Source organism: Kibdelosporangium philippinense (assembly GCF_021390435.2).
Classification (GTDB): Bacteria; Actinomycetota; Actinomycetes; order Mycobacteriales; family Pseudonocardiaceae; genus Kibdelosporangium; species Kibdelosporangium philippinense.
Window position 1 is genome coordinate 2,809,930 of the sequence record NZ_JAJVCN010000001.1, and the last position, 56,047, is coordinate 2,865,976.

The following is a 56,047-nucleotide window of genomic DNA, read 5'->3' on the forward strand; positions in this document are numbered from 1 at the left end:
TTCGGCCACCGCGTCGAACACCCGCCTGCCGCCCGTGACGTTGTTGGCCCATGTGACGGCCGGGCGGCGAGTCGGCTGGAAAAGCCAGCCGAGGTGAACGACCACGTCCGCACCGCGGAAGAGCCCGGCCAGGTCATCAGTCGTGAAGTCCGCCTCGGCCCAGTTCAGTTTCGCCGCACTCCAGTCCGGTGGCCGTCTCGCGACACCAACGACCGACTCCACCTCGTTGGCGGCCGTCAGCTCCCTGACCACGCCGATTCCCACGTTTCCGGTCGCCCCGACAACGACAACACGTATGCCAGTCATGGACATGGCCTACCCACTCACGCGCCCCGCACACGGGGGCCACAAACTTCGGTAACCGCTGCGCGGCTCCAGAGCCTGGTGGCGTCGCACGGCTCACCGGCTGGGCGGGACCGCACAGTCCATGCGGCGAGTGCGATCAAGCAGGGTAGCCTAAGGCGCGTGAGCAGGCCGGAGAACGCACAGCCGGGGCGGACGTTGACGCCTCGTGGGGCCGCCACCCGCGCGCGCATCGTGGCGGCTGCTGCTGACCTGATGTACGTCAAAGGCGTGAACGCGACGACACTGGACGACGTCCGGGCCGCGAGCAATACGAGCAAGTCCCAGCTCTACAACCACTTCCCGGACAAGGAGGAACTGGTCCGCGCGGTGGTCGCCGCGCGTGCGGCGCAGATCCTCGAGCGCGAACGGGGCTCCCTTCAGCGCCTGAAGTCGTTCCGGGGTTTGGTCCGCTGGCGGGATGCGCTGGTTCAGCGAAACGCGTTGCAGAACGGCGCCTACGGCTGTGCGCTCGGCTCGATGGCCAGCGAGCTCGCCGACCAGGACGACCAGGCCCGCTCCATGCTCGCCGAGGCGTTCGTGGAATGGGAGGGGCTGCTCGCCGCCGGGTTGCAGCGGATGCGGGACAGCGGGGTGCTCAGGTCGGACGCAGACCCGGAGAAGCTCGCCACGGGTCTGATGGCGGCCTTGCAAGGCGGGTACCTCCTTGCTGAGACCGCGCATGACATCAAGCCCATGGAGATCGCCCTCGATATGGCGCTTGACCACGTGAAGTCGTTCCTTACGGCGTGATGGCGTGTGCGCGGACGTAGCCGAGGGCTATGTCCAGGGCCACCTCCAACTGCCGCACGTCACGGGTGGTGCGGGTGAGCAGCAGACCGCCCTGTAGCGCGGCCATCAGGCCGGTCGCGAGCCTTTGCGGATCGGCGTCCGCCGCGAGGTCGCCGCTGTCCCTGACCCGGGTGATTCCGCCAACCAGGAGCGACTCCCATGCCGCGAAGCACGCGCGAACCGCCTTGTCACCGTTGGCAAGCAGCTCGGCCAGCTCGCCAAGCGGGCAGATCCCGTCGTCGCGTCTCTGTCCAAGGCGGACGATCTCGTCTCGCCAGTGGACGAGGTCCTGTATCGAGTGCAGGTTGTTCAGCAATGGTTCCTGAATCGCGTGCAGCCTTGTGACGGTCTCCGCTGTGGGAGGCTCGTCAGCACGGCCGCCGTCTTGGCCATAACGGTCCACAAGGTCCACTATAAGCAATCATAGTCGGGATACATGCATGGAGGTTGGACTAAATAGTCCTTATCGCTAGCTGTGCGGGGTTGCGTGCGGCGATGACAGTGAACACGGTGGCGACGAGAGCAAGTCCGCCGTACCCCAGCGCGATCTGCGGTAGCGAAAAGGTGTGGGAAAGTTGGCCGGCGATGAGGCTGGGGAAGGCGGCGGCGCTGTAGCAGATCAGGTAGATAACGCTGAAGATCGGCGCTCGCTCGGCCAGGGTGCTGCCGTGCAGCAGGCCTCGGGTCGCGGCGCTGATGGCGATGCCTTGACTGGCACCGGCGACGATGGTCGCGGCGATGAACAACGCCAGTGCGCCGGTGGCGATCGCTGTGATGATGCCGATCATTCCGGCCAGGAAGGCGATCATGCCGATGCGTTGGGCCGCAGCGGGTGTGAACCGGCCGCTGAGGGGAGCGCCGAGAGCGCTGGGGGCCATGTAGGCGGCGAACACCAATCCGAGGACGAGCGGGCTGCGGGTGTGGAGTTGCTCTTCGACCAGTGCGGGCACGAAGGCTTGGTAGAACGCCCCGGTCGCCCAGGTGGAGAGGAACACCGCGGCCGCGACGGGAAGCAGACGCCTGACTCGCGCTGGGACGCCGACGCTGGGTCGCAGTGATCGCCAAGCGCCCGGCGTCGGCGTCACGGTTTCCGGGCTGATGGCGATGAGTGCGGCAGCCAGCAGTAGGAGGCCGATGGCGACCACGTAGATCAGGTGGCGTTGCCACGGTCCGAATTGGACAAGGGCGCCGGAGGCGATCGCCCCGATGGCGAGGCCGACCATCGGTGTCTGACTGGAGGCGACGGAGGCCAGCCAGGCCGGCTTGGCTGGTGCGGCGTCGACGATGTAGGCGGTGACGTTACTACTGGCCAGCCCGGCACCGAGGCCCATCAAGACCCGACCGGCCAGCAGGGTGCCGACGTCGTGCACGTTCAGCAACAGCAGACAGCCCAGTGCCAGCAGGGCGAGACTGGCGATCGAGGTGCGCCGTCGGCCCAGATGATTGGAAAGCCGTCCCATCGACAACAGTGCGACGAGAGTGGGCAGGTCGTAGACGACAACGGCCAGCGAGATGTCGGCGTTGCTGAACCCGTCCTCGGCACGGTAGGTGTTGAACAGGGGGATCGGCGCGGCCGACGCGGCAAACGCGGCCGCAAGAGAGACAACCGCGGACAAGAATGCCAACCAGAGCGTTCTGCCCCGACCAACCTGGTTGAGCGCTGGTGTCACGTTGTGCATCGAGCCGTGCCTTTCGGTTGTTCTGAACGACGTCGGCGCTTCTGGAGTACGTCGACGCCATGTCTGCCGTGCACCGGGCGGTCCAAAGAGGACCGCGAGATCGCGGACGGCACCGGTCTAGCCGTGACCCCGCGTGGCTACACCCGTGCCGGTTCTCCGGGGTGAGTGCGGGTCAGGTGCCCGGAGCGATCGCGCAGGCCGCGACACAGACCCAGACACCCGCACGCTTCTGGTACGCGTCCGTGTACAGAGCTTCTCTTTTCGCTCCATCGGCGAGCATGGTGTAGGTGCTGCGGGCGTGGATCAGCGCGACGTCACTCAGAATGCGGATGGTGACGTCGTGCACAGCGAGATCCTTGAAGGGGCGCGGCTTCGCGATGTATTCGAGGAACTCGGTACGGTTGCGGGTGACTCCCGGAGTCTGCACGATGAAGTCTTCGGCGAGGAACTCGTTGAAGCGCTTGACATCGCTGAACTGGTCGGCGTGGACGTAGTCGTTGTTGAGCTGCTCGAGGATCGCCAGGTCTTCGGCGGACTGCTTGGTGTCGTTGATTTTCCTGGTCCTTCTCTGTTGTTCGGGCGTTCTCTCACGAACGACCGAGTGGACTATATCGTCCAGTGTATGTGTCGGAAGTGGTGATGTCAGAATGGTAAGGACGTGCCATCGAATCCTCTGTCTGGACTATTTAGGCCGTATTTGCGACGCTTGCGGCATGACCACCATTCGGACAGGGAAGCACGCGACCAAGCAACAGCGTGCGGCGTTCAAGTACTTGGGCGCGCTCGACGACTCACTCGCCTCGTGGGTGCGGTCGACAGGGCCGATCGATGCCTACGAGATGCCCCTGCCCGTGAATGTCAGCGGTCCGCTCGAATGGTTCTCCTTCACGATCGCCTCACGGCAGCTCAGCAGGGCGTCGGCCGCCGCGATCTACAACCGGCTTGTCGCCCAACTGGGCGGTTCCATCACGGCCGAGCGTGTCATCGCGACCGATGAGCAGAGCATGCGCGGCGTTGGCTTGTCCTACCCGAAGGTCAGGGCAATCCGCGGACTGGCCGAACACGCCGACGACGGTCTACTGGAACTGGACAGGCTCGCGGCGATGTCGGATGCCGAAATTCAGACCGAACTCATCGCGTTGCCCGGTATCGGTCCATCGTCAGCCCAGATGTTCATGATGAGGTACTTGCACAGGCCGGACATCTTCCCGGCCAACGACGTCGCTGTGCGCGCGGCGGTGACGGCACTCGACGGACTGGACAAGAGGATCACGCCCAAGGCCGTGGAGCGGCGCAGTGAGCTGTGGCGGCCCTATCGGTCGTATGCGACGTCGTACTTGTGGGGCTATATATGGGAACTTCATCATCCCTCCGCTGGGTGAGTTGACGCCCGCGTTCAGGAACGACGTCGTCAGAGTCCCGAATCGTTCACGGACTTCGGACACCACCTGGTCAGTATCAGCAAGCGAGCGTGCGTCAGCCCTGCACTACGAGGATTTCCTCGGGTAGCTCCTCGCGCGCCCGGGCGACGCTTTCCGGACGTTGTCCAGTGACCGCGACCCGGTAGCCGCGGCTGTGCAGAAGCTTCGCGGTAGCCATTCCGATACCGCTGGTGCCACCGGTGATTAGAGCTGCACGTGCCGACATGGTTTGTTACTCCTCGTTCAATGAGTGACTGAATGGCACGGTCAGGCGCCATCTTGAGTCGACGAGTGGTGAGCGTGGAACCTCGAATGTCGTGCTCCACACCATCGCGGTGGCGCTTCCATCGGAGAAGGTCAATGTCAGCTGGTACCACCGCGCGGCAGCCTCGTCGTGGCTGCGTCCGGAGAGGTGCAGGGCGCCAGGCAGGGAACTCAACAAGACCGAGTTGATGTTCAGCTCAAGATGTTCTGCCGCCGGAATCTCCGCGGTGGTATGAGCGCCTTTTCCAGACTTGCCTGTGGTGGCGAGCATGATTTCCATCTCGCTGAGCACGCACGCACTGATCGACAGTTCCAGGTGCGAGAGGCGGTCGGGCTCGTGGTCGCTGCCGTCCGCTGTGATGATGGCCGAGGACAGTTTCAATGGACGACTGCCGACCGGCGAACCCGGCGTGGAGCCCGGCTGCTCATGCACCGTTACGTCCGGCCATGACGCCGCCCCATGCCGCTACTCCCGCCGACAACGATGACCTCGCGGCCTTCGAGGCTTGCCCTCACGAACCCTTCCTTCCCCGCACAACTGGGCGAACTTGACTTGGTGACTTGCGGATGTCCACAGTGGACGCCAGGTGGGTCCTGAGCAACACGTTCGCGGGGCCCTGCGGGCGACACCCGGTCAGTCGAAGCGCAGCATAACTGAACTAAAAAGTCCAAGTAAAGTCACGGTGAGTCCGCCTCGGCCGGGTGGAAGACCGGCCAGGCGGCCGGGGTGGTCGGATCAAGCCGAGTCTTGTCGAGGTCGTGCGCGCCTATGGCGAGAACCTGCCATCGATGACCCCGTCCGTGCACCCGTCGCCGCTGGACTCTCGATGGCGGGCCGCGGATCTGTGGTGTGACGCCGAGGTCGTCCCCGTGTTGGTGTCCAGGGTGATCTCCAGCCGGTTGTCGACGCGTTCCTCTGGTTTCCGAGGTCCAGTTCGTTCGCGTTCATCTACCGCAGTGCCGCTCTGTCCCATTTGACATTGGCCTGTAGAGCGGGTGCAATAAGGACTGTAAAGTCCATTTAAGATCCCGCTGCTCACGGAACATCAGGAGAACCCAAGTGATCCCGGAGATGGATGTCCAGAAGAACGGCGACAGCGGGTCGTACGACGCCGTGGTCGACGGACAGGTTGTCGGCATGATCGTGTACCACATACCGCGAAACGGACAACGTGTGACGCTCAGTCACACGATCGTCCAGCCTGAGTACCGCGGCCGAGGGATCGGAACCCGGCTCGTCAAGCACGCTCTTGACGACATACGAGCTCAAGACCTGAAGCTCACCAACTACTGCGGCTTCGTGGCGGACTACATCGCAGACCACCCTGAGTACAAGGAACTCGTCGACGGTCGCTTTCCGGGCCGAGCGACGGTACCCGACCGTGCACCCCGCGAACGCGCGAACTGACAGCCGACTTGGAGAGGCACAGCGATGACTCGGGGCTCGCATTCGGTCGACATCGACGGTGCACTGATTCGGACCGCGCGCCTGCGACTTGCTCCGTGGACGATGGCCGATGTCGAAGCGGCCCTTGGCATCTTCGGTGACGGAGAGATCGCTCGATGGTTGGCGCCAGCCATGGACCGCGTTTCGGACGTAACTGCCATGCGGCATCTGGTTTCCAGGTGGGTCGCGGACAGTGCGGCCATCGAGCCGCCAGTCGGCCGTTGGAAGATCACTGACCTCGCCATCGGTCACACGATCGGCGCGGTTTCCTTGCTGCCGTTGCCTCCCGACGACGTCGACTTCGAGATCGGTGTCCAGATTGCTCGGAGCTGGTGGGGGAATGGCTACGCCGGTGAAGCCGGCGACGCGATCGCTCACTATGCCTTCGACGCCGGCGCCGACGAGGTCTTCGCCGTCTCGCGTCCAGCGAACCAACGCGCCGCGGCGGCCGCCCGGCGCATGGGGATGGACTGGGTCGGACAAACCGACAAGTACTACAGCACGAGACTCGACGTTTTCCGTTTGCGCCGATACGACCTGGACGTACCGGCGGTTGCGGCGGCGCCCGAAGCCGAGCGGACAGATGAACTCACTGACATCTGACCCTGGAGGAGCCATGACGCTGCCCGATCGATGCGGGACGTTCACGATCGGAGGGCGCCCGATCACCCGGCTCGGACTCGGGACCGCGCAGATGAGCGAGTCCGGTGTGTGGAGCCATCCGAAGAACGCCACCGAAGCGGCAGGGGTGCTCAAGCAAGCGCTCGATCTTGGCGTGAATCTCATTGACGTCGCCGAGTCGTCCGGCCCGTTCGACTATGAAGAGCTCATCGCGCAAGCGCTGAACCCGTACCCGGACAACGTCCTGCTGATGGTCAAAGGCGGGCTGCTTCGATCACCGGAAGGGCAGTGGGAACCGGTGCCGCGGCCTTCGTTCCTCCGCAAACAGATCGAGACGCGGCTGTGGTTCCTGAAGCTCCAGCGCATACCGTTGTTTCAGTTGCACGGATTCAGTCCATTCGCTCCTATCGCTGACCAAATGGGACTGCTCACAGACCTGCAGCGCGAAGGAAAGATCGGGCAGATCGGGCTGGCGGAGGTAACAGTAGCCGAACTGGCGGAAGCGCGAAAATTCGCCGAGATCGCAACGGTTCAAGCGGAATACAACCTCATCAACCGGGCCGCCGACCCGTTGCTGGACTACGCGGAAGCGGCGAACATCGGTTTCATACCATGGCTTCCGTTGGCCACCGGAGCGCTGGCCAGCCAGGACGGCCCGCTGGCCGAGATGGCGCGACAGCGTGGTGTCACACCTGCGCAGCTCGCCCTCGCGTGGCTCTTGAAACGCTCGCCCGCGATGCTTCCCACCCCTGGAACCCTGAGCATCCAGCATTTGAACGACAACGTGTCCGCTGTGGACATTCCGTTGGAGGATCTGATGGCTCGTCTCACATCGTTGACCATGTAACCGAGCCGTCAGTCTGTCCATAATGGACTATTGATCGCCACCTGCGTCACACCTATCGCACATACCACACCTGTTACCCACGTTGATGCCGTGAAGGTCACCTTGACGGCGTTGAACGCGCCGAACCTTCCCCTCGCACCGGCCTGCCGCCCGCACGGCGCGGCGGCACGTCGGCGTGACCGCGGCCATGGCGGCCTCCGCGCTGTGTCGCCAGGAGAACGTGCGGGTCACCTGCCTGAACACCGGTCCGGCAACGCCCGATCGGCAAGCTTGAAAATCCTGGCAGTGGCCGTCAACGCCTCTCACGAACAGTCGCGGGCGTGACCAGCGCTGGAGGGCCCAGGAGGCGGCCCTCCCGCCCTGGGAATGCCTCATTCAGGGGGCACTCGGATCACCTCGGATTGATCGTGGCCAGCGGAGACCGGCTCCGCCGAACAAACGCGGCAACGTCTGAGCCGGAGGCGGCAGGAAACGACGTCCTCGTTCAAGTTCATGTGTCGCGACCCTTGATGATGCCGTCGCTGCCTTCAATCCGGCCGAGCGGGTCGAAGGAAAGACGATCATCCGCGTTCGCCCGTAAGGACTCCGGACGCGATGGCTCCTCAGGACGGTGTCACCGATTCGGCTCCATCACACTTGTAGCCTCGTCATACTCCGGCCCCTTCGCCTTTCCTGCAGCAGGCAGGGCAATCAGCAGCACAGCTGCTCCGAGGACTGTGATGACCGCGATCCAGCCCGCGCCGACGTGCATGGCATGGACAAACGCATTGTCAGCAGCCTGAGCAAGGGTGGGCTGGTGGATAGCGGTGGCGACGTGGCGGGCCTGTTCGGCGGACACTCGCGCCTGATCCCGCGCTGGACCGGGCAAACCCGCCAGCGAAGGCTCGATCGCACGTCGGTACATGATCGACAAGATCGTGCCGCCCACCGCGATTCCGACCACACTGCCGGTTTGTCGCACGGTGTTGGTGACGGCCGATCCCGCACCGGCCTGTTCCAACGGCAGGTTGCTGATCAATGCCGCCGTGACCGGGCCGATCACCATGCCGATCGAGAGACCCTGGATCAGCAACAGGATCTCGATCCAGACGAGCGGAGTTTGCAGTCCGAGGAACCCGTATCCGCCCACGGTCAGCGCAGCCACGGTTAGCGCAGGCACGGTGACAACGCGGACCGACAGGCGGCGAACCAGGCGCGAGGCAAGGGGTGCCCCCGCGAGCGCGCCGAGTGCGGTCGGGATATTGGCCAAACCTGCCTTCATCGGCGAAAACCCCAGCGCGCCTTGCAGGTAGAACGCGTTATAGAAGGTGATGGCGGCAACGGAGAAGAGCAACAATCCGAGCGCCATATTGCCGCCACCGAATGTGCGTTGGGCGAGCAGTCGCGGGTCAAAACTAGGCACCTTGATACGCAGTTCGACGAGTACGAAAACGGCAAGCAGAACCAGACCGGCAACGATGTTGCGACCGGGACATTGATCAGAAACACCGAGCCCCACCAGAAATGATCGAGCAGGAACCCGGCCAGCACCGGGCCCGCGGCCATTCCGACACCGGCCGACGTCGAGAAAATGCCGATCGCGGCAGCCCGCGCGGGGCCGGTAAAGGTCCACATGAGGATGGCCAACATGGCGGGAGTGATCAGCGCGCTGCCCACCCCCATCGCAGCTCGAGCTGCGATCAGCTGGCCCGCATCGGTTGCGTACGCCGCCCACAGCGAGGACCCGGCGAAGATCGCCAACCCATTGGAGAACACGGTCCGGTGACCGAACCGATCGCCCAATGCGCCTGCGGTGAACATCAATGTGGCGAAGGTTAGAGTGTACGAACCAGTCGCCCATTGCAGCTCACCGGGATTGGCGCCCAGTCCACGGACCGGGTCTGCGAGAGTCTCCAACGCAGTACTCAGGACGGTATTGTCCAGCCAAATCAGCAGCGAACACACCATGAGAACGGCAAGAATCAACTGCTGCCTAAATTTCGGCAGCGTTGGCGGCGCGATCATGAACACCTTCGGATATCGATCGGCGGGAACCCGGACGACCATAAGTAAACGTCGAGACGCTGTCAAGCTTGGAATTTCTCGTCAAAACTGTTGCGGTCGAACGAAATATATGCCCTCGGTCGAATTTGTGGACCGAACAATTTTGTGCCCTCTCGTGGATTTGCGATTTGAAGGATTTCATGCCTTTCTCGCGTGGTCGAGTCGGTCATCAGCTTGACGCGCTCCCGGCTTTCATCTGGTGTGACCAGGGTGGTCGGAGTAGAACCAGAGGTATGCCCGAGTCCGGTCGGCGCCCTGACCCGCATCTCACGGTGAAGCGTGAGGTGCTGGTGCGGTATCTGGATGCGTGGACTCCGGCGGTGTTGCGGTCGCACCGCGGTGCCACCTTTGTCGAATCCGGGGCCAGTGTCTTCGTGGCGGACGCGTTTCGGGTTTTCAGTGAGTTCGCCGATCGCCTTGATGGACAGCGTTTGAACGTGGTCATCGTCGGGAGCGCGGCGGAGTTGGGGCAGGCGCCGGAGGGGATATCGGTGTGGTCGGTCGCCGATCCGGAGTCTCTCGCCGTCACCGGGCCCGCGCTGGCATATCTGGACGCTGTAGATGACAACGCGCTCACCGAGCAGGGCGTATGGCAGCTTGTCGCGTCGCTTGCGCGGGACAAGGCGCGGGAAGTGCTGCTCACCTTGCCGTCATCGGAGCGCGTGATGGATCACCGAAACGTGCTGCGGGATGCAGGGTTGTCGTACGTGGTCACCGTTGAGCTCGTCGCCGATCGTGGCCGGGACCAGCTGATGGTGTTCGCGACTGGGGATAGCAAGCACTTGGTGAACTTCAAGAACGAGCTATGGGCCGCTGACGAGTTCGCGGGGATTCGCTACCGCGATCCGCTCGACGCCGAGCACACGTCGATCGACATCTCGCTCACGCCACGCCTTCATCCGCTGCGCACGGCGTTGGTGGCGGAACTCGCGCGGCGGGGCAGTTGTACCGTCGCTGAGCTGCAGCGGCACACGTTGCTCGAGACGATCTACCGTCCCGCAGACGCCATCGGCGCGTTGACTATGGAAGTCTCGGCGGGTGGCATCACTCGGGAGCCGGAGAAAGGGCGTTTGACTCCACGTACCGTTGTCGGCTGTCGTGAAGGTCCTCGATAGGTAGCGTCAGATGACGTGCAGCAGTTGCTTGATCGCTTCGACGCGTGCAGGCCTGGGATGGGGGCGGTACGTTCGTCCGGCGTGTACACCCGCACGCTGACATCCGGCGCGCCTTGGTAGCCGGGAATGCCCACCTCCTCGACGCTCAGGCGCCGCTGCGACTCATATCGCGGGGCCGCGTCGAGAAACCGCTCAGTTAGTTCACGCACACCCTGGACGTCGGAAAGATCGAGAACCGGCAGCATGGGTGCTATCGCCGCCAACTCCGCGTCCAGAACGTAATCCATTGAACTTCCTTTGATGTCGCGGTGAGCCTTCCCCGTCGACAAACTACGCCGAATAATTCGATGTTCAGGTTTGGTGGCACGCAGCCGGGCAGATTGTTGCCATGGCAGCCCGGGCTGGCCGTGGTTTAGCGTTCAATGCCCCAGCAGGCACACATTGGTCACGGCCAGCCTTGCTTCACGATCCGCGGGTTTCAGGAGCGGTACAGCGTCAAACTTGGCAGCGCGGCCGCGTCCGAACAGCACATCGATGGCCAGCTGGAGAGTCCGCGGCGCGGCTTCGGCGGTGGCGGCGACATGCAGCTTCCAGCCCTGCGCCGGATGGCTCGCGCCAGATGGACGGATGTAGCACCACACGTCAGCGAACGTGATCTTGGTACCCGGGTGGTCAGGCAACCGGCTGCGCGGAATCCGTATGAATGCCGAATCGTCATCGATCGACATCGTCGGCAATTGTCCTTGCTTGTCACCGAAAAACTGGGGAAACCATCTGGCAGCACACGCCGGAAATGTCACTGCCCCGGCCGGTCGGTTGCGACCCGGCAATATTGTCGGCGAAGAAGGCAGGAACAAAGCTGCGAAGAAGGGTTTCAGGAGAGGCTGAAGAGGGTTTCCTCAAGGTATCCGAGCTATCCGCGGGGCGCGTACATGATCACGGCCACACCGATCAGGCAGATCGCGGCGCCGATGTAGTCCCATCGATCTGGCTGGAACTTGTCCACGATGATGCCCCAGGCAAGCGACCCGGCCACGAACACACCGCCGTAGGCGGCAAGGATCCGGCCGAAGTGAGCATCGGGTTGCAGCGTGGCCACAAAGCCGTACACACCAAGCGCGATCACGCCACCGGCGATCCACAGTAGACCTCGATGTTCCCGGATTCCTTGCCAGACCAGCCATGCAACGCCGATCTCGGCTAGTGCGGCCAGCACGAACAACACCAGCGAACGGACCAAGGTCATGATCCAGACATTAACCCACGATTCGAGCTGAATCGGCGAACGGTATCGGGCACGATGGCTCGTGCGAGCACGCGACCAGATCGTCGCAGCCAGCGGTGAGCGCCGCTCGCAAAGCGTCTCGGATAACGCCAAGGTCAACGATCTTCGCCTCGACCTCGGCCAGTTTGGCCGTCGCTCGTGCCTGCAATCCGTCTTGCGTCTGCCTGCGACGGCTTATTTCCAGCAGGTCACTGATCTCGTCCAAGGTGAACCCGAGCCGCTGCGCGGTTTTGATGACTTTCAGCACCGTCACCGTTTCAGGCGGATACATCCGGTGCCCGCCCAGCGTGCGGTCCGGTGTGGACAGTAGGCCGCGACGTTCGTAATAGCGCAAGGTTTGCGGGTTGACCCCGGCCGCCTCGGCGAGCTGCCCGCTACGCAGACCGGTCATGACGACATACCTGCGGCCGCGACAGCGCGAGCGACGGTCCCAGTTCCAGCCGCAGTTGGGTGAACTTCGGGCTGATGCAAGGCGCGGAGCGCGGCTGCGAAGAGCTGATCGAAGTCCGCTTCCCACAACGGTTGTTCCGCGATGGGCAGCGTGCACGCCTCGGGTGTCCATGTCTTTTCGGTGGTCATGTCACAACGGTAAGCCTGTACCCAAGTACCACATGCAAGCCCAGTCGATCAGATCGCGACTCGCGACCACTCGGTGGCCGGGCGGGCCAGTAGGGCGGCGAGTTTGTCGGTGACTTCGGGTCGCAGCCAGTAGTAGACCCAGGTGCCACGGCGTTCCGAGTCGACGAGTCCGGCTTGGCGTAGCAGTTTGAGGTGATGCGAGATCGTCGGCTGGGACAGGTCGAACGCGGGCGTCAGCTCGCAGACACAGACCCCGGCATCAGTCTCTGCGGCAGCGATCATGGACAGCAGCCGGAGACGGATCGGGTCGCCGAGCGCCTTGAACACCGCGGCCAGCTCAGTCGCTTGCTCCTCGTCGAGGGGAGCGGACTGCAGCCTCGTGCGGCAAGACCCGGTCTGCAGCTCCTGTTTTGACATCTTTCTATATTGACAGGCTTCGATGAAGGCGGCAACATGCATCGAAGACCATCGATATAGGGAGCTGGCGTGACTGAATCAATCGACCTTCGCGAAGTTGTCCGTACTCGATACGCCGCCACGGCGCTCAAGGTCACCGAGGGTGGGGGAGCCCGTTGCGGGCCGGAAGCGGTCGAGGTCGACGAGAACTTCGGGGCCACGCTCTATTCCGCCGCGGAACGTGACGCGTTGCCCGCGGAGGCGATCGCCGCGTCCCTTGGGTGTGGCAATCCGACCGCGGTCGCGGAGTTGCGTGCGGGGGAGCGCGTGCTTGACCTGGGCTCGGGCGGCGGGATCGACGTGCTTTTGTCCGCGCGCCGGGTCGGCCCGGCCGGCAAGGCGTACGGGCTGGACATGACCGACGAGATGCTCGCACTGGCGCTGGCCAACAAGGCCAAGGCAGGCGCCGAGAACGTGGAGTTCCTCAAGGGGACGATCGAGTCGATCCCGTTGCCTGCCAACACTGTCGACGTGGTGATCTCCAACTGCGTGATCAACCTGTCGACGGACAAGCCCGCGGTGTTCGCTGAGACGTTCCGGGTACTGACGCCGGGCGGCCGATTCGGAGTGTCCGACATCGTCGCCGACGACGATCTCACCGCCGAACAGCGGGCGGAGCGCGGCTCGTATGTCGCCTGCATCGCCGGAGCGCTGAGCTTCAGCGAGTACCGCGCAGGGCTGCAGGCAGCTGGGTTCACCGACATCGAGATCATCTCGACGCACGAGGTCGCCGAATCCATGCACTCGGCCATCATCCGCGCCACGAAGCCCGGAGAGTGACTTGACGCGGTGCCCGACCCGTGAGAATCGGCACGGATGAGGTCTTCGAGCAAGCCTTCCGTGACCTCGTCGACCGCGTTGAGCTACATCCCCTGGGAGACAACGATGCCTGACAAGCCGACCGTGCTGTTTCTCTGCGTGCACAACGCGGGTCGTAGCCAGATGGCCCTTGGGTTCTTCCAGCACCTCGCCGGAGACGGCGCGGTGGCGTGGTCCGGTGGCTCCGAACCCGCCGATGAGATCAACCCGTCCGCGATCGCGGCCATGGCCGAGCGTGGCATCGACATCTCTCGCGAATTCCCCAAACCCTGGACTCAGGAAACTGTGCAAGCCGCGGACGTGGTGATCACGATGGGCTGTGGCGACACCTGCCCGGTGTTCCCCGGCAAGCGCTACCTGGATTGGCAGCTCGACGACCCGGCGGGCAAGAGCGTCGAGGACGTCCGGCCCGTGCGTGACGAGATCGAACGCCGTGTGCGTGGCCTGCTCGAGGAACTCAATGTCCCCGCACTCGGCTGACCCACGACCTCACCGGACCGCCGCGAGCCGTTACCCGACCTGGGCAGGCGTTTCGTCTGGCCGGACGGGTTTCGTGCCCTGCGAATATTTCGCGCGAAATATGGACGAGCGGTCGACTTCGGCAAGGATCTCGAACCCTCGGCACGTCAGGGCGAGTTCTTCGGAGTCAGCCGGTGGAGCCCGGCCGACGCGGCTCGGCTGGCTTCGGCCATCGAGGAAATGCTCGCCGAGGGCAGGGTCGGTGACTGGTACGAGTTCGCGATGCGCCAGCTGGCTGTCGAAGGCGGGCTGGAGGTGCTGGATGCGACTTCCGACGAATGGGCGCAAGTCGATTCGGCCGAAGACATTCCCGTGGCGACGTTCAAGTAACAGGTGTGTGGCAAGTGGGACTCACGGGACGGCTAATTGTCCATTGTGGACCTTAAATGTCGGCGACAGCCGACCCTGCGCCGTTTGTGACTAGCTGGGACGTTTGAGTCAGTGGCAGTGGGACTGGGCTGCCAGGGCAAGAGTTGCGGCATAGCGTGGCGTTCAACGGCGTGAGGGCCGAGTTAGGCGCGTTCAACCTGGATTCACCGAAGATCTTGGTGGGTTGGTCGTGTCGTGAACGGGCAGATGCCCTCTGACTTGGGATGATTGTTCTTGCGACGGAACAACAAACCTTGAGTGAGAGGGCATCTGCTGAGTGAAAGCATCGCATACGCGTGGCGCGGTGTCGGTGAGGTTCGACGATCCGGGATTGGTGTCGCACGCGGGTGTGGTGGCGGTGATGCGGCTGGCCGAGGACGCGGGGTTGTCGGATCTGGCCGGTGAGCTGGTCCGGCTGGGTGGTCCGGTCGGGGCGAACGCGGGCGCGAAGATCAGCACGATCGTGGCCGGGATGGCCGCGGGCGCGGACTCGATCAGTGATCTGGACCTGGTGCGGCATGGTGGCATGGCGGGGTTGTTCACCGGGATCCGCGCACCGTCCACTGTGGGCACGTTTCTGCGCTGGTTCAGCATGGGTCATGTCGCTCAGCTGGAGAAACTCTCCGCCCGGCTGCTGGCCCGCTTGGCGGAGCTGACGCCGCTGCTGGCGGGGGCCGACCGGTTGGGGTTGCTGGATCTGGACTCGAAAATCAGCCAGGTCTACGGGCGGGGCAAAGACGGGGCCGCGTTCGGCTATACCGGGGTGTTGGGGTTGAACACGCTGGCCGCGACCCTGACCACAGCGGCGGGCAGGCCGGTGATCGTGGCGACCCGGTTACGGGGTGGCAACGCCGATACCCGCCGCGCGGTGAGCTCGCTGGCCCGGCGCGCGCTGGGCACCGCCCGCGCCGCGGGCGCGACCGGGCCGCTGCTGGTACGCGGCGATTCCGGGTTCTATGTCGGGGAATTGATCACGATGCTGGTGCGGGAAGGGGGTCTGGTTCTCCATCACCGCCCCACAACATTCCGCGATCCGGGAGGCGATCGACGCGATCAGCGAGCACGCCTGGCAGCAGCACACCTACCGCGACCCGGTCCTCGACCCGCACACCGGGCAGCTGATCCACACCGCCCAGATCGCCGAGACCAGCCATACCGCGTTCACCAACCCGACCGTCAACCCCGGCCAGAAAACCACCGCCCGGCTACTGGTCCGCCGGACCCGGATCACCACCCGCGACGAGCAGGGCGAGTTGTTCCCAGCCTGGCGCTACCACGCGGTGTTCACCAACCTCCCACCCGCCACCACCAGGCCCGACACCACCAGGCCCGACACCACCAGGCCCGCCACCACCAGGCCCGCCACCACCGAGCCCGACACGGCCGGCTTCGACACGGCCACCGCCTGGCGTCTGCACGACCAACGCAGCGGCGCGATCGAACACGTCTTCGCCGAACTCGCGGCCGGCCCGCTGGCCCACTTCCCGTCCGGACTGTTCGCCGCCAACGCCGCCTGGCTCTCCCTGGCCGCCCTGACCCACAACCTCCTACGCGCCACCGCAACCCTGGCCGGCCCCGCCCACGCCCGAACACGGCTGACCACCCTGCGCCGCCGGTTGATCACCATCGCCGCCCGCGTCACCCGCACCGCCCGCCACATCACCCTGCGACTACCACAAGACTGGCCCTGGGCCCACGACTTCACCCACCTGTTCACCACCATCCACGCCCCACCCCACCCCGCCTGACCCCCTACCCACCCCGCCTGACCAGGCCCAACCCGAAAGACCACAGTGGAAAAGCTGGGCAGACCAGCAACTCCCACACGACCACACCACACACCACCAGCCCACCACCACAATCACCCACCACCAAGATCACAAACCAAGATCAACGGTGAATCCAGGTTCAACACCGCGAGGGTAAGAAGACCTTCACGGCGTTGCATCCCGTGACAGGTGGGGCCGGTCGGGTTTCTGCTGTCTGGCAACAACTCTTACCAGTATGCCTTGAGGGGCAAAGAAAAACCCCGCCTGGCGCGTGCCCGGCGGGGTCAGTTCAGTTCACTGTCACCTTGCGGCCAGTGCCAATGACACCCAACGGTCGATCAACTCGCCGAGGGACAGCCCCGCGGCCTTCATCATTCGGGGGTAGCGGCTGTAGGAGGTCAGGCCGGGGAGGGTGTTGACCTCGTTGAGCACGACGCTGCCGTCTTCCTTGAGGAAGAGGTCGACGCGGGCCAGCCCCCGGCAGCCGAGGATGCGGTAGATCGCTTTCGCCGTGTTCTGCACGAGTTCGCGCGACGCCGGCGAGATGTCAGCCGGGCAGATGAAGGCGGAGTTCTCGGATCCGGTCTCGGGGGAATCTTCCTGGTGGATCCGGAAGAAACCGTGGGTCAGCGCGACTCGATCCGGCTCGCCGGCGAAGAGATCGTCGTCGTTGCCCATGATGGCGCAGCCGATCTCGCTTCCGACGACGCCTTCCTCGATCAGCACCTTCGTGTCGTACTTGCTCGCGGTTTCCAGCGCGCTCTGCAGTTCTTCCCAGCTGGTTACCTTGCTGACCCCGAAGGACGAACCAGACCGGGCTGGTTTCACGAAGACGGGATAGTTGAGCCCCTCGGGGTTCACACCTTCGTCCAACGAGACGATTTGGAAGTTCGGTGTGGCAATTCCCGCGCTGCTGACCACTCGGTAGGTCAGGGACTTGTCCATGCACAGGGCGGAACTCGGGATGTCGCAGCCGACATAGGGGATACCGGCGAGTTCGAACAGGCCCTGGATCGCGCCGTCTTCACCCAGTTTGCCGTGCAGGACAGGCAGTACGACGTCCAGCCGAATCGTGTCGTACTTGCCGTCTTCCATCACGACCAGTCCGTGGACACCACGGTCCGGTGACAGCATGGCCGGGCGGCTGTTGCTTTCCCAGTCCTCGTGCGGGCCGTCGCAGAGCTTCCACTCGCCGCTCTCCGCGATTCCGATGTAGAACGGCTCGTACTTCTCTAGATCGAGGCTTGCTTCGACCTCGCGTGTCGACTTGAGGGAGACGGGGTGCTCTTCGGAAACTCCACCGAAGATGATACCGAGCTTCAATCTAGCCATTCTGGTTCCCGCTTTCGAATTCCAGACAGTTTATGAATGAATGTTCAATCGCGCTGCTCAGAGCATGGTCCGGCTGGCAAGCGTTGTGCGGATTGCCTCAGCACGTTCGCTCTTCGCCGTTGGTCATGCGTGGCAGTGTAGGCAGCGTGGTGCGGCGGGCATGTATGTGGGGTTGGACTGGCCGACGCTGGGCGGAAGGTCATCCTGCTCGATCAGGAACCCGAGGCGAGTCTTGGCGGCCAGGCGTTCTGGTCGTTCGGTGGTTTGCTCATGGTCAACACTCCTGAGCAGCGGTTATCGGGCATCAAGGACTCGCGTGAACTCGCCATGCAGGACTGGCTTGGCAGTGCGGGGTTCGACCGGGGCGTTGATGATCCGCTTGGCGAGGACTACTGGGGCCGTCGGTGGGCGGAGTCGTACATCGACTTCGCCGCGGGGGAGAAGCGGGCGTGGCTGCGCCGGCAGGGGATCCGCTGGTTTCCGGTTGTCGGCTGGGCCGAACGCGGCGGTTATCTGGCTGAGGATCACGGCAATTCTGTGCCTCGTTTTCACGTCACGTGGGGTACTGGCCCGGCACTTGTGGAAGCATTCGCACGCAGGGTCCGATTCGCTGCCGCCAATGGCCTGGTGAAATTGCTGTTCCGTCATCGCGTGGATGAGATAGTCACGAGCAATGGTTCCGTTGACGGAGTCCGTGGAGTTGTACTGGAACCAAGCGATGTGCCGAGAGGTGTGGCGAGCTCACGTGTCGTAGTCGGCGAATTCGAGCTGCGGTCACAGGCCCTGCTGGTGACGTCGGGTGGTATTGGCGGAAACCTCGATCTGGTGCGCGCGAATTGGCCGCGCGATCGGCTCGGGGCACCGCCGAAGCGGATGCTGACCGGCGTGCCTGCCCACGTCGACGGCCGGATGCTCGCGATCACCGAGAAGGCAGGCGGGCGGATCGTCAACCGCGACCGGCTGTGGGCGTACACGGAAGGGATCAAGAACTGGGACCCGGTCTGGCCGAACCACGGCATCCGCGTCCTGCCTGGCCCGTCGTCGACCTGGTTCGACGCCCGCGGTCAGCGGTTTCCAGCGCCGAACCTGCCGGGCTTCGACACCATCGGCACACTGGGCACGATCACCCGATCGGGAGACGACTACTCGTGGTTCGTCCTCAACACCAAGATGATCGCCAAGGAGTTCGCGCTGTCGGGCTCGGAGCAGAACCCTGACCTGACCGGCAAGAGCATCTGGAAGACCCTCGGGCGTGCCTTCACGTCCGGTCCACCCGCGCCCGTCAAGGCGTTCATGGATCGCGGTGCGGACTTCGTCGTCGCCCCGACCCTCGAAGAGCTTGTCGCAGGCATGAACCGGGTGGCTGGGAACGAGCTGATCAACCTGGTGGACCTGCGCCGCCAGATCGAAGCCCGCGACCGCGAGGTCCGCAACCGCTTCACGAAGGACACCCAAATCGCCGCGATCCACGTCGCCCGCCGCTACCTCGGCGACCGGCTCATCCGGACATCGTCACCACACCGGATTCTCGACCCGAAAGCTGGCCCGCTCATCGCGGTCCGGCTCAACGTACTGACCCGAAAGACACTCGACGGCTTGCAGACCGACTTGTCCGGCCGAGTCCTGCACCAGGACGGCGAGCCAGTGCCCGGCCTTTACGCGGCCGGTGAAGTCGCGGGGTTCGGCGGCGGTGGCGTGCATGGCTACCGCGCTCTCGAAGGCACGTTCCTCGGCGGTTGCATATACAGCGGCAGGGTGGCGGGCCGGGCCTTGGCCCGCGCGATCGGCTGAACCCCACGGGGAATCACATCAGTCAGGCCACCGGCAGTAGCTGATTCAGCACGTCGTCCAAGGTCACCAGGCCCGCCAACTGGCCATCGGCCTCGACAAGCGCCAAGTGGTTACGGGTCTCGCGCATCGTGCTGAGCGCCGCGTAGATCGGCGTTGTCGCACTCAACGTGAGTACCGGCCGCATCAACGACGCCGCAGTCGTCGTGGCTGGCTGCAGCAAAGCGTCGCGGACGTGCACAACGCCAACCGGCCGTCCCTCGGACATGACCACGAGCCGGAGATGGCCGGTTTCCCGTGCGGCGGCCTTGATTTCCGTGCACGTGACATCGGGCGATACGGATGCCAGGTCGGGCCGGACGATTTCGCGCAGCGGCCTGGTGTTCAGCTCCAACGCCGTCGCCAACTGCTCGTGCCTGGAGTCGTCCAACGCGCCTGCCCGCGCCGAGTGGTCCAGCAGTTGACGCAGGTCGTCGGGACTGCGGCCCGGGCTGACCTCGTCGACCGGCTCGACGCCGAACTTACGCAGGAACCAGTTGGCCATGGTGTTGAGCGCCACCAGAAGCGGGCGCGTGAACCACATGAACGCCCGCATCGGCAGGGCGAGCAAAGTCGCCGAGAACTCCGGATGCGCGATCGCCCACGACTTCGGCGCCATCTCGCCAACGACCAGGTGCACGAACGTGACGATGATCAGCGACAGCACGAACGCGATCACGTCCGCGGTGACCTCGGGCAAGCCCCAGTCGGTCATCAACGGCGTCAGCATGTGGTGCACGGCCGGTTTCGTGACCGCGCCAAGCACAAGCGTGCACAGCGTGATGCCGAGCTGAGAACCAGCCAGCAGCAACGACAGCTCGCGTGAACTGCGCAACGCGGCTCGTGCGGACAGGCTGGTCGAAGCGGCTTCTTCCAGGCGATACTGCCGTGCTGCCACCAAAGCGAACTCGACGGCCACGAAGAACGCGCTCAGCGCCACGATCCCAACCGTGATCATCAACGCGAGCCACGGACTCAAGGTGCTCACGTGATCACCTGCAACAGCACGGTTTCCGGCACGTGCCTTGCGATGCCGCGGACCGTCACCGTGATCTTGTGCTCACGAGGCAGTTCGATCGTGATCGTGTCGCCAAGGGAAGGCAGCCGTTGCATTTCGGTGATGACCAGGCCCGCGATGGTTTCGTACACGCCTTCCGGCAGGTCGTGCCCGATCAGTCGTTCCACCTCGTCGATATGCGTTGTGCCGGACAGCAACCAGCCGTCCTCGGCGGGTTTCGCGACGCCTTCATCCGCCGGACTGTGTTCGTCGGTGATCTCGCCGACGAGCTCCTCGGCGATGTCCTCCATCGTGATCACGCCTGCCAGGCCGCCGTATTCGTCGACGACACAAGCGAACTGCTCGCCCGCCTCGCGCAGCTGCTCGAGTACGGCCATCAGCGGCAGGGAAGCAGGGACCAGCACGGTCGGCCGGGCCACTTCCCGGATCGGAATGTCCATCTTGGAGTCCAGTGCGAGCACGTCACGCAGGCAGATCATCCCGACGACGTCGTCCACATCGGACCCGAGGACGGGCAGCCGTGAATACTCCGACGCCATCAGTTCCACCGCCCAGCTGACAGGTTGGTCGGCGTCGATGGTCGTGACCAATGGGCGCGGGATCATCGCGTGCTCGGCCGTTCGCTCGTGCAGATCAAGCGTTCGTTCGAGCAGAGTGGACAGTTCGGCCGGGAGGTCACCGCTGTCGCGGGACGCGGCCACGATGTACTCAAGGTCGCGCGGGGTCGCGGCGTGTTCGACGTCGTGCACCGGCTTGATCCGCAGCAGCTTCAACAGCAGGTTCGACGCGTGGTCGAACAACCGGATCAGCCAGCCGAACACCTTGAGGTACAGGCTGGTGGACAGCGCGAGCCTGCGTGCCACTGGTTCTGGGCGGGCGATGGCGAGGTTCTTGGGCACGAGCTCGCCGAACACCATCTGCACCCCGGTGGACAACAGCAACGCCAGCACGGTCCCGACCGCCACGCCCACCGCCTGCGGGATTCCGACGCCGCCAAGCAGGCCGCCGAGGCCAGCGCCAATCATCGGCTCGGCCACGAAACCAACAAGCAAGCCGGTCACAGTGATGCCTAGTTGCGCGCCGGACAGCATGAAGGAGGTGCGTTTGGTGATGCCCAGTGCACGGGTGGCGCCCGCGTCGCCCACGGCCGCCTTGGCTTTGAGGCGGGAACGGTCCACCGCCATGTAGCCGAATTCCTGCGCCACGAAATATCCGGTCAGCGCGGTCAACGCGACCACGACAAGGATGCCGAGCAGGATGGTCATCGCACACGCTCCACCAAGGAGCCTGTGCGGCTGGTACTTCGGGAGGGGTCCATGGTCCTCTCTCGTCAGGGGCCTCTCGATGAATTGAAACGTACCTTATGGGCGATTAGTTCCCCGCGTGTCGCACTCGTTGTTGCAGGTAGATGGCTGTTACGCCGTTGTCGCTTCGTAGTCGCGGCCCTATCTTGAGCCCATGGGACACGGGCATGGGCACGGTCATCACCACCACAAGAAGGGCATCTGGGCGCGGCTCAAGCCGCACAGCCACGACGCCGCCGACATTGTGGACAGTGCACTCGAAGCAAGCCGTCGTGGCATGCGGACACTGTGGATTTCCTTCGCCGCCCTGATGGTCACGGCCGTTGCTCAGGCAGTGCTCGTTGCCTACACCGGGTCCGTGGCGCTGCTTGGCGACACTTTGCACAATTTCGCGGACGCGTTGACGGCGGTGCCGTTGGGCGTCGCGTTTCTGCTGGGCAGACGTGCCGCGACGCGCCGGTTCACCTACGGCCTCGGACGCGCCGAGGACCTGGCTGGCCTGGTGATTCTCGCGGTGATCGGAACTTCAGCGGGGTTGGCGGGGTGGGAGGCGATCCAGCGGCTGATCGATCCAAGGGACATGCGCAACGTTGGCTGGGTCGCCGCGGCAGGTCTCATCGGCTTCCTTGGCAACGAACTCGTGGCGCGATACCGGATCAAGGTCGGCAGGCAGATCGGCTCGGCCGCACTGGTCGCCGACGGCCTGCACGCCAGGACCGATGGGTTCACGAGCCTGGCCGTGCTGTTGTCCGCCGGTGGCGCGTACCTTGGCTGGCAGTGGGCGGATCCGGTCGTCGGCCTGCTGATCACGGTCGCGATCCTGTCGGTTCTGTGGGGCGCGGCGAAGGAGGTCTTCGGGCGGCTCTTGGACGCCGTCGACCCGGTGCTGGTCGATCAAGCCGAACAAGCGCTAGCTTCGTCGCCCGGAGTCCTTGCCGTACACCAGCTCCGGCTCCGCTGGGTGGGGCACGCGCTGCACGTGGAAGCCGAGCTGTCGGTCGACCCGGGGTTGACGCTGAACGCGGCGCATCAGATCGCCCACGACGCCGAGCATCGGCTACTGCACGCGTTGCCCCGGGTCGCCAGAGCTGTGTTGCACGCGCATCCCGCTGAGCCGCATGGGGATGCGGCCCACGAGCTCGTGGCGCACCACCTATCGCGGACCTTCGGGTGATCCGTCGGACGTGAGCGCGCCTTGGCCTGGCTTGGACGGCAGGAAGATGTGCGCGTGGCCGCGGCCGGAGTCGACGTTGAGCACGTCGAGCTGGGTGGCCGCGACCGACCATGTGACGATCGCGGCGTCGCGTTGGCGTCCGGCAGTCTCCAGCCAGGGCTGCTTGTCCTGCGCGTCAACGGATTTGGCGTAGGTCTCGACCGCGAGGTCGAGTTGCTGGACGCTGGACGCGAGGCCCGAACGGGCGATGTTGACGGCCGTACCCGCGGACGGGCGCTCGGCGAACTCGTCAACGTAGCCCTTGGTGATCTTCTGCCAGCCGGTGACCTGTTCCCGCGTGCCTGTGGTCGTGGTCAGGCCTTCGAGCACCGGCAGCAGGCCGTCGTGCATGCGCCGGGCCTGCTGGGTCAGCGTGCCGATCTGTTCGTTGTCGCGTTGCGCGTCCTGCTTTTTCATCGCCGCGACCGGGTCGGAATCCGCGGCCGTCCCGGCACTGGGACGACCGAGGAAGAAGCCAGCGACGAACGCCACGATGACGATCGGCACCGCCCACAACACCTTGGCCCGGCCCGGTTTCGGCGCTTGGCCGCCGCCCCATCGTTCGCTGCGTAAGGTACGCGGGCGCGAGCGCACAACTGCCTCCACTGGTAGCCGAGCCGACACGTCATGCTATTGGTCGGACCAATGCTGGCGGAAGCTACTTGCCGTATTCCTCGTCGGTGACGTGCGCGCCCCACTCGGTTTCCGGAATGGTCGAGCCCGGTGAGATTCCGTCCCACATCGCGAGGTGCGCCATGAAGTCGTGCGGAGTCGCGCCGTGCCAGTGCCATTGCTGGGGTGGCGTGTAGATCGTGTCGCCAGGGCGAATCTCGATGATCTCGCCGCCGCGGGCCTGGATGAGGCCGACGCCTTCGGTGACGTGCAAGGTCTGTCCGACGGCGTGCCGATGCCACGCGGTGCGGGCGCAGGGCGTGAACCGCACCTTGTTGACGCGCATACGTGACGGTTCCTCGCCGAACACGATCACGTCGTAGTAGACGTCGCCGGTGAACCAGTCGGCGGATCCCTTGGTAGTGGGGGATTTCGGCAGGATTTCCATCGTTGTCCTCGCCTCCGGGCGGCTACTCACACCTCGACATTAACTCCGTCCCGCACACCTCGCTGTGTCACTATTTGGCACAAAGTTAGATTTTGTACCATAGAGCAGGTCGAATCCGGGTTGGGAGCCTTCGGCGAGTGGCAGAACTTTGCCACTAGGTGGGCACACAGGGAGATGTCTTCAGCCTCGCCGTACAACGCTTCGAGGCGGGTGCTGTGGTCGCGCGGGCGCCGTACAACATGTTCATGGTCACTCCTTGATCAAGTACGGCAACGAGTCGAAGTTCAACACCACCGCGGTCAGGACCACCGCCGCGAGGGCCGCCATTGCTAACCCGAGCGGCTCCGCGGTTTGGGACGCGGCCGTCAAGCCTCTGGCCGCCACGACCCACAGAGTCGTGTTGCGCACCAGGTGACTCGCGCCAAAGCATCGGCAGGGCGTCGTGCTCCCGCGCCGCAGGGTTCGCGCGATCGCTACCGTGAATGCCGTCAGCAGCACCAAAACCGCGCCGAAGCCTCCGTCGACCGTCGCCGGGACCACCAACAACACAGTCAGGAATTCGGCGGCGATGACCGCGCCCGCGAGGGCAACGGGAAACGGGAAACGGTTGTGTAGTTCAAGGAGGAACAGTCAGGCTGTTCGACGAACGACTCAGGGGGCTTTGGGGGAAGTGATGTTCCGGACGCGGCTCTGGGCTGCGATTGGCGCGACCGTGATAGTGGCGGCCAGTTTGGCTGTCGGGGGAATGGACAGGGCGCACGAGGCGCCGCGTGTGCGGTTGCATGGCGGCTCGGCATGGTTGGCGTCGAGCAAGACCGGTCAGTTGACTTTGCTCGATGGCGCGTCGGCTGAAGTGGCGGCCAGGGTGGAGGTCGCCCCGCCCGGTACTCCGATTCAGGCTGCCCAACAGGGACCGACTGGGTATTCCCTGAACAAGTCTGACGGGTCCGTGGTACGTGTGGACGGCGCGACCCAGTTCCCTTCCGCTCCCGCGAAGTTATCGGCCAGCGATATTTTTCCTACCCCAGAAGTGATGTATTCATTCGATGGTGGCCGTGGATTGCTGACGCCGGTTGAATTGGACACGCTCAACCCCCTTGGGGAGCCGTTTTCCCTTGCCTCGAAGGTCTTCCCGGAAGGGGCCATAGTGGACGGTTCCGGCCGGTTGTGGATCCTTGATCGTGCGACCGGAGACCTGACGTGGTTCACTCCCTCCGGCGGCCAAACCAGAACAGCCGCGAGCACGGCGGATAGAACTCGCCTCACTGTGACCGATGGCCGCCCGGCCTTGCTGGATCTCGCACGCCGCACAGCAGAGTTGCTCGATCCGGAGGATGGGTCGGTGCAGGAGTCGATCCGCGCGGACCTCCGTCCGGACGACGAGGTCGCGCTGTCTGGTTCAGCTCAGCAGCAACGGATCCTGATCTCGGTCGCCTCCCGTGGCCTGCTCATGGTTTGTAGCTTTGGTGCTTCCTGCGCCGACCCGATCCCGCTGGGAACGGGAAAGGCCGACCTCGGCGCGGCGATCGAGATCGGCGACCACGCGATCGTGCCTGATTACAGCAGCGGCCAGGTCTGGATCGTCGACCTTCGGTCGATGAGCGTGGTCACCTCAAGGCAATTGTTCGACCGCCCGTTGCGCTTCGAGCTGCTGACCCGCGACGGCATGGTTTTCTACAACGACCCTGACAGCGACCAGGCAGGCGTGCTCGACCTGAACGGTGACGTGCGCGCCGTATCGAAATACAAGGCCGACTCCGGTCCCGCCCAGCTCGCTCTGGACGGTCCAAGCACCACGCGACAGCCGCCGTCCACGCCCAACCGACCCCGCTCGGGTCCAACGGGCGCTGTGCCACCCGTGTCTGGGCGCGGCGACCCCGAACCTGCACCACCAGCTGCCGCGCCACTGGTCGACATCGTCATCAAGCCCCGGGATCGAGCGCTGGTCGGAGAGGAACTCGAACTCACGGCCGTCGCCCCCGTACCCGTTGGCCTGACCGGTGCACGCTGGACATTCGGCGACGGCACCGAGACCACCGGGCTCACGGTCCGGCACGCGTGGGCTAACCCTGGCGTGTTCCAGGTGCAGCTTTTCGCGATGACGGACATGGGGCCCGCCCAGGTTGCGACCGCGACCGTGACGGTCGAACGTGCGGAAACGGTGCCACGCATCACCGGATTGACCATCACCCCGAAAGACCCCAAGACCGGCAAGCCCGTTCGGTTCAGCGCTCGGGTTACGGGCCCTCGCCCAGATCGCTGGGAATGGACGATCACAGGCACTCAAGGCCGGGTGATCGATTCGACCAAGCGAGAGTTCCAGTACACCTTTACGACGCCCGGCACGTACACCGTGACCCTGGCCGTGACAGCCGGTGGAGAACGAGCGGAGAGATCCCAGCAGCTGAAGGTCGAGCGTGCGACGTGTCAGTGGAGAGTCGAGAAGATCAAGGCACCCGACGGTGAGGAAGCGACTTCCACCCAGGTGAACGGTACTGACAGCAAAGGCAACTACTCAGGTACGGCAGCCGTCGGAATCATGGAAAAGATGATGGTCGTGCTGTGGACGGATGGGGAACCGCGTATCGCCCATGAATTCGCGTTCGCATGGGTCGCCGACGAGAACTCAGCTGGCACGGTGTTGGTGAACGGCAATGATCCTCAAACAGGTCGAAGCGGCGTGTTCTTGCTCGCTCGCGGTCATACCGGCAACGGCACAGTCACTCACCTTCGGGCGCCGGACGGGTACCAGGCCGAGAAGGCGGTCGCTCTCAATGACCGGGGTGATGCGCTGGGATCGGGACAGCGCACCAACGATGGCCACGGCGTGACGTTGCTCTGGCCGGTAGGTGGCGAGCCGATCGTGATCGACACTCCGGTTGGGGCGGGTGCCGATCTGGATGACGACGGCACAGTGCTGCTGCACAACAGTGACAACGGTTCCGCGCACCTATGGCGATCCGGTGCGGTTATTCCTTTGTCCGGCAATGGCTCTTTCGAATCCGGGGTCATTCGGGCAGGAAAGATCCTCCGCTGGGAAAAGCTGGAGTCGTTGGCAGGGCGATCTTTCCTCTACTCGCGGCCGGACGCTCCCCGGCTGATCGAGAACGGCGGCACGGCGGAAGCGATGAACGCCAACGGTTTGATCGTCGGCAGGATGAGTACTCAGATCGGGCCGCCTGCGGTGTGGCGTGACACCGCGTTCCTCGCCGAGCTTCCACTGCCAGATGGCGTCACCGAGATCGCCGACGGCTCGTTTGTCGTCGGCGATGACGACGTGATCTACGGTACGGCGACGGGTTACGGGCCGGTCAAGTGGACCTGCTCGTGACGTGTCCCGACGATCTCAGCGAGCAGCTCATATGACCGCACCCGGTCGGCATGGTTGTGCACGAGGGTGATCGCCATGAGCTCGTCCGCCTGGGTGCGTTCGAGCAGGTCGGCTAGCTTCTTGCGAACGGAGTCCGGGCCGCCGAAGTTCTTGGCCGCGAGGTAGTCGCGCACGATCTGCCACTGCTCCGGGGTGTACGGATAGTCGGCGGCTTCCTCCGCGCTGACAAATGGTTTGTGGCCGACCGTAGGGCGCTGCTGGAAGTCCGGCCGCATTCGCATCATCGCCAGCCCGACCGGTCCGGCGAGCCATTCCGCGTGCGCGTCGGTGTCGGCCACGATCACCTGCGTGGCCACGATCGCGTACGGCTTTTCCAGCTGCGCCGAGGGTTGGAAGGACGCGCGGTACGCCTCCAGCGACGGCACAGTCATCTGGCCGTTGATGTGGTCCGCGAAGGCGAACGGCAGGCCGAGCTTGCCTGCCATTTCCGCGCTTCGCGTACTGGTTCCGAGCAGCCAGATCGGCAGGTTTTTGTCCGGCGCGGGCACGACCGTGCACTTGCCGTCACCGTTGAAATAGGTCAACAGCTCGGTCAGTTGCTCAGCGAACTCAGGCTCATCTGTTGACCGCCGCAACATCTGAGCGGTGGCCGGGTCGGTGCCCGGTCCCCGGCCGATCCCCAGGTCGATGCGGCCGGGATGCATCGCTTCGAGCGTGCCGAACTGCTCGGCGACCACCAGCGCCGGATGGTTGGGCAGCATCACGCCACCGGAGCCGACCCTGATCGTGGCCGTGGCCCCCGCGATGTACGCGATCAAGACAGCGGGCGCGGAGCTGGCGATGTTCGGCGTGTTGTGGTGTTCGGCGACCCAGTAACGCTTGTAGCCGAAGGCTTCGGTTTTCTTCGCGAGATCGAGGGTGTTGCGCAGAGTTGTGGTCGGCGACGCCCTCGTCATGACAGGCGCGATGTCCAAAACGGACAAGGGGACAGCTGGGATCGATGTCATGGTGTTCGTTCTCCTCGCCGGGCCGGCTTCTCGACCGGCGGCTGTACGGGCGGCGCTCCCAGCAGCGTCTGCCACGCGTTGACGTTGCCACAGTATCTGATCGGGCTCGAACTGCATCCGAGACTACGGACACGGTGAAATTGATAGTGACGAAATTAAGAAAGATCCGCCACGAGCGCATAGACTGTCGCTGGCTGGGTCGGCTCTCAGTTCGGAACCGCGAAACTGTGGATCGCCGGTCGCTTCACCTGGTCCGCCGCTACGACCACCTTGCGGACCTTGCCGAGGATTATGCCGTAGCTGAGAACTTTGACCTCTCACTGGCGCCGGAATCGCATGATTCCCTTGTCGCGGAGTGTCTTTCGTTCACCACGGGGTCGATGTCCCGTACCGGCAAGAACTTCATCGACTTGGCCGCGCTGCATCGGCACGGAATCAGCAACCCGAAGGTTTTGACAAGTGGTACAGCTACCGCTGCATGGCGTGTTGTCGCCGGGGCGGGAAGTCTGATTGTCTCTTGGCCATGAACCGGGTGATCTTGGTCTTGACCATGCTCGCGCTGCTGCCCGTGCCATCGGCCGCGGCGATCAGGCCCGGGACCACAATCACCGTGCTGCAGCTCAACATCTGCCATGGCGGCATGGCCGGTTGCTACCGAGGTGACGCGGTCATGGTCAAAGCCAGCGAGGTGATTACCCAGACCAAGCCGCACGTGCTGTCGATCAACGAGGCGTGCTCCGGCGACATCGACCGGCTGCGTCCAGCCATGGGGCCCGTCCGGACGTTGTTCGTCGCAGCCCGCAACCTCGACGACACGCCTGTGCTGTGCCGCGGCAACGATGGGCAGTACGGCAACGTCCTCATGGTCGCCGCCGAATTCCCTAGCACCACCGAGGAATCCGGCATCTACGCCGCCCAATACCGCGGCGCGGACGGCCACCGCGAACTGCGGTCCTGGGGATGCCTGGGCAACGTCTGCACCACGCACTTATCCGCCGATCACGCGCCGACGGCTCTCGCGCAATGCCGGGACATCATGAGTCGCGAGCCGAAGCCGATGATCGTCGCGGGCGATCTCAACCTGCGTGACACGGGCATTCAGGAATGCGATCGCGAAGGGTTTTCTCGCCGGGGTGACGGCGGCGTGCAGTATGTCTACGCCAGCGATGATCTGGAATTCGTCCGGACCAGCGAGATCGACATGCTGGGAACCACCGACCACCCCGGCTTGCTCGTCACCGTGACTGGCAGGTCCACTTGAGTGGCCCGTGGTCTCGGGCATGGCCGTAGATCACGTCGTCATCACCGATGACGAAAACACCGCTGGCGTCCTCGACGCGATCGGGCATCGGGAGCTCGCCAAGGAATGTGGTGTCGCGCCACACCGCGGACTGCCCGATATGCGTGTCCCTGTCGCCGACGATCAGGCCGTTGGAGTTGATCGCCCGTGCCGTGCCGCCTTGGTCGATCAGATGTGGCTCCTCCATTGGGTTCGTCCACATCACGGACTGGGCGTCCGGCCATGACGGCAGGCTGAGGGTACCAACGACTTTGCCTGCCCGAATGGCGCCGAAAACGAAGGAACCCCTGCCGAACAACGATGTGATCTGACCCGCTCGCCAGAGATGCGCGGGCGAGTTGTTGCCGTCGTACAGCAGGACAGTGCCGTCGTTGTCAAGGTCGATGCCTTGCCCGACAGGAGTGTCGATCACGATCGGCCGGGCGGCGATCATCGACCAGAGCACCGTGACGCGGTGTCGGTCTTTGGTACGTTCTGCCGCCGCCAGTACGTCACCCGCGTCGTTGATCGCGATCCCGTACAGGGTTTCGTATCCCTCTGGCGGCTGCAGGTAGGTGACCGTGCCGTTGCCCGTGTGGCCACCGGTATAGCGGAACACGCCCCATTTGTCACCGTCACCGCCGGTCAGCAAGATCGTGCCCGATGAGTTCTCGTCATCCACGCTCGCTCTGCTGAAGGTGGCGAATTCACTGGGCAAACGGGGTTCGCCGTTCGTCCAAACCACGATCGTGCTGCTGTTGGTGCTCGGCCGGTAGACGTTGCCGGAGTAGTTGCCATGGCTGTCTGTGCCTGTCACCTGGACGTTTTCCGGAGCGTGCCCCTCGGGCGGCTTGATGTTCTCGACCGTCCAGTTGCACATCTGCGGCCCAGTTGCCGCTTGCGCAGGTAACGCGAACACCATGCTTGCTGCGAGCGTCGCCGTCACGACCATGCTTCGGTACACAAGAACCCCCTCAAGGTGGCTGGATGCGCATCGTCCCGAGGTGCTCTTGCGGTTTTCTTGTCACATCCGGGACAGGGCCCGGATTTCCGGAAGTTGCTGGAAGCCAGCTGCTTTGTAGGTGGCCACAGCGCCAACGTTGAAGCTCGGAGTGCAGACCACCGCGCTCGACGATCCCAGCTCCTGCGGAGCGGCTGCCGCCGCGACGGTGATCGCGCGGCCGTAGCCGCGACCGCGATGGTCCCTGTGCACACCCATCGGCTCGATCAGCCCTGGCTTTCCTGGTCCGGCTGACCACACCGTCACCGCTGCCACCGGATCACCTTGGTCGTACGCGACCAGGCACCGGGCGTCGGCGTACGGCAATCCCGCAGCCATCGCGCGCCATCGCTCGTCGGTGAAGGTCGACCCGTCGAACGCAGCCCGTTGCACGGCGGTCCGTACGTGAGCCTGCTCCGGGCCAGTTACCCCGATCCGCAATCCTGGGTCCTGCACAGGCTTGCTGAGATCACGCCGCAGGGGAGTCCACGGCTCGTCAGCATTCCAGCCACTCTCCAAAAGCAGATCCTGGACGAGCGCGTCCATTGGTGCCTCGACGGACACCTTTCCTTCTGGCAAGGCGATGTCCTCGACCAGGTGCTGCGCTAGTTCACGGTCCTGCTTGACCTCTGGCGCGATCGCGAGCCGCAGGAATGTTGGCTCATCCAGCAGACCGACCGCGAAGATCCGGCCGTCCCGGCGCCACGTCCGGACCGCCGCGGCCGTCGCCTCCGCGCCGAACCGCCAGAACCACCCCAGGTCGCCGGGATGCAGCTGCATCGGCGCACCTTCATACTGCCAGTCCCGCAGCGCGCCCACAGCCTCGCCTGAACCTCCCATACCTGTGATCACACACCCTGCGTCGAACCTGCGCACTCGGTTTTACAGGTCGAGTTGGTACTCGTACGTCGTATGCGTCGGAACATAGCCGAGGGAGTCGTTGACGTGTCGCATGTGGACATTGCTGGCGGCGGTGTCGGTCAGCAATCCATCGAGGTCTGGGTAGCGTTGCTGAGCCTGACGGATCGCCTCGGCTTTCATCCAGCGGCCGAGGCCGTGGCCTCGGTGTTCTGGCAGAACCCCGGTGCCGTAATGCTGGCCGTCACCTTTGCCATCACCGGGAACTACCAGTTCGGTGAACCCGGCAATGGAGCCGTCGGATTCGTCGACCGCGACAACGGTGTGCAGCAGATCGCCGCGTTTCGAGATCGCCTCAGCCGCCGCCCGGACGCGGGCAACATCCCAGGTGACCGTGCCGTAGTCGGTTTCGTCCATGGGCATGTCGTCCATGGCTCGACGAGAGGCGGCGAACGTGTCAGCCAGCTCGTCGGGAACCGTGCCGTTCCACGACATCAGCCGATAGCCGGGATGTGGTTGCTCGGTGATCTTGGCGACGTCCGCGTCAGCCAGCCGCAGTCGGGCGTACGTCAAGGTCAGAACCCTGCGAAGGCCCTGAGCCAACAGGAAATGGTCGCCCGGGGAGTCGGCTTGTGCCTGAGTGACGACACTCCGCCGACCGTCCTCCCGGGCCGCGGCCACAGCCGCGTGCAGCAGCCGAGCCCCGATGCCATTGCGACGCGAAGCTGGGTGGACGGTCAGCGAGAGCTCGGCCAGATGGTTCTGTCCGGCTGCGGTGAACATGCGCAAGAACGCCGATCCGACCGGGACTCCGGCCGTGTCGGAGGCCAGCCAGGCCAAGCGGTAGCTGGCCAGGCCGTGGTTGGGATCGGTCAGTGGGGTGATGTGCACGGTTGCCATTCTGCGGGTCACTCGGTTGCCACTGCTTCGATCTGGTCACGCAGCCACGTGTGCGCGGGATCGCTGTTCTGCCGGGGATGCCAGACCATGCCGAATGCCAACGGCTTGATCTCTTGCGGTGCTTGGAGAACCCGGATTGCTGGGTCGTCGTCGTACAACTCGGCGAACCGGCGCGCGAGGATCGTGTAGCTCGATGTCTCGGGCAGAGCCGCGATGGCCGCCGCGAAGTAGGGCACTCGCAGGGTCGGGCGGGCGGTTACGCCGAGGTCGACGAGTTGGTGCTCGGTGTGCATGCCCTCCAACCGCATCGGCACCACGCTGATCCTGGGGTAGCGCACGAGGTCGTCCATGCTGATCCGGTCCCCGCTGACAGGGTGGTCAGCGGCCACGACGCAGACATAGTCCTCTTCGAACAGCAGCTGGAAACGTAGTGGTGCCGGTGGTTTGATGCCGACGAGGGCGATGTCGGCGCGACCGTGGTCGATGTCGTCGAACGTGTGGCCGCCGATGGATTCCACGACCAGTGAAACGTTCGGTGCCTGCTGGGAGATTCGGCGAAACAGCCGTGGACCGAGTACTTGGGTGCCGTAGTCGGTGCAGTGAATGGTGAATTGGTCGGTGGCTGTTGCCAGGTCGAATTCGTCGCCGCGGATCAGGGCTGACAGTCGCGGCAGCACAGTGGCCAGCTCGCGGCGGATCGTGCGCGCGCGGGGTGTGAGTTCGTAGCCCGTCGGTGTCTGGACGAGCAGGTCGTCCTGGAACAGGTCACGCAATCGGGTGAGTGATCGGCTCATCGCCGAGGTACTGAGGTGGAAGCGGGCCGCGGCACGAGAGACGTGCCGCTCTTCCAGAAGCACCGCCAGTGGCTTGAGCAGGTTCAGGTCGGCCGCATCGAGTTGCATGAGACGCAAAGTAGCATTGCAAACTTTGCGTTTGACGCAACGCGCCGGGGCTCGCAGACTCGAAGGTGTCGAAAGGAGGCCGTGATGTCCACCCAGGACGTTCTCGACCAAGCTGTTTCCGCACTCGGTGGACGCGAGGCGCTGGACGCCGCCGTCACCGAGACGATCACCGCGACCGGGTGGCGCAGGCACCCCGGCTGGGGCACCGAACCGCACAAGCCGGAAGCCGTCGCGGAATTCGCCTTCACCTTGGTCGACGAGATCGGCGGCCCCCGGTACAAGCTGTCGCTCAGTGCGCAGACGCACCTCGTACCGACCGAATTGGACTACACCGAGATCGGCAACGGATCGACCGGTCACGTCAAGGGGATCGACTTCATGTTCGACCCGCGCCCGGTCGACATGGCCATCCCGGCCTGGCGAGTGGCGACCCGGGTGCGCCACTTCGATCTGACGTCGCCGCTGCGCCTGGTGCGCGCGATGCTGGTGCCAGGGGCAGATGTCGAGGCCAACGGGCACATCCTGACGCTGCGGCAAGCCGGTCGGCCGGATACCCATGTGCACGTCGACCCGCGCACGGGCTTGCCGGTCCGTGTAGAGACGGTGGAGGAACACACGCCGCTTGGCGATGCGACCGTGGCAGTACTGTTCGAGGACTACCGTCGCAGCGGGACAGTCGTGGTGCCCTTCGAGGTTACGATCACTGTGGACGATGTCCCGGTACACCAGGAAACCCGGTCCGGCATCACGGTTGCGTCCACAGTGCTCGATGACGAGTTCGCTGTGCCCGAAGCGGAGCCGGTTGAGGCCTCGGCGGCGCAGATGGCATTCAGCCAGTTCTCGGCCGAGTGGATTCTGACCTATGTGTACTCAGGCGTCCGGTTCTACTTCGACCTGCAGACCAAGCCGCTGAGCGACGGCCCGCTCGACATCGCGCCCGGCGTGAAGATCGTGATCGGCCCCAGCCACAACACGCTGGTGGTCGAAATGCCGGACCACACACTGGCTGTCGAATCGCCACTGTACGGCGACTACACCAGCGAGGCGCTCAAGCAGGTGAAGGAAGCGTTCCCGGGCAAGCCATTGACCGAATTTGTCGGCACGCACTTCCACTACGACCACATCGGCGGCATCCGGGAGTTCGCTTCGAACGGCGGGTTGACGGTGTACGTCGGCGAACCGACTGCGGCGTTCTTCGAGAACATCTTCACGCGGCCGTACACCGTGCACCCCGACACCTACGCCACGAAACCGGAGCCGGTGACGGTCAAGCCGGTCACCGACCCGGTCATCCTGCCCACCGCGGACGGCGGCACGCTGCAGATTCACCGGATCACCAGCGACCACTCCGACGACATGATGATCGTCTACCTGAGCACGGCGAAGATCGTCTTCGAGTCGGACCTGTGGAACCCGACGCCGTCGATGCCGCGCTCCGGCGACCAACGTGGACGGCTGGCAACGCAGCTGTACCAAGAGATCGTCCGACTCGGACTGGACGTGGAAACCGTTGTGGGTGGCCACAGTGGACCCGACCAGACGCACGCCGCGCCGCTGGCGTACCTCAAGACGGCAGCAGGGCTATGACCCGGGTCGCCATCGTCACCGGTGCTTCCGGCGGAATCGGCTACGCGGTCGCAACACAGCTGGCCAAGGATGGAATGACGGTCTTGGTCCACTACTCGGGGAACAAGGTCCGAGCGGACCAGATCGTCTCGGAGATCACCGAGGCAGGCGGGACAGCTTCGGCGTTCCAGGCGGACGTCGCCGAATCGTCGCAGATCTCGGCCCTGTTCGACGAGGTTGAGCGGCTGTACGGCGGGGTGGATGTCGTGGTCAACACGGCGGCCATCAGTTCGACCGCCGCGTTGGCCGACCTGAACCTCGACGACCTCGACCGAATGCATCGAATCAACATTCGCGGCACATTCGTTGTCTCGCAACAGGCTGCGCGACGGTTGCGGCCCGGCGGTGCGCTGATCAATTTCTCGAGCACGGTCGTCAGGCTCGGAACTCCGACCTACACCGCTTACGTCGCAAGCAAAGGCGCCGTCGAGGCGATGACTTTGGCGCTGGCCAAAGAGATGCGCGGCAGGGACGTCACTGTCAACACCGTCGCGCCTGGCGCGACCGTGACTCCGATGTTCCTCGAAGGCAGAACGCAGGAGGCTATTGACGCCGCGACGCAAGCACCGCCGCTCGGCAGGATCGGCACACCCGCGGACGTCGCGTCCGTGGTTGCTTTCCTTGCCGGTCCGGCTCGGTGGATCAACGGTCAGGTGATTCGTGTCAACGGCGGTGTGGCTGCCTGATTCTGGGAGGAAGTAACCATGTCGAAGATCATTATCATTACCGGTGCCTCAAGCGGATTCGGTGCTCTGACGGCCCGCGCGCTGGTGGACGCGGGACATACGGTCTACGCCGGTATGCGTGCCACAACAGGAGATGGTGCCATCGCGGCGGCTGATGCGATGGCATACAGCGACCGGTTGCGTCCAATTCGGATGGACGTGACGGATCAGCTTTCGGTGGACCGGGCTGTCACCAAGGTCATTAACGACGAGAAACGGCTGGATGTGGTGATCCACAACGCCGGACACCTGGTGATGGGCGCTGCGGAGGCATTCACGCCCGACCAGCTGACAAACCTGTGGGAAACGAACGTCGTATCCACCCAACGGGTCAACCGTGCCGCGCTGCCACAGCTGCGCGAACAGGGCGACGGCCTGGTTGTGTGGGTCGGTTCGTCCAGTAAGAACGGTGGCACGCCGCCGTTCCAGGGGCCGTACTTCGCCACGAAGTCGGCCGAGGATGCCCTCGCGGTCAGCTATTCGACCGAGTTGTCCCGGTTCGGCATCGAGACGAGCATCATCGTGCCTGGAGCCTTTACGCGTGGTACCAATCATTTCGCCAACGCTGGGCATCCTGATGACGAGGAAGTCGTTGCGGCGTACGAGGAAAGGTACGCCGGGTTGCGCGATGAGATGACACGCCGTCAGTCCGAGATGTTGCCGTCCAACTCCGACCCTGCCGATGTCGCGAGGGCGATTGTGGAGGTTGTCGGGATGCCAAAGGGACAGCGGCCGTTCCGGGTGCACATTGACCCCTCTGACGATGGTTCCGTGGTGGTGGACGCCGCCGCCGATGCGAACCGGGAGCGGTTCTACCGCCGAGTGGGCTACCCGGAACTGCTCAAACCGGTTCTGTGATACTGGGCAAGGCTCGTTCAGTCGACTGGTGGGTGGTGGACACCGGAGGGCGGGACGGGTTCGGTGAAGGGCTCGATGGCGACAAGTGTGTGTTGGCCCGTGCAGCCTTGTGACAGGTGAGAGCTGGGGCGGTCGGCGGTCAGGGCGTTGGGGTTGCCGCCGCGGCAGAACGATGGGTCGAGGGGATCTGGGTCGTACCAGGCGCCGGTGGACAGTTGCAGCACGCCGCGGCGTACGTCGTCGCTGAGCACGAGTCCGGCAAGGCAGGTGCCGCGTTGGCTGCGCAGCCGCACGACCGAGCCTGCTTCTAGTCCGGCGGCCTGCGCGTCGGCGGGGTGCATGCGGACTGGTTCGCGACCGTGGATTTTGGTGCTGGCGCTGTGCGTGCCGATGTCCAATTGGCTGTGCAGCCGTGCTTTGGGCTGGTTGGCTACCAAGTGGTATGGGTAGCTGGCGGCGTGCGGGCTGCCGAGCCACTCGTCGGGTTCCAACCACGTCGGATGCCCCTGGCAGTCGGGGTATCCGAAGCCAGCGATGGTCTCCGAGTAGATTTCGATCTTGCCACTCGGGGTGGTCAGGGGATGGGCGTCCGGGTCGGCGCGGAACTCCGCCAGCGACACTTGCCGTGCGTCCTGTACTGGCAGTTCGACGCCGTCACCGGCCATGAACTCGTCGAATCCCGGGTAGGTGTGGCCCATCTGGTCCTGCCATTCCTGGTACAGGTGACGCAGCCATTCGTCGCTGGTGCGGCCTTCGGTGAACTCCTTGTCCACGCCCAGCCGACGGGCCAGTTCGGTGAAGGTGTCGTAGTCGTCGCGGGCCTTGCCGTGTGGCGCGGTCAGCGCGGGCATCGGCAGAAAGGTGGTATCTCCTTGTCCCGCACCGAAGTCATCGCGCTCAATGGACATTGTGGACGGGATCACGATGTCCGCGTGCCGGGTTGTCGCGGTCCAGAATGGATCGTGCACCACGACAGTGTCCGGCCGGTCGAATGCTTTCCGTAGCCGGGCCAGGTTCTGATGGTGGTGGAACGGATTGCCGCCTGCCCAGTACACCAGCTTGATGTCCGGGTAGCGGCGGCGCTCGCCGCGGAAGTCGTATTCGCCGCCGGGGTTGAGCAGCATGTCCGCGATCCGGGCGACCGGGATGAACTCCTCGGTCCCGTTGACGCCTTGCGACAGCGCCGGGACACGTGCCGCGCGGCGTGGGCGGCCAACGTTGGCGGTCGAGCCGTAGCCGAAACCGAAGCCGCCGCCAGGCAGGCCGAGTTGCCCGAGCATCGCGGCCAGCACGATGCCCAGCCATAGTGGCTGTTCGCCGTGCTGGGTGCGTTGCAGCGACCAGCTCACCGTGATCATCGTACGTGCGGCGGCCATTTGCCTGGCCAGCTCGCGCAGCCGGGAGGCGGGCAGCCCGGTGATCGGCTCTGCCCATTCCGGCGACTTCGGTACGCCGTCGGTGGTGCCGCGTAGGTAGTCGGCGAAACGATCGAAGCCGGTCGTGTACCTGTCGAGAAAGTCCTTGTCCACCAGCCCTTCCTGGTCAAGGACATAGGCAAGGGCCAGTTGGATGGCCGGATCGGTGCCCGGACGTGGAGCGAGCCAATCGGCCTGTGCCTCGGGCGGGGTGTCGTCACGCAGTGGGCTGATCGAGACGAACCGGCAGCCGTTCGCCCTGGCCGCGCCGATCCACGCACGGGTGTTGTGCCGGGTGACCCCGCCTGGCGCGATCGCGGAGTTCTTCGTCGAGATACCGCCGAACGCGACGATCAGTTCCGCGTGGCTGGCCAGCACCTCGTGGGAGGTGCCGTGGTCCATCAGCCAATCCGCGCCACCGATCACATACGGCATGAAGGTGCTCGCCGTGCCGAACGAGTACGAGCCAACTTGCCGCACGTACCCGCCGAGTGTGTTGAGGAACCGGTGCACCTGGCTTTGCGCGTGGTGAAACCGGCCTGCGCTGGCCCAGCCATAGGAACCGCCGAAGACGGAGTCAGGGCCGTTGTCACGGTAAACCCGGCGAAGTTCGTCGGCCAGCAGGTCGAGCGCGGTCTGCCAGGACACCGGCACGTACGTATCGCTGCCTCGCCCAGGGGCGCCTGGACCGTTCTCCAGCCAGCCACGGCGGATGTGGGGCTGGCTGATCCGAGCCGGATGGTGCTGGGCCGCGGCGATGTTGTCGATCAGCGGTGACGGGTCCGGGTCACCTGGCCACGGCCGGACCGAGGTCAGCGACGTCCCGTCGGTGGTGGCCTCGAACGCACCCCAGTGGGTCAGGTGAGTTGTCACCAGTCGACCCTAGCCCAAGGTAGAGCGCTGAGGTGAGCAGCGCCGCGAACGCGACAAGGGTGTAGCTGTTGCCAACGATCTGCTGCCACCACGTCCAGTGGAGTTCGGTGTCGTTGGCTCTGGGCAGTGACCAATGCGGCCCGAGACAGAACACGGTCATGCTGGCCACCACAGCCACAGCAGCGAGTGTGTTTCTGGCGCGTAGTGCGCAGGCGGCAATGACCAGTACGGCCGGTCCGATCCAGACCCAATGAGCCGACCAGGACACTGGCGAGATGAGCAATGCCGTGGCGGCGTTGACAATCAGCGCGATCGGTGGCTCCACACGCGACATGACCACCACGCAGGCGACGATGGCCGCCGCGATGAGGGCGATCTTGACTGTCCATGCCACAACGCTTGGCAATGTCAGTCTGCCGATCGCGGCCGCGATGCATTGGTTGCTGGCGAAGGTCGTCCCGGCAAGGCCGGAGCCTGTGGCGAAAACGCCGCCGAACCAATAGTGCAGCGATTCCCGTGGCGCTATCAGCAATCCCAATCCGGTCACGCTCGCGCCCGTGATCGCCGCCGTGCGGATCGCGCGGAAGTCCTTGCGCAGCAGAAAGAAGAGCAGGAACGCAGCCGGTGTGATCTTGATAGCGGCGGCAAGGCCGATCAGTGCGCCACGAGGCCAGCGGGGGTGCCGCGCGAGGCAGTCGGCGGCGACGAGGGCCATCAGCCACAGGTTCACCTGGCCGAGACCGATGGTTTCCTGTATCGGCTCCAGCATCATCAACAATGGCACCGCGAGCGCGCTCACGGCGATCGTCACACGACGGTCCTTTGTGGGCCGGACACGACCGATGACCAGGTAACAGGTGACCGCCAGCGCCATGACCGACACAACGAACGTAGCTATGCCGGCGACCTTCAATGGCACTGCGGCGAATGGTGCCAGCACGACAAGGGAGAACGGTGGGTAGATGAACGGCAGCGGGACCGGCAGGGCGCCGTACATGTCCTGGTCATGCCACCAGGCGCGAAATCCGTACTGGTACACGGAAAGGTCGGTATATGCGCGTTGACCGTTTTTGGCCACGATCCATGCTGCGGCCGCGATGGTAGCGAGTACGCAGAACGCCAGTACCCACTGGAAGTGCCGGGCCAGTACTCGTTCCCGGAAGGGAGCTGTCATGGCGTAAAGGCTCTGGCGGACGGCATGGTGGTCGCATCCGCCTGGCGTACCAGACCGCTGTCCTTCAGGGACTGATCGTCCAGCCGGATCGGTACTTTCGGTCAGTCGTTCGGTACTCGCGGGGGGAGGGGGACGACCATCCTCCATGGTTCGATAGATGTCTGCCCGTACGACCTGGAGGTCAGGTGAGTGGTTGGCGTGCCGCTGTCCCCGAGGGGCTGGCAGCGCTGGTTGTCCTGGTCGCTGGGGCCATCGAGATGGTGCTGAGTGTCCATTACGGACTGTTCGAGAATCGTGGCACTGTCGTTCCCATCGTCGTTGGCACTGTGGTGGCGGTTGGCCTCAGTCGGCGGTGGCGGGGCGTCGCGTTGGCTGTGACGTGGTTGATCGGCGGATATCAGCTCGTAACGCACGTTCCGGTGCTGCTGGTGCAGATGGCGCTGGCAGCGGTGGTGTTCGGGGCTTCACGTTGGGGCAGCACCATTGTCACGGTGATGGGCGCGCTCTCGGTCCCGCTGGCTGCTGTGCCCGTAGCCGTGTCGTTGAAGAGGTATGACGCGGTCCTCGTGGCAGTTCTTCTGCTTGGCATCTCGTGGATGGCTGGGTTGGCGCTGCGTCGGCTCGCCGATCGTGCCGATCAGTCGGTGGCGTCGCAGCGTGCGGCCGAGGAAAACGCGCGGTTGCGCTCGGAACAGGCCCAGTTCGCCCACGACGTGCACGACGTGGTCGGGCACTCGCTGGCGGTCATTCTGGCGCAGGCCGAATCCGCCCAGTTTCTCGACACCGCGGCGCTGCGCGGCTCGATGGCCACCATCGCGGACCTGGCCAGGGCTTCTCTGCAGGACGTCCGCCAAGTGCTCAGCCCGTCAGAACCTGTTCCGGGTGAGCTGCGCACCCTCGTTGAACGGGTTGGGGCGAGCGGCCACGAGATCGCTATCGACGAAACCGGTACTGTCCGGACATTGCCCCCAGAACTGGCCACAGTGGCCTATCGGGTGTTGCAGGAGATGCTCACGAACGCGATCCGGCACGGCAGCCGGGACACTCCCATCGCCGTCGGCCTGTGCTGGGCGGACAAACTACGGATCGAAACCAGCAATTCCGCTCCCGGCAAGGGGGAAGCCGGGGACGGCCGTGGCCTTGCCGGGATGCGTGCGCGGCTTGAGTCCGTTGGCGGACGGCTTGAGCTGCGACGGGACGTCCCGGGCAGGTTCACCGCGAGTGCTTGGGTTCCCATCCGTAGGCTGGCGCCGTGAGTGACCCCGACATCCGAGTGCTGCTGACAGACGATCAGGAGCTGTTTCGCGCAGGCCTTGCGGTGATCATCGACGCATCGCCGGGAATGCGCGTCGTCGGACAGGCAGGCGACGGGTTCGAGGCGCTCGCACAGGTCGATGACCTCGAACCCGATGTCGTGCTGATGGACATCCGGATGCCGGAGATGGACGGCGTCGAAGCGACCAGGCAGCTGTTCACCCCGGAACGCGCCCGTCGGCGGACGAAACCGTTGCGAGTGTTGGTATTGACCACCTTCAACCTCGATGACCGGGCGGCGACCGCGATCCGCCACGGCGCCAGCGGATTCCTGCTCAAAGACACCACCCCGGCGATGCTGCGTGACGCGATCAGGACGGTCTACGCAGGCAACGCCGTGCTCGCGCCGCATGACCTCAGCACGCTGCTCGACGGCCAGTTCCGTACCCGTGAACCCGCGCCAGCGGCCTACAGCGACCTGACGGAGAAGGAACAGCAAGTGTTCGTGGCTGTCGCGAAAGGACTCTCCAACGCTGAGATCGCGGGTCTCGTCTTCGCCAGCGAATCCACCGTGAAGACCCACGTCAGCGCCATCCTGCGCAAGCTGGACCTGCGCGATCGCGTGCAGATCGTGGTGTTCGCGCACGAACACGGCCTGGCCTGAAAAATGGCCTGTTCGCAGAGCGCCTAGCCTGCGCCGATGACTCGTTCAGGCCTAAGTGGACGCAGAAGCAAGAAAACGGTCGATCTGTTCGGCGGAAGGTGCTGTGGCTGGGCCGGTTTCCAGAACCGACAACGCGGCAGCCGCGTTCGCTCGGACCGCCGCGGTGGCCAGGTCGGCACCGGCGAGCAACGCTGCGGCGAGGACGCCGCAATGGGTGTCACCGGCGCCGTTGGTGTCGACAGGGGTCACGGGAAAGCCTGGTACTACGGCGATGTTCCCGTCGTGGGCGAGTACACAGCCCTCAGCACCGTTACGGATGACGACAGCTGAACCAGGCTTGAGCCGGGACAACAGTGTCTTTGCCGCCGTTGGGATGTCCGTCTCTCCGCTGAGCGAACGTGCTTCGGCAGCGTTGGCGGACAAAATGTCTACTGTGGACAGAATTTCCGTCAGGACAGCCTCGGTGGCGAGTGGTCCCGGGTCGAAGAGCACACGCGGCCCTTCAAGACCGGGCAACCAGTCGCGCAACGCCGCCCGGTTGGATTCGTGCATGAAGCTGTATCCGGTGACGTACACCAGGTCTTCCGCTTCGGTGTCGACGCTGGACAGCTGATCTGGCAGCAACCGGCCTTCCGCGCCCGTCCCGGTCACGAACGTGCGCTCGCCGGTCGCGTCCACGAGTGCCACGCACACGCCGGTGTCCTGTGCGGCATTGGGTTGCTGGGCCGTTTCGATGCCTTCGGCGGCGAGTGCGGCCCGCGCCTGGTCGCCGAATCGGCCTGTGCCATGGGCTCCGGCGTAGACGACCCGCGCGCCCGAGCGGGCAGCTGCCGCCATGACGTTAAAGCCGCCGCCGGGGAAGAGGCCGGTTTCCGAGGCCAGCATGTCGCCGCCGGGCGCGGGCACTGCGGGCACGCGCATCACCAAGTCGATGATGACCTGTCCTGTGTGGACGAGACGGCCCGTCATCGGGCTTCCTCCGGCCGAGCGCCGCCGAGCAGGGCGTACAGGCCCGCGGCCACGGCGAACGTGATCACCCAGCCGAGGCCGTTCTCGGCGGGCCAACTGTCGGCGAGCAGGCCGGTGAACCAGGGGTTGTCGCTTGGCCCCGCGGTCGTGAATTGGTAGCCCACCACGATGGCCACGGCCCACGCCGAGAGCGCCCTGAGCTCAACTCCGCCGCGGTACCAGTAGCGGCTGGTGCGGCGCATGTCCATCAGCGCGTCCGGGTCGTAGGTCCTCCGGCGCACCATGTCGATCGTGAACACTCCGACCCATGCGGTGATCGGCACGGCGAGCATGCTGATGAACGCGATGAACGGGTCGTAGAAGTTGTCCGCGACAAGCATGAAGTAGATCGAGCCCACGGTGGTCACCAGGACGTCGACCACGACGGCGTAAACACGCTTGATGCGGATGCCCAAAGTCAGCGTGGTCAGCCCGGCCGAGTACACCGACAAGTGATTCGACAGCAACAGACCGCCGAACGCGGCGATCAGATAGGGCACCGCCATCCACGCAGGCAGCATCGCCCGGATCGCGGCGACCGGATCCCCGGCTTGGGCCAGCGCCGGATCGCCCGCGGACAGCAGACTGCCAAGGGAAATCAGGAGTACCAAGGGGATTCCGGCACCGGCCGCCGCCGACGCGACGAGCGATCCCGCACGCACCGCGGGATGCTGATAGCGCGACATGTCGGCGGAGGCGTTGGCCCAGCCGATGCCTGTGCCTGCGGCGATCGTCCCGATCCCGGCGATCATCGCGCCAACGGAGGCGGACGGTGCCTCGGTGACGGCGTTCCAGTCCACAGTGGCCACAAGGCCGATCCCGACGACGATGTTCAACGCACCGAAGATCCAGGTCGCCCACCGCTGCACGGCGACGAGCACGCGATGCCCGAGGCCGGACACGATCACCGTGAAGATGACGAACACCGCGATGCACAGGATCGTCAGGACGGGCACAGACTTGGCGGTCGACTCGGTGCCGAACACGATGGCGAACAACGACAGCAGCGCGAACGCGGCCGTTGTCGTGTTCACGGTCTCCCAGCCCAGCCTGGAGATCAGCGAAACCGCGGTCGGGCCCGCATTGCCACGGACGCCGAACACCGCGCGAGACAACGTCAATCCCGGCGCTCCACCGCGACGCCCGGCGATGGAGACGGCTCCGACGATCGCGAACGAACCGACCGACCCGAGCAGCGCGACAATCGCGGCCTGCCAGAACGCGAGGTGCCAGACCGCGACCAGTGTCGCGCCCAGCGGTAATCCGAGGATCGAGATGTTCGCCGCGAACCAGACCCAGAACAGTTGCATGGGGTGGCCGGTGCGTTCGGCCTCGGGCACCGGCTCGATGCCACGGGTCTCCAGCGCTCCGCTGGCTTCGGTGGTGGTCATCGGCGACTCCTTTGTCCCGAGTTAGCTTTCATCGAAATTTCAAGTGAAATCGGAACCGGACAGGGTCGAGGAGGCTCACGACGTGCTCAACAAGGCCGCCGTCGGCATCAAAGCTCGTGCGCGTGGCATGTAGGAACAGCTCTCCGACCGGTCGCTCCAGGAGTTTCGCGGCATCCGCGGCGAGCGCTTCGGTGCCGATCCACTGCTCCCCGCCCGCGGGGATGAGCCTAGCGGCGGCGAGAGTGGCGGTGAGCGACCCATTGAGCAGGCCGCGTTCGGGCAGGTCAGCGAGTGCTCCGGTAGCGGGCACGTGGGCGACCTCGTAGGAGACGGGACCTGCCGCGTGGTCTCTGCGCAGCCGCCGTACAGCGATGAACTGCGGTGTCTCGAACCGCTCGGTCAGCGCCGCGTTGGTGGTTCGCTCGATGCCGAGCAGTTCGGCGCTGATGTCGAATCCCGAGCCCGCGAGCGCGGTCGCCCAGCCGACGGTTTGATCGAGCTTGACGCCGTCGAAGGTGACGAACGAGCCGACGCCGCCCCGGGTGGCGATGAGGTCCTGGCGCTGCAGCTCGGACAGTGCACTGCGCACTGTGCTCCGGCTGACGTGATGGCGTACGGCCAGCTCGTGCTCCGCTGGCAGCTGTTCCCCGTGCGCGAGCTGGCCTGAGCGGATCTGCCGCACGAGCTCGGCGATCAGCCGATCCCGCTTACCGAACTGTACCTGTTCAGGCCTGTACATTTTTGTACGATATACCGAACGGTGGAGAAGGCAAGAGGTTCTTGCCGACCGGTGCCCGAGGACGGCAAGAGCGGTTCTCCGGCGGCCTTCCCTGCTGTTGGCCTCAGCTCTCGTGCCCGTGTCGCGTCGGGACCGTGAACGTTTCGGCGAGGTTTCACTTGAACCTTGCCGCAAGGGCGTCGCCGGATCTTCGGCAACGCCCCTGCGGCAACCCTTGCGTCAGGCATTCGGATCCAGTGGCACCTCACTCGGTTTGGCTTTGGCGAGCGCGTCGTTGAACCGGCCGTCGACGAGCTTGAGAGTCGCTGATCCGAAGTCGGCGGCAGACAGTGTGTCGCGCAGGCCCGACGGGAAGTTGTCCCAGCCGACCAGAGGTCCGCGCTGCCAGATTCCTTCGTGGTTCTCCGGCGGCTCGTCGTTCCCATTGGCGTGCCGGAACGCGTGCGTGCTCACGGAATCTTTGTGGTACACAATTTTGGCGTGGGTGTCCTCGAAACGCACATCGTTCACGGATTTGGTTTCATAGCTCGCATGCTGTGAGACCGAGACGAACTTGACTTGGTCGTCCTGCACCCAGACAACAATGTCTTCCCAGTCATGTCTGTGCCCCGCCGAACCGGGGCCGAGTGCGGCTTGGTCCTTCTCGAAGTAATACGCGTACATGTGCGCACACCAGCCGTTGTTGCACTTCGAACGAGAGTAGACGTTCGTGTTGTCGAGGTCTGATTGGTCTCGGCAACTGCCGTTGACGTCGCCGCCAAGACTCAGTCCCGGGTTGAGTGTGCCGTCCGGTCCGATGGCCGGGGTGTTGTAGCAGCCGTCGGTGTCGAAGTCGACGGCCGGTTGCCATTTGACCTCGACGTCCGGCGCGCTCGACGGCAGCGCCCCCGGCGGGTCGGCCCAGGCGCTCGCTGCGACGACCACGCCTGCGACAGCGGCGAGCGCGAGTGGCGCGAGGATCAATGGCGCCCGCCTCTTCTTGCGTGCGCGATGCATGCTTCGGCCCATTGTCATCCTTTCAATCAGCCAATTCGGATCGAAATCGACACGGCGGAGAATCAGGCGACAGAATGCCGTTCCTGTGGCATCTACCTTCACAACGACATACGTGCGATTGAAGCGAATCGGCCGGGTCGTGTGATGTGGATCACGCGAGAATTGGGCCGGGATAACTGTCAATGTAATTACGGGCAATAACGGCCGAGTATTTTGTGCGACGCGCCGCAGTAGATGTAGGCCAATGCCAGGAAGTTAACGTTCGGGACGTGGTCGGGCCTGAAGGCGGCACGGACCGTTGACCTGGGAATATTTTGGGATTGCGCGGGTAGGTCGGTGCTGGGACTGGCTGCCCGGGCGAGGGCGCGGCGTAGCGCGGTGTTCACGGGCGTGAGGGTCGAGTTTGCTGCGTTGAACGCCGCGAGGGTAAGAAGACCTTCACGGCGTTGTGTCCCGTGATAGGTGGGGCTGGTGTGACATGTGTGGCTGACGAGACAGTTTCCTCAGCCAGCGGGACGTTCCGTATTGTGAACCGGTCGGACGAAATCCACGAAATGGCCGTCCGGAAGGCAATCCACGGCACGACAGATGCCGACGTCCAACGGTTCTTCGACTCTGGTGGCACGTCACCTTTCGCCGAACCGAGCCTGCGGGGCCTTGGCGCGGTCTCGCCTGGCAGGATCGCGTATCTGCGCATCGACCGGCTGCCAGCCGCGTCCTATGTCCTGCTCTGCTTTGTTCCCGATGACCAGAGCGGGATCCCGCATGCCCTTGACGGTATGCACAAGGTGGTCACGGCACGATGAGCGCCTTGACCACTCGCTGAGCCGCGACGTCGTCCAGTGCGTCTTGGGCGTGCGCCAGGTCGTACTCACCGCTGATCAACTCGGTCCACGGGAATTGCTTGGCGTACTTGGCCATGACGTGGACCGATCGGTAGACGTGGCCGACGTCGCTGCCCCAGCATCCGTGAATGGTCAGGTGCTTCTGGTTCAAGTCGAGATGCGGGTTGAAGGATGCCTCTCCCGCGTTGGTGTACTGCCCAACCACCACGTATCGCCCTGCGTCGCGGGTGAGCCGCATACCTTCCGGCACCGCCGACGGCACCCCTGTGGCCTCGATCGTCACATCGGCGCCGCGCCCGTTGGTGAGCTCACGGACCATGCTGAGCCGCTCGGCCTTGTTCGTGGCACCGATGTCGATCGTCGTGTCCGCACCGAACTTCTCCGCCGCTGCCAGCCGGACTTCGGGGCCACCGACCACAATGACCTGTCCTGCTCCACGCAGCTGAGCCAGCACCGCGGCGGAAAGCCCCACAGGCCCAGCGCCCTGCACAACAACGGTGTCGCCGAAGTCGACTTCGGCGAGAGTCACCGCGTGCAACGCGGTCGGCATGCCGCACCCGGCGGAGAGGAAAGCGCGCCAATCAAGTTCGGCCGGAAGAGGGACAATGTGGACGCCTGGCCGGAGGTAGATGTACTCCGCCCAGCCACCGAGAAGACCCTCGTCGGCCGACAACGTGACGCCGTACACCTTGCGGGACGGGCACCGGGTGGTCGCGTGCCCGACCGTGCAGTACCAACAGCGTCCGCAGTTGCCGTAAACATCCAGGAACGTCACGATCTGTCCGGCGACGAGTGGTTTTCCGTCGACATCCAGCACGGGATCCCCAGAGCCGACTTCGTCGATGACGCCGACGCTGATGTGGCCGGGAATGATCGGATACGGCACACCAGCCAGTTGGCCTTTGGTCAGATGCGTATCGGTCCCGCAGACTTCGCTGCCCAACGTCCGCAACAGGACCGCGCCGGGCTCCAGCCGCGGCCGGTCGAAACTGCGTACCTCGATCCGCTGATTGGGCGCGGCGAGGACGGCGGCGGAAATCACGTCGTTCACTCCATCTGTTCGGTTTGTCCGGACGCCTTCGTGCGTCACCACCCGTGATTCTGCCGTGTGCCGCGAAGGGCGGCGACCGCGTCGAGCGTGGCTGCTTCGCTGACCTGACAGGGCGACCAGCGACAGGTGAGCCTGTGGTTCAGGAGACCCGGCCCCAACCGCTGGATTGGTTCCATTGCGCCGTATAGACACCGTTGTCCGTGCCGAGCACGAAAAGGTCCAGCCGACGCGACCCCACTCCACGTCGCTGTCCATACGCGACGGTCGGGGCCGACGGTGAACAGCCTCACTTCGTTGGCATGCCTGGCGATCGCCGAAACCGGTGAACCCGGCGAGGCCATCCCGTTGCTCACTCGGAACCACGGCGCCAGCTCGCGCCGGACCCCCACACCCGTCCATGCCAGGCCAGCGTCGACGAGGGAGATGTCGAAGTGCTGTCCCTGTCCGGTTCTGGCCCGCATGAGCTCCGCCGCGGGGAATGAGTAGACGGCGGTGACGCCTGCCGCGATGTCGTTGATGGCGATCGCGGTCTTGGCTGGTCATCCGGAGGAACCCGCCGGTGCCTTGGGCCATGATGTCGAAGCCTGGCCGGTCCCGGTATGGCCCGGCCTGCCCGAAACCGCTGATAGAGCAGTAGATCAGGCCTTCGTTGCCGTGCTTGAGCGTCTTGTGGGCGATGGCTAGCCGTTTCACGACGCCGGGACGGAAGTTGTCGATCACCAGGTCGGCTTTGGCCGCTAGTGGCTCTACACACAACCTGCGCTTGCTTCGGTTGGGCATGGCGAACGGGTAGCTTTCCCCCGTTCACTTTCGGGGCCAGCCTGCGTGAGTCGTCTCCGCTGACCGGTTGCTTGACCTTCACGACGTCCGCCCCGAACTCGGTGAGGACCGTCGTGCAGTAAGGAACCGGGTCAGATCCAGGATCCGGAATCCGTCGAGGGGAAGCATCTGGGTTTCCCCGTGTCCTTCCCTTGTCGTTGCCGCAACAGGGGATAGCACCTCGTAGCTTGGAAGCCAAGGCAGCAGCACAACGGTTCGTCAAACCCTTGCAGGCCAATGGGTCTGGGCCGTGGCCCTGATACCGCCTGTATCAGGGCCACGGCGTCATCGGGTCAGCGCAGACCCTGTGCGATCAACTCGCCCATGCCCTCCACTCTGCCCAGTGCTCCCCGCAGTTCAGCGGCGTACTCCTCGGCACCGGTCCGCAGGCCACGCTCGACGACTGTGGTGGCGTCGACGTCCCCACGGCTCAACGCGGCCGCGGACTCCTTGACGACCGCGCCGAGCAGCAGCTCCTCAGGCACGTCCGGCGAACCTTCGAGCGGCCAGACCAGATCGTCCAGCACGCCCTGGCCCGCGACCTCGCGGACGAGGCCTGCCGCGGCGAGCCCTGGCGTCCGGTAGCCCTCGTCCAGCACCGCACGGACGCTCAGGTGGTTCGAGAGCCAGTGCAGCAGTTGCGCGTTCATCTCTTGCTTGACGAGCTTCGGCGTCAACCACAACGTGAGGTTCACGTAGTACTCGGTGAGGCGGTTGAGAACGTCGCCGCCCTTCTGGAAACCCCACAGGTTGATGTCGAAGTAGTGGTGCCACGTGGAATCCGCGACGATCCGGCCGACCCCGGCTGCGGCGCCGTCGTACACGGAGGTCACGCCGTAGACCTCACCGTTGCGCTTGTCCGTGCCCCGCGACACGATCTCCGGCTTCGGCTGACCCGTACGTCCCACCGGCCACACATCCGTCGGGAACTGTTCGGGAATGAGCAGCTGCCCCTCGTGCATGTGGTCAGGGAAGATCGTGATCGGCCCGCGCCTGCCTTGGAACAACGGATGCGGCCGTCCGTTCCACTTGCGCAGGATCAGCTCCTGCGGATACGGGTCGAGGTCGTTGGGAATCGGCTGGTTGATGTCGTTGCCCCACGGGTCAGGCTGGTGGGTGTTGTGGCTGAACTCGATGCTCGAGTCCGGCCGGTCGTTCCACACCCGCAGCTCACCCGCGCGTGGAACCCGATGTCCCAACGCGCGCCCCAGGTTGAGGTAATCGGGCAGGTTGGGATCGGCATCACCCGGACGCGGGTTGGAATGGTCACCGGTGATGAGCACGCCACCACCGGCATCCATCCATGACCGCAGCGCCTTGACCTCGGCATCGACCAGCTCGTTCGCCGGCTGCCCCGGCACGTTGCACTGCTCGAGACCGAAGAACCACACCTGCTCGTACCGCCCGAGCACCTCAGGCGTGAGCTTGTTGGCAGCGTGACCATCGGCGTGCCGGTTGATCAGGTCGACCTCGAACTCAGCGAAGAACGGCTGGTTGCCCAGCAGCAGGTCGCGCAGGATGCCGAGCGAGAAGCCGTTGTTCCCAGTGAAACCGACGACATCGGTGTAGAACAGGACTCTGATCTTCGGCTTGGCGGCCGGGCTTACCCGGTCGCCAACAATACGTGCTTCGAACATTGTTGGTATTCCCCCTTGATGCTTCGGCAACTCCGTCCTCCCTGGCGGGTGCCTCTCTTCCACGTATACCGGAATCCGCGGGGGAGTGGCGGGTTCGTGGTGTGCGGGAACCCGATCGTGTGAGAACTGTTGGTAGCAGGGAACTTTTATGGAGCCTGAGACGTTGGCCAATTGGCAGGGTGTGTTTCGCGGTACCAATGTGGCCTGCTGTCAACAGAGTTGGTCAAGGATTGATGGAGTCCTTCTATGTGACCAAATGACTTGGTGACACGCGTGCGGATGATTGTGTCCACATAGGTCACATGATGGTGTGGCACTGGTAGGTGATGCCGTCCGGTGGAGCGTGTCGACGTGATCGGGCAGGCGCGTGCCTCTGTCCGAAAAGGACAATTCATCGGCTGGTGCGGTGTGTACCAGTGACCGGGACTGGCCGCGGCCTTGTCCACCAGGGCTTTGTGCACTGCCTGCCCGCTGTGACACCCCGTGATATGTGGCGCCACGGTCCCGATACAGTCTGCTCCTTATGGGGACTGTCACTGTCGAGTTGGTTACGCGGTTACCTGCTGGCGTCGCGGCATGATCGGGCACGGTGATCAGGTGGGTGTGTCGCGCCGTGAGGGCTTGGTGCTCATCGGGATTGTCATCTTCGCGCTGATCTGGTCGGGCGTCGGCGCCCACAGTCTCGGCACCTGGGCGCTTGAAGTCGTCTGGGTTGCCATCGGTGCGCCGCTGGTGATCCTCAATCGCCGCCGGTTTCCCTTGACGCGCCTGGTTCTGTGGCTTCTGGTGTTCCACGCCATCGTGCTCTGCTACGGCGGTCAGCACACATACGCGGAGACGCCACTGGGCAACTGGTTCCAAGACATGCTCGATACCCAACGCAACAACTATGACCGCTTCGCGCACTTCATTCAGGGCTTCGTCCCGGCGATTCTGGTCCGCGAGATGCTGTTGCGGCTGACGCCGCTGCGGCCAGGCGGTTGGACGTTCACGCTCACCGCAGCCGTGTGTCTGTCCATTTCGGCGTGCTTTGAGTTCGTGGAGTGGGCGGCGGCCATGATCCTTGGCGCTGGGGCCGACGATTTCCTCGGCACACAAGGCGATGTGTGGGACACGCAGTGGGACATGTTCCTGTGCTTGTGCGGCGCGGTGGTCGCGCAGTTGCTGCTCCGCCGCATCCATGACCGCCAGCTCGCGGGCTTGGACCAGCGTGCGGGTTCACAAATGTGACCACGGGCGGTGTACGAACGGCCCATCGTCACTGTAGATCCGTGCACTGTCGTCACCAATTCGGATCACGCGGGATATTTCTGGCCGGTAGCCGTCGTAGCCTGGTTCCACGTTCATGATGAGTGAGGCCAGATGGACACCGCGACGACCGAGTCACCGGCCCTCGAGTTCGAAGACTGGCGCCATCGGGTGTGTCAGCTCGTGCCTCTGCGTGCTGGGTATGCGGACGCCGCACCGCACTTCACGGGCACGATCGACGACGCATTGGGGCTATGGACGGGCACCGCGATGGCCGGTGTGCCCGGGGAGGCCATCGACCGTGAACGGGCGCGGCTGGAAAGGAAAAAGCTAGGCGCCGAACGTGAGTTGCTTCAGCTGAAGCTCGACCTGGGGGAGCATGCCGAGGTCGTGGCCGAGGCGCCACTGCTCATCCAAGCGAACCGGCTCGATGAGACGTTGTACGAAATCTATCTCGTCGCCCTTTACCGCAGTGGCAGGCGCGCCGAGGCGCTCGCTGTCTATCGGGCGGTCTACGACCTGCTGGCGGCGGAGCTCGGCATCGTCCCAGGAGCGGGGCTGCGGGCGATCCAGCAGCTGATTCTGCGTGGTGACGTGGACATGGTCAGCACCGGGCCGCCGGACTGGCGCCTACGTCGTGGCGAGCAGACCGCCGTCGACAAGAAAGTCGGCTCCGGTCACGTTCGCGGTCCGATCACTGGCCAGCATGACGACAAGGTCCGCCACCTCGTTCGGCTGCGTGAAGCGTCCACTGGGTACTGCCTCTGTGGCGGTGGCGACGATGTCCGCCGGATCTTGCCCTGACTGCTCGGCGAGTTGCTCCGCCAAGCCGTTCTCGCCGAGCCACAGCTCGGTGGCGACCGGTCCAGGGCTCACCGTGTTGACCCGGATGCCCTGCGACCCGAACTCTTTCGACAGGGATTTCGCGACGCTGGCAAGTGCGGCTTTGGACGCGCTGTAGTCGATCACGTTCGGCACCGGAACCGTGCTGTTGATGGAGCCGATCATCACGATCGCCCCCTGTCCGGCGTCGATCATGCTCGGCAGTGCGGCCCGCGTTGTACGGATCGCGGCCATCAGATTGAGGTTCATGGTCGCGAGCCATTGATCGTCAGTCACGCTCAGAAAACCGGACCAACGCGTCGACGCCGCACCCACGTTGTTCACAAGGACGTCGATCCGTTCATTCGCGAGCGCGTGTTCGACGAGCTGCGACGGACCCTCAACTGTGGACAAATCCACGGCCAACGCCTCAACGGATCCACCGCGCGCGAGTGCGGCGAGCTCAGGTGTGATCGTCCTGGCTCCGGCGATCACGTGTGCGCCTTCATTGACGAACGCCTCTGTCACCGCCAGACCGATGCCCTTGCTGGCGCCCGTGATGACGACGGTCTTGTCCCGCAATCCCAAGTCCACCTAAAACACTTTAGTCGTCGAGCCGGTGGCGGAGTTCGGTACGAGCGGTGATCCCGAGTTTCGGGAAGATTCGGTACAAATGGGAGCTGACTGTCCGGTGCGTCGAATTGTCTATAGTGGACACTTGGTTCGATCTGGCCAGTTTGGACTGGTTCGTGTGACTACATGATCGGCCACCATGTCACGCCGAAGGTCCTGGGCAAGGAACTGCGGGACTACGCGGAGCATCCCGACCGCCGGACTTGCCGAGTCGCCCACGTCGCCAGCGGGAATGTGGCGGTCCAGCTCCCGCAGCGCCGGTCCGGGCTCGATGCCCACTTCGTCGCGCAGCAGCCGGAGCTCCATGTGCTCTTCGACAGCCGACAGTACATCTCGTCCAGCGCAGCTGTACTGGGTGGAGCAATAGTTCGATATTTGTACTGTATTGGTCCTGTATGATCCGAGTCATGCGGTTGCCCCATCGGTCTCCTTTGGAGGCTCTCTACGAGATCGTCACGGCCACGACTCGGGGCGCGGAACCGGCGCTGGCGAAACTCGGCCTGACGATGCCGACCGTCTACGTGCTGTGGGCGATCGACCCCGATGAGCCGCCGCCGACGATGAAAACGATCTCCGAGCGGATCGACAGCACCAAGTCCAACCTGACGTTCACCACCGAGCGCTTGGTCGAGCTCGGCTACCTGACCCGCACCGAAGACCCGTCGAACCGCCGCTTCCGGGTGCTCTCACTCACGCCGAAGGGACGTAAGGCAAGGAAAGCCGCGTTGGACGCCCTCAACGCCGCCTGCCCGCTGCGCAAGCTCAGCAGCCGACAGCTCGACCAACTTTTCGCCATCCTCGGCCCCACCCTTGAGGACTGACTAGACGGTTGCGATCCGTCGCCATGACCACCACCCTGGTGATCGTGGTGGGAGTCGGGTGGCATCCGGGTGATCGTCTTCTTGATCTGTACGACGTGCTCGATGTGGTGCACAGCGGGGGAATGGGCCTGGTTTACCGGGTACGGCATCTGACGTGGCAATTCGATCTGGCGATCAAGACGCCGAGGCCCGAGTTGGTTGCCACGCACACCGGTCGCGAACGATTCGAGGACGAAGCGGGAACCTGGGTGGGCCTGGGAGTTCATCCGCATGTCGTCGGGTGCGCGTATGTCCGTCGGATCGGTGACCTTCCCTGCGTGTTCGCGGAGTGGGTGGATGGTGGGAGTCTCGCGACGGCGGTGCGGCAAGGTGATCTGTGTACCGAGGATCCGCAGGAGTCACTGGCGCGGGTGCTGGACATCGCCATCCAGACCGCGTGGGGAATCGGGCACGCACATGACCAAGGTGTGGTGCACCAGGACGTAAAACCGGCCAATGTCATGCTCGACGGCGGGATCGCGAAGATCACCGACTTCGGGCTGGCCAAGGCGCGGGCCGCGGCGGGGGAGCAGCTGCATGGTCACGATGTCCTCGCGAGTTATGGCGGCATGACGCCCGCATACTGTTCCCCCGAGCAAGCTGCGGCCGCCGCGGGTGCGTCTGTGCGCCTGACGAAAGCGACCGATGTGTGGTCGTGGGCGGTGTCCGTGCTGGAGATGTTCGTCGGTCGGCCGCCGTGCCGCTACGGGCAGACCGCGCCCATCGTGCTGGAGCAGGTGCTCGCGGACGGCCAGGTGGATCTGCCTCGGGGTGTGGCGGACCTGTTGCGACAGTGCTTTCAGGAAGATCCGCGGGCCCGGCCAGCCGTCGATGACCTTGCCGAGGCACTGGCGGCCAGTTACGCCGAGGTGGCGGGCACGGGCTATCCCCGTGTCCGGCCCGAAGCGGCGAACCTGCTCGCGGACAGCCTGTCCAACCAAGCACTGTCTCTTGTGGACCTTGGTCGTGGCGCGGAAGCCGAGGCATTGTGGCAGGAGGCGATGAACGTCGCCCCGCACTACCCGAGCGCGGTCTACAACTGGGGCCTGTACCGCTGGCGGATCGGCCGGATGACGGACTCGGAGCTGGTGTCCGAGCTGGAGCGGGTTCGTGAGCTGAAGGAAGGTGACCAGAGCGCCGAGCACCTGCTCGGGCTCATCGAGCTTGAACGCGGGCACGACGAAGCGGCCGAGCGCCTCCTGCGCGACGCGCCAGGCACCCCCGATTTCGACGCGGCACGAGTGGTGCTGGCCGAACGTGCTGAGGTGCCGCCGCCCGCCGTGTTCAGTGCAAGCAAGGGCCGGACCACCTGCCTGACGATCAGTGAGGACGGTTCGGTCGCGCTACTCGGCACCGAGAAAGGGCACGTGCTGGTCTGGTCTCCAACAGACCTTGTGGTGTTACGCGAACTGAGCGGCAAAGAGGCCGTGACGGGCGTCGCGATCTCCGCTGACGGCGGTCGTTGTCTAGTCGTGTACGCCGACGGCGCCGTGGATCTCTGGGATGTCGCCACGGGCGCGAATTTGGGCGGTTTTCCCAGCGGCGACGTGACCGCGGTCGCGTTGGACAGGACCGGCCGCACAGGCACCACGGTCCATCGCAGCGGAGCTGTCTACGTCTGGGATTTCGACACTGGTACGCGTCGGAATGAGTTCACCACTGATCCGCCAGCCGCGGCTGTCGCGCTGGACGATGCGGGAACGCGTGTCGTTGCCGTGTGTGGTGAGTCGGGCGACTACCGCCTGCTCACGTGGGACCTGCCGACTGGCAGGCGGGGGCCGGGCATCACGCGGACGCGCCCGGATTACCTCACCGGTATCGACCAAGTGGCCCTGAGCGCGGACGGCCGTCATGCGCTGCTTTATTACCGGCGGGGACCGCTGAAGGTATGGGACGCGCGGACCGGCGAAATGCAGAGCGATGTGCAAAACCACATCACCGCGTACTCCCAGATCGCGCTGAGCCGGGACGGCAAGGTCGCTGTGAGCGTCGGCGAGTTGTCCAACGAGCC

At 64.6% G+C, this 56,047-nt stretch carries 57 protein-coding genes and 6 pseudogenes (2 of these 63 running past the window's edge); 27 read left to right on the forward strand and 36 right to left on the reverse strand.

The features are described 5' to 3' along the window. Window positions 1-306, reverse strand: the beginning of a protein-coding gene (locus LWC34_RS12805) for an NAD-dependent epimerase/dehydratase family protein (protein ID WP_233725271.1). 750 nt of this gene lie to the left of the window's left edge; the window shows 306 of its 1,056 coding nt (coding positions 1-306); the start codon lies at window positions 304-306; the stop codon falls past the left edge of the window. A 159-nt stretch (window positions 307-465) separates the two neighbouring features. On the opposite strand from LWC34_RS12805, the gene LWC34_RS12810 reads away from it, so the two are divergent. Next, entirely contained in the window at window positions 466-1,095 is a 630-nt protein-coding gene (locus tag LWC34_RS12810; protein WP_233725272.1) for a TetR/AcrR family transcriptional regulator, read from the forward strand. Here LWC34_RS12810 and LWC34_RS12815 read toward each other — a convergent pair. From LWC34_RS12815 to LWC34_RS58785, 3 genes are all read right to left on the reverse strand, one after another. Next, entirely contained in the window at window positions 1,085-1,546 is a 462-nt protein-coding gene (locus LWC34_RS12815; protein ID WP_233725273.1) for a TetR family transcriptional regulator C-terminal domain-containing protein, read from the reverse strand. The genes LWC34_RS12810 and LWC34_RS12815 overlap by 11 nt on opposite strands. 40 nt (window positions 1,547-1,586) lie before the next feature. Beyond that, complete coding sequence (locus LWC34_RS12820) at window positions 1,587-2,759, reverse strand: MFS transporter (RefSeq protein WP_233725274.1); 1,173 nt, start codon at window positions 2,757-2,759, stop codon at window positions 1,587-1,589. 226 nt (window positions 2,760-2,985) lie between these two features. Beyond that, window positions 2,986-3,483, reverse strand: coding sequence for a nuclear transport factor 2 family protein (locus LWC34_RS58785; RefSeq protein WP_372496537.1), 498 nt, complete (start codon window positions 3,481-3,483; stop codon window positions 2,986-2,988). A gap of 43 nt (window positions 3,484-3,526) precedes the next feature. Here LWC34_RS58785 and LWC34_RS12835 point away from each other — a divergent pair, with 43 nt between their 5' ends. Beyond that, a complete protein-coding gene (locus LWC34_RS12835) occupies window positions 3,527-4,195 on the forward strand; it encodes a DNA-3-methyladenine glycosylase family protein (protein WP_233725276.1) in 669 nt (222 codons plus the stop codon). Window positions 4,196-4,289: 94 nt separating this feature from the next. On the opposite strand, the gene LWC34_RS12840 is transcribed toward LWC34_RS12835, so the two are convergent. Both LWC34_RS12840 and LWC34_RS12845 read right to left on the reverse strand, forming a co-directional pair. After that, window positions 4,290-4,460, reverse strand: coding sequence for an SDR family NAD(P)-dependent oxidoreductase (locus LWC34_RS12840; RefSeq protein ID WP_233725277.1), 171 nt, complete (start codon window positions 4,458-4,460; stop codon window positions 4,290-4,292). Window positions 4,461-4,466: 6 nt separating this feature from the next. Continuing rightward, on the reverse strand, window positions 4,467-4,931 hold the full coding sequence (locus LWC34_RS12845) for a hypothetical protein (protein WP_233725278.1): 465 nt from the start codon (window positions 4,929-4,931) through the stop codon (window positions 4,467-4,469). A gap of 627 nt (window positions 4,932-5,558) precedes the next feature. On the opposite strand from LWC34_RS12845, the gene LWC34_RS12850 reads away from it, so the two are divergent. Genes LWC34_RS12850 through LWC34_RS12860 form a run of 3 tightly spaced genes read left to right on the forward strand, consistent with a single transcriptional unit; the run spans window position 5,559 to window position 7,413 of the window. After that, entirely contained in the window at window positions 5,559-5,906 is a 348-nt protein-coding gene (locus tag LWC34_RS12850; RefSeq protein ID WP_233725279.1) for a GNAT family N-acetyltransferase, read from the forward strand. A 24-nt stretch (window positions 5,907-5,930) separates the two neighbouring features. Beyond that, the gene (locus tag LWC34_RS12855) at window positions 5,931-6,548 is read left to right on the forward strand and encodes a GNAT family N-acetyltransferase (protein ID WP_233725280.1); all 618 of its coding nucleotides are present in this window, start codon (window positions 5,931-5,933) and stop codon (window positions 6,546-6,548) included. 13 nt (window positions 6,549-6,561) lie between these two features. Continuing rightward, window positions 6,562-7,413 carry an aldo/keto reductase gene (locus LWC34_RS12860; RefSeq protein ID WP_233725281.1) on the forward strand — a complete coding sequence of 284 codons (852 nt, stop codon included), beginning with the start codon at window positions 6,562-6,564 and terminating at the stop codon, window positions 7,411-7,413. A gap of 613 nt (window positions 7,414-8,026) precedes the next feature. On the opposite strand, the gene LWC34_RS56840 is transcribed toward LWC34_RS12860, so the two are convergent. Together LWC34_RS56840 and LWC34_RS56845 are read right to left on the reverse strand one after the other, a co-directional pair. Continuing rightward, complete coding sequence (locus LWC34_RS56840; protein WP_372496475.1) at window positions 8,027-9,025, reverse strand: MFS transporter; 999 nt, start codon at window positions 9,023-9,025, stop codon at window positions 8,027-8,029. Then, window positions 8,920-9,459 (reverse strand): annotated as a pseudogene (locus LWC34_RS56845) (MFS transporter); the annotation flags it as partial. The pseudogene LWC34_RS56845 and the gene LWC34_RS56840, both read right to left, overlap by 106 nt. Window positions 9,460-9,689: 230 nt before the next feature. Here LWC34_RS56845 and LWC34_RS12870 point away from each other — a divergent pair. Continuing rightward, window positions 9,690-10,571: a hypothetical protein gene (locus tag LWC34_RS12870; RefSeq protein WP_233725282.1), complete on the forward strand. Its 882-nt coding sequence runs from the start codon at window positions 9,690-9,692 to the stop codon at window positions 10,569-10,571. A 419-nt stretch (window positions 10,572-10,990) separates the two neighbouring features. Here the strand turns inward: LWC34_RS12870 and LWC34_RS12875 are convergent, their stop codons facing one another. The 5 genes from LWC34_RS12875 to LWC34_RS12895 form a co-directional block, all read right to left on the reverse strand. After that, window positions 10,991-11,299, reverse strand: coding sequence for a class III lanthionine synthetase LanKC N-terminal domain-containing protein (locus LWC34_RS12875; protein ID WP_233725283.1), 309 nt, complete (start codon window positions 11,297-11,299; stop codon window positions 10,991-10,993). A gap of 185 nt (window positions 11,300-11,484) precedes the next feature. Next, window positions 11,485-11,817, reverse strand: a complete 333-nt coding sequence (locus LWC34_RS12880; protein ID WP_235728812.1) for a YnfA family protein — start codon at window positions 11,815-11,817, stop codon at window positions 11,485-11,487. A gap of 10 nt (window positions 11,818-11,827) precedes the next feature. After that, on the reverse strand, window positions 11,828-12,247 hold the full coding sequence (locus LWC34_RS12885) for a MerR family transcriptional regulator (protein WP_233725284.1): 420 nt from the start codon (window positions 12,245-12,247) through the stop codon (window positions 11,828-11,830). Beyond that, the gene (locus LWC34_RS12890) at window positions 12,244-12,435 is read right to left on the reverse strand and encodes a hypothetical protein (protein WP_233725285.1); all 192 of its coding nucleotides are present in this window, start codon (window positions 12,433-12,435) and stop codon (window positions 12,244-12,246) included. Before LWC34_RS12890 ends, LWC34_RS12885 begins: the two co-directional genes overlap by 4 nt. 48 nt (window positions 12,436-12,483) lie before the next feature. Continuing rightward, window positions 12,484-12,852, reverse strand: a complete 369-nt coding sequence (locus LWC34_RS12895) for an ArsR/SmtB family transcription factor (protein WP_233725286.1) — start codon at window positions 12,850-12,852, stop codon at window positions 12,484-12,486. A gap of 69 nt (window positions 12,853-12,921) precedes the next feature. Between LWC34_RS12895 and arsM the strand changes: the two genes are divergently transcribed. The 4 genes and pseudogenes from arsM to LWC34_RS58790 all read left to right on the forward strand — a co-directional run. Then, window positions 12,922-13,671, forward strand: a complete 750-nt coding sequence (arsM, locus tag LWC34_RS12900; RefSeq protein ID WP_233725287.1) for an arsenite methyltransferase — start codon at window positions 12,922-12,924, stop codon at window positions 13,669-13,671. A 36-nt stretch (window positions 13,672-13,707) separates the two neighbouring features. After that, window positions 13,708-14,190, forward strand: coding sequence for an arsenate reductase ArsC (locus LWC34_RS12905; RefSeq protein WP_372496476.1), 483 nt, complete (start codon window positions 13,708-13,710; stop codon window positions 14,188-14,190). A 219-nt stretch (window positions 14,191-14,409) separates the two neighbouring features. After that, complete coding sequence (locus tag LWC34_RS12910; protein WP_233725288.1) at window positions 14,410-14,559, forward strand: glycosyltransferase family protein; 150 nt, start codon at window positions 14,410-14,412, stop codon at window positions 14,557-14,559. Between the two features lie 391 nt (window positions 14,560-14,950). After that, window positions 14,951-15,529 (forward strand): annotated as a pseudogene (locus LWC34_RS58790) (transposase family protein); the annotation flags it as partial. Between the two features lie 40 nt (window positions 15,530-15,569). On the opposite strand, the gene LWC34_RS12920 reads toward LWC34_RS58790, so the two are convergent. Next, the gene (locus tag LWC34_RS12920) at window positions 15,570-15,752 is read right to left on the reverse strand and encodes a hypothetical protein (RefSeq protein WP_233722972.1); all 183 of its coding nucleotides are present in this window, start codon (window positions 15,750-15,752) and stop codon (window positions 15,570-15,572) included. 99 nt (window positions 15,753-15,851) lie between these two features. Between LWC34_RS12920 and LWC34_RS12925 the strand changes: the two genes are divergently transcribed. Beyond that, entirely contained in the window at window positions 15,852-16,346 is a 495-nt protein-coding gene (locus LWC34_RS12925) for a transposase (RefSeq protein ID WP_284051441.1), read from the forward strand. A 321-nt stretch (window positions 16,347-16,667) separates the two neighbouring features. Here the strand turns inward: LWC34_RS12925 and vanA are convergent, their stop codons facing one another. Beyond that, window positions 16,668-17,699 (reverse strand): D-alanine--(R)-lactate ligase, encoded by a 1,032-nt coding sequence (vanA, locus tag LWC34_RS12930; protein ID WP_233725289.1) that lies wholly within the window; start codon window positions 17,697-17,699, stop codon window positions 16,668-16,670. Window positions 17,700-17,843: 144 nt separating this feature from the next. Here vanA and LWC34_RS12935 point away from each other — a divergent pair. After that, window positions 17,844-19,490: pseudogene (locus LWC34_RS12935) on the forward strand (FAD-binding dehydrogenase); the annotation flags it as partial. 22 nt (window positions 19,491-19,512) lie between these two features. Here LWC34_RS12935 and LWC34_RS12940 read toward each other — a convergent pair. Together LWC34_RS12940 and LWC34_RS12945 are read right to left on the reverse strand one after the other, a co-directional pair. Further along, window positions 19,513-20,514, reverse strand: coding sequence for a hemolysin family protein (locus LWC34_RS12940; protein ID WP_308200028.1), 1,002 nt, complete (start codon window positions 20,512-20,514; stop codon window positions 19,513-19,515). Next, window positions 20,511-21,809 carry a hemolysin family protein gene (locus LWC34_RS12945; protein ID WP_233725290.1) on the reverse strand — a complete coding sequence of 433 codons (1,299 nt, stop codon included), beginning with the start codon at window positions 21,807-21,809 and terminating at the stop codon, window positions 20,511-20,513. The genes LWC34_RS12940 and LWC34_RS12945 overlap by 4 nt, the downstream gene beginning before the upstream one ends. 193 nt (window positions 21,810-22,002) lie before the next feature. Between LWC34_RS12945 and LWC34_RS12950 the strand changes: the two genes are divergently transcribed. Continuing rightward, a complete protein-coding gene (locus LWC34_RS12950; protein ID WP_233725291.1) occupies window positions 22,003-23,022 on the forward strand; it encodes a cation diffusion facilitator family transporter in 1,020 nt (339 codons plus the stop codon). Here LWC34_RS12950 and LWC34_RS12955 read toward each other — a convergent pair. From LWC34_RS12955 to LWC34_RS12965, 3 genes are all read right to left on the reverse strand, one after another. After that, the gene (locus LWC34_RS12955) at window positions 23,002-23,655 is read right to left on the reverse strand and encodes a hypothetical protein (RefSeq protein ID WP_233725292.1); all 654 of its coding nucleotides are present in this window, start codon (window positions 23,653-23,655) and stop codon (window positions 23,002-23,004) included. The two genes, LWC34_RS12950 and LWC34_RS12955, sit on opposite strands and share 21 nt — an antisense overlap. Window positions 23,656-23,719: 64 nt before the next feature. Further along, window positions 23,720-24,151: a (R)-mandelonitrile lyase gene (locus LWC34_RS12960; protein WP_233725293.1), complete on the reverse strand. Its 432-nt coding sequence runs from the start codon at window positions 24,149-24,151 to the stop codon at window positions 23,720-23,722. A 219-nt stretch (window positions 24,152-24,370) separates the two neighbouring features. Next, window positions 24,371-24,751, reverse strand: coding sequence for a MauE/DoxX family redox-associated membrane protein (locus LWC34_RS12965; protein WP_372496538.1), 381 nt, complete (start codon window positions 24,749-24,751; stop codon window positions 24,371-24,373). A gap of 43 nt (window positions 24,752-24,794) precedes the next feature. Between LWC34_RS12965 and LWC34_RS12970 the strand changes: the two genes are divergently transcribed. Further along, window positions 24,795-27,452: a PKD domain-containing protein gene (locus tag LWC34_RS12970; RefSeq protein WP_233725295.1), complete on the forward strand. Its 2,658-nt coding sequence runs from the start codon at window positions 24,795-24,797 to the stop codon at window positions 27,450-27,452. On the opposite strand, the gene LWC34_RS12975 is transcribed toward LWC34_RS12970, so the two are convergent. Next, on the reverse strand, window positions 27,422-28,459 hold the full coding sequence (locus LWC34_RS12975; protein WP_233725296.1) for an LLM class flavin-dependent oxidoreductase: 1,038 nt from the start codon (window positions 28,457-28,459) through the stop codon (window positions 27,422-27,424). The two genes, LWC34_RS12970 and LWC34_RS12975, sit on opposite strands and share 31 nt — an antisense overlap. A gap of 227 nt (window positions 28,460-28,686) precedes the next feature. Between LWC34_RS12975 and LWC34_RS12980 the strand changes: the two genes are divergently transcribed. Next, entirely contained in the window at window positions 28,687-28,986 is a 300-nt protein-coding gene (locus LWC34_RS12980; RefSeq protein ID WP_233725297.1) for a hypothetical protein, read from the forward strand. After that, window positions 28,983-29,720 (forward strand): endonuclease/exonuclease/phosphatase family protein, encoded by a 738-nt coding sequence (locus LWC34_RS12985; RefSeq protein WP_233725298.1) that lies wholly within the window; start codon window positions 28,983-28,985, stop codon window positions 29,718-29,720. Before LWC34_RS12980 ends, LWC34_RS12985 begins: the two co-directional genes overlap by 4 nt. Here the strand turns inward: LWC34_RS12985 and LWC34_RS12990 are convergent. From LWC34_RS12990 to LWC34_RS13005, 4 genes are read right to left on the reverse strand one after another with little or no spacing between them, the layout of a single operon-like run. Then, on the reverse strand, window positions 29,695-30,702 hold the full coding sequence (locus LWC34_RS12990) for a hypothetical protein (RefSeq protein WP_233725299.1): 1,008 nt from the start codon (window positions 30,700-30,702) through the stop codon (window positions 29,695-29,697). The two genes, LWC34_RS12985 and LWC34_RS12990, sit on opposite strands and share 26 nt — an antisense overlap. Before the next feature lie 60 nt (window positions 30,703-30,762). Then, window positions 30,763-31,578, reverse strand: coding sequence for a GNAT family N-acetyltransferase (locus LWC34_RS12995; protein WP_233725300.1), 816 nt, complete (start codon window positions 31,576-31,578; stop codon window positions 30,763-30,765). Between the two features lie 42 nt (window positions 31,579-31,620). Then, complete coding sequence (locus LWC34_RS13000) at window positions 31,621-32,487, reverse strand: GNAT family N-acetyltransferase (RefSeq protein WP_233725301.1); 867 nt, start codon at window positions 32,485-32,487, stop codon at window positions 31,621-31,623. Between the two features lie 17 nt (window positions 32,488-32,504). Then, window positions 32,505-33,398, reverse strand: coding sequence for a LysR family transcriptional regulator (locus LWC34_RS13005; RefSeq protein WP_233725302.1), 894 nt, complete (start codon window positions 33,396-33,398; stop codon window positions 32,505-32,507). Window positions 33,399-33,482: 84 nt separating this feature from the next. Here LWC34_RS13005 and LWC34_RS13010 point away from each other — a divergent pair, with 84 nt between their 5' ends. From LWC34_RS13010 to LWC34_RS13020, 3 genes are read left to right on the forward strand one after another with little or no spacing between them, the layout of a single operon-like run. Then, window positions 33,483-34,985 carry an MBL fold metallo-hydrolase gene (locus LWC34_RS13010; RefSeq protein WP_233725303.1) on the forward strand — a complete coding sequence of 501 codons (1,503 nt, stop codon included), beginning with the start codon at window positions 33,483-33,485 and terminating at the stop codon, window positions 34,983-34,985. Next, window positions 34,982-35,710, forward strand: a complete 729-nt coding sequence (locus LWC34_RS13015; RefSeq protein ID WP_233725304.1) for an SDR family oxidoreductase — start codon at window positions 34,982-34,984, stop codon at window positions 35,708-35,710. Before LWC34_RS13010 ends, LWC34_RS13015 begins: the two co-directional genes overlap by 4 nt. Before the next feature lie 18 nt (window positions 35,711-35,728). Then, the gene (locus LWC34_RS13020) at window positions 35,729-36,607 is read left to right on the forward strand and encodes an SDR family oxidoreductase (protein ID WP_233725305.1); all 879 of its coding nucleotides are present in this window, start codon (window positions 35,729-35,731) and stop codon (window positions 36,605-36,607) included. Between the two features lie 17 nt (window positions 36,608-36,624). Here LWC34_RS13020 and LWC34_RS13025 read toward each other — a convergent pair whose 3' ends face one another. After that, complete coding sequence (locus LWC34_RS13025; RefSeq protein WP_233725306.1) at window positions 36,625-38,895, reverse strand: molybdopterin-dependent oxidoreductase; 2,271 nt, start codon at window positions 38,893-38,895, stop codon at window positions 36,625-36,627. Continuing rightward, window positions 38,810-40,069, reverse strand: a complete 1,260-nt coding sequence (locus LWC34_RS13030; protein WP_233725307.1) for a glycosyltransferase family 87 protein — start codon at window positions 40,067-40,069, stop codon at window positions 38,810-38,812. Before LWC34_RS13030 ends, LWC34_RS13025 begins: the two co-directional genes overlap by 86 nt. A gap of 185 nt (window positions 40,070-40,254) precedes the next feature. Between LWC34_RS13030 and LWC34_RS58025 the strand changes: the two genes are divergently transcribed. Further along, on the forward strand, window positions 40,255-41,325 hold the full coding sequence (locus LWC34_RS58025; protein WP_233725308.1) for a sensor histidine kinase: 1,071 nt from the start codon (window positions 40,255-40,257) through the stop codon (window positions 41,323-41,325). Next, window positions 41,322-41,987 (forward strand): response regulator, encoded by a 666-nt coding sequence (locus tag LWC34_RS13040; protein ID WP_233725309.1) that lies wholly within the window; start codon window positions 41,322-41,324, stop codon window positions 41,985-41,987. The genes LWC34_RS58025 and LWC34_RS13040 overlap by 4 nt, the downstream gene beginning before the upstream one ends. A 51-nt stretch (window positions 41,988-42,038) precedes the next feature. Here the strand turns inward: LWC34_RS13040 and LWC34_RS13045 are convergent, their stop codons facing one another. The 4 genes from LWC34_RS13045 to LWC34_RS13060 form a co-directional block, all read right to left on the reverse strand. Beyond that, a complete protein-coding gene (locus tag LWC34_RS13045; RefSeq protein WP_233725310.1) occupies window positions 42,039-42,956 on the reverse strand; it encodes a PfkB family carbohydrate kinase in 918 nt (305 codons plus the stop codon). Then, on the reverse strand, window positions 42,953-44,386 hold the full coding sequence (locus LWC34_RS13050) for a purine-cytosine permease family protein (protein ID WP_233725311.1): 1,434 nt from the start codon (window positions 44,384-44,386) through the stop codon (window positions 42,953-42,955). Before LWC34_RS13050 ends, LWC34_RS13045 begins: the two co-directional genes overlap by 4 nt. Window positions 44,387-44,414: 28 nt before the next feature. After that, the gene (locus LWC34_RS13055; protein ID WP_233725312.1) at window positions 44,415-45,125 is read right to left on the reverse strand and encodes a GntR family transcriptional regulator; all 711 of its coding nucleotides are present in this window, start codon (window positions 45,123-45,125) and stop codon (window positions 44,415-44,417) included. Window positions 45,126-45,344: 219 nt separating this feature from the next. Beyond that, window positions 45,345-46,133 (reverse strand): NPP1 family protein, encoded by a 789-nt coding sequence (locus LWC34_RS13060; RefSeq protein ID WP_233725313.1) that lies wholly within the window; start codon window positions 46,131-46,133, stop codon window positions 45,345-45,347. Between the two features lie 470 nt (window positions 46,134-46,603). Here LWC34_RS13060 and LWC34_RS13065 point away from each other — a divergent pair, with 470 nt between their 5' ends. Continuing rightward, a complete protein-coding gene (locus tag LWC34_RS13065; protein WP_233725314.1) occupies window positions 46,604-46,927 on the forward strand; it encodes a hypothetical protein in 324 nt (107 codons plus the stop codon). Here the strand turns inward: LWC34_RS13065 and LWC34_RS13070 are convergent. The 4 genes and pseudogenes from LWC34_RS13070 to LWC34_RS13080 form a co-directional block, all read right to left on the reverse strand. Then, window positions 46,914-48,008, reverse strand: coding sequence for a zinc-binding dehydrogenase (locus tag LWC34_RS13070; RefSeq protein ID WP_233725315.1), 1,095 nt, complete (start codon window positions 48,006-48,008; stop codon window positions 46,914-46,916). The two genes, LWC34_RS13065 and LWC34_RS13070, sit on opposite strands and share 14 nt — an antisense overlap. Window positions 48,009-48,052: 44 nt before the next feature. Further along, window positions 48,053-48,797 (reverse strand): annotated as a pseudogene (locus LWC34_RS58795) (CoA transferase). A gap of 25 nt (window positions 48,798-48,822) precedes the next feature. Then, window positions 48,823-49,074: pseudogene (locus tag LWC34_RS58800) on the reverse strand (CoA transferase); the annotation flags it as partial. A gap of 55 nt (window positions 49,075-49,129) precedes the next feature. Beyond that, a complete protein-coding gene (locus LWC34_RS13080) occupies window positions 49,130-50,473 on the reverse strand; it encodes a hypothetical protein (RefSeq protein ID WP_233725317.1) in 1,344 nt (447 codons plus the stop codon). Window positions 50,474-51,070: 597 nt separating this feature from the next. Between LWC34_RS13080 and LWC34_RS13085 the strand changes: the two genes are divergently transcribed. Both LWC34_RS13085 and LWC34_RS56855 read left to right on the forward strand, forming a co-directional pair. Next, on the forward strand, window positions 51,071-51,703 hold the full coding sequence (locus LWC34_RS13085; RefSeq protein ID WP_233725318.1) for a DUF2238 domain-containing protein: 633 nt from the start codon (window positions 51,071-51,073) through the stop codon (window positions 51,701-51,703). A 132-nt stretch (window positions 51,704-51,835) separates the two neighbouring features. Next, a pseudogene (locus LWC34_RS56855) lies at window positions 51,836-52,294 on the forward strand (AfsR/SARP family transcriptional regulator); the annotation flags it as partial. A gap of 57 nt (window positions 52,295-52,351) precedes the next feature. Here the strand turns inward: LWC34_RS56855 and LWC34_RS13095 are convergent. Then, window positions 52,352-53,137: an oxidoreductase gene (locus tag LWC34_RS13095; protein ID WP_233725319.1), complete on the reverse strand. Its 786-nt coding sequence runs from the start codon at window positions 53,135-53,137 to the stop codon at window positions 52,352-52,354. A gap of 165 nt (window positions 53,138-53,302) precedes the next feature. On the opposite strand from LWC34_RS13095, the gene LWC34_RS13100 reads away from it, so the two are divergent. The 3 genes in view from LWC34_RS13100 to LWC34_RS13110 are tightly spaced (at most 23 nt apart) and all read left to right on the forward strand, a layout consistent with a single transcriptional unit that may run on beyond the window. Next, window positions 53,303-53,575 (forward strand): hypothetical protein, encoded by a 273-nt coding sequence (locus tag LWC34_RS13100; protein ID WP_233725320.1) that lies wholly within the window; start codon window positions 53,303-53,305, stop codon window positions 53,573-53,575. A gap of 8 nt (window positions 53,576-53,583) precedes the next feature. After that, window positions 53,584-53,997, forward strand: coding sequence for a MarR family winged helix-turn-helix transcriptional regulator (locus LWC34_RS13105; protein ID WP_233725321.1), 414 nt, complete (start codon window positions 53,584-53,586; stop codon window positions 53,995-53,997). Window positions 53,998-54,020: 23 nt separating this feature from the next. Then, window positions 54,021-56,047, forward strand: partial view of a protein kinase domain-containing protein gene (locus LWC34_RS13110; protein WP_233725322.1) — the 5' portion only. The gene runs 1,408 nt beyond the window's last position; only the first 2,027 of its 3,435 coding nucleotides appear in the window; the start codon lies at window positions 54,021-54,023; its stop codon lies beyond the right edge, outside the window.

Coding starts and splice junctions, on each gene's coding strand:
- LWC34_RS12950 (WP_233725291.1), top strand. CDS start 22,003: ATGGGACACGGGCATGGGCACGGTCATCACCACCACAAGAAGGGCATC.
- LWC34_RS13045 (WP_233725310.1), bottom strand. CDS start 42,956: ATGACGGGCCGTCTCGTCCACACAGGACAGGTCATCATCGACTTGGTG.
- vanA (WP_233725289.1), bottom strand. CDS start 17,699: ATGGCTAGATTGAAGCTCGGTATCATCTTCGGTGGAGTTTCCGAAGAG.
- LWC34_RS13005 (WP_233725302.1), bottom strand. CDS start 33,398: ATGCAACTCGATGCGGCCGACCTGAACCTGCTCAAGCCACTGGCGGTG.
- LWC34_RS12885 (WP_233725284.1), bottom strand. CDS start 12,247: ATGACCGGTCTGCGTAGCGGGCAGCTCGCCGAGGCGGCCGGGGTCAAC.
- LWC34_RS12870 (WP_233725282.1), top strand. CDS start 9,690: ATGCCCGAGTCCGGTCGGCGCCCTGACCCGCATCTCACGGTGAAGCGT.
- LWC34_RS12970 (WP_233725295.1), top strand. CDS start 24,795: ATGTTCCGGACGCGGCTCTGGGCTGCGATTGGCGCGACCGTGATAGTG.
- LWC34_RS12890 (WP_233725285.1), bottom strand. CDS start 12,435: ATGACCACCGAAAAGACATGGACACCCGAGGCGTGCACGCTGCCCATC.
- LWC34_RS12860 (WP_233725281.1), top strand. CDS start 6,562: ATGACGCTGCCCGATCGATGCGGGACGTTCACGATCGGAGGGCGCCCG.
- LWC34_RS13015 (WP_233725304.1), top strand. CDS start 34,982: ATGACCCGGGTCGCCATCGTCACCGGTGCTTCCGGCGGAATCGGCTAC.
- LWC34_RS13055 (WP_233725312.1), bottom strand. CDS start 45,125: ATGTACAGGCCTGAACAGGTACAGTTCGGTAAGCGGGATCGGCTGATC.
- LWC34_RS12875 (WP_233725283.1), bottom strand. CDS start 11,299: ATGTCGATCGATGACGATTCGGCATTCATACGGATTCCGCGCAGCCGG.
- LWC34_RS12905 (WP_372496476.1), top strand. CDS start 13,708: ATGAGGTCTTCGAGCAAGCCTTCCGTGACCTCGTCGACCGCGTTGAGC.
- LWC34_RS13080 (WP_233725317.1), bottom strand. CDS start 50,473: ATGTTCGAAGCACGTATTGTTGGCGACCGGGTAAGCCCGGCCGCCAAG.
- LWC34_RS12840 (WP_233725277.1), bottom strand. CDS start 4,460: ATGTCGGCACGTGCAGCTCTAATCACCGGTGGCACCAGCGGTATCGGA.
- LWC34_RS12880 (WP_235728812.1), bottom strand. CDS start 11,817: ATGACCTTGGTCCGTTCGCTGGTGTTGTTCGTGCTGGCCGCACTAGCC.
- LWC34_RS13105 (WP_233725321.1), top strand. CDS start 53,584: ATGCGGTTGCCCCATCGGTCTCCTTTGGAGGCTCTCTACGAGATCGTC.
- LWC34_RS12985 (WP_233725298.1), top strand. CDS start 28,983: ATGAACCGGGTGATCTTGGTCTTGACCATGCTCGCGCTGCTGCCCGTG.
- LWC34_RS13060 (WP_233725313.1), bottom strand. CDS start 46,133: ATGGGCCGAAGCATGCATCGCGCACGCAAGAAGAGGCGGGCGCCATTG.
- LWC34_RS12895 (WP_233725286.1), bottom strand. CDS start 12,852: ATGTCAAAACAGGAGCTGCAGACCGGGTCTTGCCGCACGAGGCTGCAG.
- LWC34_RS12975 (WP_233725296.1), bottom strand. CDS start 28,459: ATGACATCGATCCCAGCTGTCCCCTTGTCCGTTTTGGACATCGCGCCT.
- LWC34_RS13030 (WP_233725307.1), bottom strand. CDS start 40,069: ATGACAGCTCCCTTCCGGGAACGAGTACTGGCCCGGCACTTCCAGTGG.
- LWC34_RS12995 (WP_233725300.1), bottom strand. CDS start 31,578: ATGGGAGGTTCAGGCGAGGCTGTGGGCGCGCTGCGGGACTGGCAGTAT.
- LWC34_RS13050 (WP_233725311.1), bottom strand. CDS start 44,386: ATGACCACCACCGAAGCCAGCGGAGCGCTGGAGACCCGTGGCATCGAG.
- LWC34_RS12920 (WP_233722972.1), bottom strand. CDS start 15,752: ATGGCTGGTCTCGGCGATCTGGGCGGTGTGGATCAGCTGCCCGGTGTG.
- LWC34_RS12910 (WP_233725288.1), top strand. CDS start 14,410: ATGCTCGCCGAGGGCAGGGTCGGTGACTGGTACGAGTTCGCGATGCGC.
- LWC34_RS13020 (WP_233725305.1), top strand. CDS start 35,729: ATGTCGAAGATCATTATCATTACCGGTGCCTCAAGCGGATTCGGTGCT.
- LWC34_RS12855 (WP_233725280.1), top strand. CDS start 5,931: ATGACTCGGGGCTCGCATTCGGTCGACATCGACGGTGCACTGATTCGG.
- LWC34_RS13100 (WP_233725320.1), top strand. CDS start 53,303: ATGATCGGCCACCATGTCACGCCGAAGGTCCTGGGCAAGGAACTGCGG.
- LWC34_RS13010 (WP_233725303.1), top strand. CDS start 33,483: ATGTCCACCCAGGACGTTCTCGACCAAGCTGTTTCCGCACTCGGTGGA.
- LWC34_RS12835 (WP_233725276.1), top strand. CDS start 3,527: ATGACCACCATTCGGACAGGGAAGCACGCGACCAAGCAACAGCGTGCG.
- LWC34_RS12945 (WP_233725290.1), bottom strand. CDS start 21,809: ATGACCATCCTGCTCGGCATCCTTGTCGTGGTCGCGTTGACCGCGCTG.